Here is a 57671-nt window from a genome sequence, read left to right on the forward strand (position 1 = left end):
ACACCCCTGTGGGAGCCGAGCTTGCTCGCGATAGCGATCTGTCAGCCAATATTCAAGTCGACTGCCACACCACCATCGCAAGCAAACTCAGCCCCCACAGCATTTTGTGTGCTTTACAGCACCGAAGCCGTGGCTGGCACTTTTGGCTGGCGATATAGATCCAGCAGCACTTGGTCCAGTACCGAAGACGCGCCAAACGGGGCTTTGTCGTTGAGGATGGCCACCACCGCCCAGGTGTTGCCGTTGACGTCGCGGCTGTAGCCGGAGATCGCGCGGACGGTGTTCAGGGTGCCGGTCTTGATGTGCGCTTCGCCGCGCATGGCCGTGGTTTTCAGGCGTTTGCGCATGGTGCCGTCGGTGCCGGCGATCGGCATCGAGCTGATGAACTCGGCGGCATACGGGCTGCGCCACGCGGCCTGGAGCATGCCGGCCATTTCACGGGCACTGACGCGTTCGGCGCGGGACAGGCCGGAGCCGTTCTCCATCACCAGGTGCGGCGCGGTGATGCCTTTCTGCGCCAGCCACTGACGGACCACACGCTGGGCAGCCTTGGCATCATCACCGTCGGCGTCATTGCGAAAGCGCTGGCCGAGGCTCAAAAACAGCTGCTGCGCCATGGTGTTGTTGCTGTACTTGTTGATGTCACGAATGATTTCCGCCAGATCCGGCGAAAACGCCCGCGCCAACACTTTTGCGTCTTTAGGCGTCGGCGCCAGACGGTCGCGGCCCTGGATGCTGCCGCCCAGTTCTTTCCAGATCGCCCGCACGGCGCCCGCGGTGTACGTCGCGTGATCGAGCAGCGACAGGTAAGTCTGCGAACTGCAGCCTTCGCCCAACTGCCCGCCCACCGTCACATTGACGCTGCCATCCGGTTGGGTCACCGGGTTGTACCGCACGCCGCCGGTGCATTGTTTGGAGTTGATGGCCTTGACCTGATTGTCGATGCGCACCGTCGCAATCGGCGGCTCCACCGACACCAGCACCTTGCCGTTGTCGTTGCGCGCAACAAAACGCAGGGCTTTGAGGTTGACCATCAGCGAATCGGGTTTGACCAGGAACGGCTTGTTCTCGTCATTGCCGTCGTCATTGAATTGCGGCAACTGCGGTTGCATGAAGAAGCCGCGATCCAGCACCAGGTCGCCAGTAATCTGCGTTACGCCGTTGGCGCGCAGGTCGCGCATCAGCAGCCAGAGTTTTTCCATGTTCAGTTTCGGATCGCCGCCACCCTTGAGGTAGAGGTTGCCGTTGAGGATGCCGCCGCTGAGCGTGCCGTCAGTGTAAAACTCGGTTTTCCACTGATGGTTGGGGCCGAGCATTTCCAGCGCGGCGTAAGTGGTGACCAGTTTCATGGTCGATGCCGGGTTGACCGAAACATCGGCGTTGAAGATCGTCGGCGTGCCCGGGCCGTTGAGCGGGATCAGCACCAGCGACAGGGCGTTGTCCTGCAATTTGCTGGCCTTGAGGGCTTTTTCAACGTTGGGAGACAGGGCGGTGTTGATCGGGGCGGCAGAAACCGGGAGCGCCAGGGGCAGAAGAAGACTGGCAAAAAACAGTGGACGCAAAGATTTGATCATATGAAGTAAAACCCTGCAGGCGAGGGGAAAAAAGGCGAGGGCATGAAGATAAAATCCCTCAGTGGTCATGAAAGTGTCGGCATTATGCCCCAAGGTGACGCACCTTGTGCCGTGCGCAACCCCCCTGATTGGCTATTTTTTTACCGACGGTAGCCTGGCCACTACCGTGGAACGGGTAATTGGCGCCTTAAACTGCTAAAGTGCCGCCCGTTATTACTTATGAGGATTGTTCCAATGGCGACTAACCGTTCCCAGCGTCTGCGCAAAAAACTGTGCGTCGATGAATTTCAAGAGCTGGGTTTCGAGCTGAACCTGGATTTCAAAGAAGATTTGGCTGATGAAGCCATTGATGCTTTCCTCGACGCGTTCTTGACAGAAGCCATGGAAGCCAACGGTCTGGGTTATGTTGGCGGCGACGACTTCGGTCTGGTTTGCCTGATCAAGCGTGGCTCGGTGTCCGAAGAGCAGCGCGCTGCTGTTGAAGCCTGGCTCAAGGGCCGCAGCGAACTGACTGAAGTCACTGTCAGCCCGCTGCTCGACGTCTGGTACCCGGAAAAGCCAATCAATCCGGTAGCTTGATGTCATAAAAGAAACGGCGACCCACGGGTCGCCGTTTTTTTTTGCCTGCGATTTGCTGGTACAGGTGTAGGGTTCGGACTGCAATGGCGTTCTCGCAAATGTCTTCGCGGGCAAGCCTCGCTCCTACAAAGGCTGGCGCTGATCCTGTAGGAGCGAGGCTTGCCCGCGAAGAGGCCCTCAGCTTTTACGCCAATTCAAAATCAGCAACGTCAAAACCCCCGCGACAATCCCCCAAAACGCCGAGCCGATGGAAAACAGCGTCAGCCCCGACGCGGTGACCATAAAAGTGATCAGCGCCGCTTCACGTTCCTTCGCCTCACTCATGGCAATGCTCAAACCATTCATGATCGAGGCAAACAGCGCCAGCGCGGCAATCGACAGCACTAATTCCTTCGGCAACGCTGCGAACAGCGCCGCCAACGTCGCGCCGAACACCCCGGCAATCCCGTAGAAAATCCCGCACCAGACCGCCGCCGTATAACGCTTGTTGCGATCCTCATGGGCGTGCGGCCCGGTGCAGATCGCCGCGCTGATCGCCGCCAGGTTGATGCCGTGCGAGCCGAACGGCGCCAGCAGCAACGAGGCAATCCCGGTCGTGGTGATCAGCGGCGAGGCGGGCACGTTATAACCGTCGGCGCGCAACACAGCGATGCCGGGCATGTTTTGCGAGGTCATCGCCACCACAAACAGCGGGATGCCGATGCTGATGGTCGCGGCAAAGGAAAAGTGCGGCGTGGTCCACACCGGCGTCGCCACTTCCAGATGAAACCCGCTGAAATCCAGCAACCCCATGAACCCCGACATCGCCGTGCCGATCAACAGCGCGGCGAGCACCGCATAACGCGGCGACAGGCGTTTGACCAGCAGATAAGTGAAGAACATCGCCAGTACCAACGTCGTGCGATGCTGCGCCGCGACAAAAATCTCGCTGCCGATCTTGAACAGAATCCCGGCGAGCAGGGCGGCCGCCAGTGATGCCGGGATCTTTTTCACCAGCCGTTCGAAGCTGCCGGTCAAACCACAAATCGTCACCAGCACCGCGCAGGTAATGTACGCGCCGATGGCTTCGCCGTAACTCACGCCGCCGAGGCTGGTGATCAGCAACGCCGCGCCGGGAGTCGACCAGGCAATGGTGATCGGCGTGCGATAACGCAACGACAGGCCGATCGAGCAAACCGCCATGCCGATCGAGATCGCCCAGATCCACGAAGAAATCTGCCCACTGCTCAGGCCCGCCGCTTGCCCGGCCTGAAACATCAGCACCAGCGAGCTGGTGTAGCCAGTCATCATCGCGATGAACCCGGCGACAATGGCCGACGGCGAAGTGTCGGCAAATGGGCGCAGGCGAGTGTGCGTGACGTCGTTCATGACAGCGGTGTTCCTTGTTCTAGTGAAGATGCCCGGCGCAACGCGATCCCTGTAGGAGCGAGGCTTGCCCGCGAAGGCGTCATGCCAGTCGATATCAATGTTGAATGACACGACGCCTTCGCGGGCAAGCCTCGCTCCTACAGATTTGTGTTCACGCAGCAGATTGCGCGTTCAAGCCTAAACTCAAATGTAACGGACCGTTGCAATACAGCCGTGGCCGCAATCAGCCATACAGTCGTGTTGCCACCATCCATTGTGTACAATCGCGGTGTTTTTTACGCGATACTTGCCAGCGACCCACTGTGCCGTATTACAGTCACGGTCTATTCGCCGCAGTTCTCCCGACTCGAGTGCCCATGAACGAACAGTTGCAGCCCCTCAAGAAACAACCGCGAGCAGGCAAAGCCGGCCGCAGCGGTACCCAGGACGATATTGTCTACGCGCATATCTTCGAGGCCATCCTCGAACAGCGTCTGGCGCCCGGCACCAAGTTGAGCGAAGAAGCGCTGGGGGAAATTTTCGGGGTCAGCCGCACCATCATTCGCCGCGCGTTATCGCGACTGGCGCATGAGGGCGTGGTATTGCTGCGGCCAAACCGTGGCGCCGTGGTCGCGAGCCCGAGCGTCGAAGAGGCGCGTCAGGTGTTCCTCGCCCGGCGTCTGGTCGAGCGCGCGATCACCGAACTGGCCGTGCAGCACGCCACCGCCGAGCAGATTGCCGAGCTGCGGCAGATGGTCAACGACGAGCGCGACAGCTTCTCGCGTGGCGATCGCGGCGCCGGTATCCGGCTATCGGGTGAATTCCATTTGAAACTTGCCGAAGCTGCGAAGAACGCGCCGCTGATCAGTTTCCAGCGCAGCCTGGTGTCGCAGACCTCGCTGATCATCGCCCAATACGAAAGCGGCAACCGCTCGCATTGTTCATATGACGAGCACACGCAGTTGATCGACGCGATTGAAGCGCGCAACGGTGGTCTGGCGGTGGATTTGATGATGCATCACATGGACCACATCGACAGCAAACTCAACCTCGACGAAGAAAGCGCGTCGGATGATTTGCATGCGGTGTTCTCGCATTTGTTGCAGACCAAAAAACCTGGGCGTTCGGCTGCCAAGCTCTAACGCAGACCGCGTCGCGGCCATCGCGAGCAAGCTCGGCTCCCACAGGGGATTTGTGAGCGACTCAGATCATTGGCAGGCGCGACTCCGCTGATCGCGAGCAGGCTCACTCCTACAAGGGATTTGTGTACTACACAGATCTAATGTGGGAGCGAGCTTGCTCGCGATAGCGATCTGACAGGCAATAAAAATCCCCCGGGCTCTATGAGCAACGGGGGATTTTTTTATACCTTGAAAAACCTTCAGATCGTTCCCACGCTCCAGGTCGGGGAATACCTCAGCGCTGGTGCACCTGATTCCCTGCCGCGTACGTCTGCAGCACCGTCCGGTCATCGCCCAGCGTCATCAGCACAAACAACGTTTCGGCGATGTCTTTCGACTGCTTCAAGCGATAGCTCAGCAGCGGTGTGGCGTTGTAATCCAAAACCAGGAAGTCCGCGTCAGTGCCCGGCTGCAACGTGCCGATTTTCTCTTCCAGACGCAGCGCACGCGCGCCGCCGAGGGTCGCCAGGTACAGCGATTTGAACGGGCTCAACCGCGCGCCTTGCAGTTGCATGACTTTGTACGCTTCGTTCAGGGTTTGCAGCAGCGAGAAACTGGTGCCGCCGCCAACGTCCGTGCCCAGGCCGACATTGACCTTGTGCTTCTCGGCCATCGGCAAGTTGAACAAACCGCTGCCGAGAAACAGGTTCGACGTTGGGCAAAAAGCGATCGCCGAGCCCGTCTCCGCCAGTCGCGCGCACTCGTCATCACACAAATGCACGCCGTGGGCGAACACCGAGCGCTCGCCGAGCAGCTGATAGTGGTCGTAGACGTCGAGGTAACCCTTGCGCTCCGGAAACAGCTCCTTGACCCACTCGACTTCCTGCAGGTTTTCGCTGATGTGCGTCTGCATGTACAAATCAGGGTATTCGCCGAGCAATTGACCGGCGAGCGTCAGTTGTTCCGGGGTGCTGGTCGGGGCGAAACGTGGAGTCACCGCGTAGTGCAAACGGCCCTTGCCGTGCCAGCGCTCGATCAGCGCCTTGCTCTCGACATAGCTGGATTCAGCGGTGTCGGTCAGGTAGTCCGGCGCGTTGCGGTCCATCATCACCTTGCCGGCGATCATCCGCAGGTCAAGTTGCTCGGCGACTTCGAAAAACGAGTTCACCGATTGCGGGTGCACGCTGCCGAACACCAGCGCGGTGGTAGTGCCGTTGCGCAGCAGTTCCTTGACGAAAATATCCGCGACTTCATCAGCGTGGGCCTTGTCGCCGAACTGGCTTTCGCACGGGAAGGTGTAGGTGTTGAGCCAGTCGAGCAACTGCTCGCCGTAGGCGCCGACCATGCCGGTTTGCGGGAAGTGAATGTGCGTGTCGATGAAGCCTGGTGTGATCAGCGCGTCCTGATAATGAGTGATCTCGATATCGGCCGGCAGCGTCGGCAGCAAATCGCTGGCGTGGCCGAGGGCGCTGATCTGGCCGTTATCGACTACCAGCAGGCCGTCTTCGAAATACTCATACGAGGCTTCGATCCCCACTTCGGCGGGGTCGGCGATGCTGTGCAGGATGGCGGCACGGTAGGCTTTGCGAGTCAGAGGCATGTCGTTTCTCAGTGTCTGGGCTTATCAATTAGAGGCTTGGCTGCGGCGTGAAACGGGCAGCAGTTTGGCGATCGATGATCCGGCGCTGGCGCTTTGCTGGCCGAAATTCGCGTTATAGGTGGCGATGATTTCGCCGGCGATGGAGACGGCGATTTCCACAGGCAACTTGCCTTTGACTTCGCCAATGCCCATCGGGCAGCGCATGCGTTGCAGCACGGCGCTGTCAAAACCGCGGTCGCGCAAACGATGTTCGAACTTGACGCGTTTGGTCTTCGAGCCGATCAGGCCGAAGTAGGCGAAGTCGTTGCGCTTGAGGATCGCGGCGGTGAGTTCGAGGTCGAGCTGGTGGTTGTGGGTCATGACGATGCAATAGCTGCCCACGGGCAAATCGTCGATTTCATCGAGCGGTTCTTCGGCGACGATTTTACGCACGCCGTGGGGGATCTGCTCGGGGAACTCGGCGTCGCGCGAGTCGATCCAGCGCACGCGGCAGGGCAGGCTGGCGAGCAACGGCACCAGCGCGCGACCGACATGGCCGGCGCCGAACACGGCGATTTGCGCCTGGACCTGGCCCATCGGTTCGAACAGCAACACGGTCACGCCGCCGCAGCATTGGCCCAGACTGGCGCCGAGGCTGAAGCGCTCCAGATGCGTGTCCTGCTTGCCGCTGGCGAGCATTTCGCGGGCGATCTGCATGGCTTTGTATTCCAGATGCCCGCCACCGATGGTGTCGAAGCTCTGTTTGGCGCTGATAACCATTTTCGAACCGGCATTGCGCGGCGTCGAGCCGAGCTCTTCGATGATGGTCACCAACACGCAGGGTTCGCCTTGGGATTGCAAGTCGGCGAGGGCGTCGATCCAGTTGTACATGTTTCACCTCGACATCTGTGTTGTCTGTCAGTCCGTCATCGCGAGCAGGGCTCACTCCCACATTTGGAATGCATTCCCCTGTAGGAGTGAGCCTGCTCGCGATGGCCGCGCCTCGGTATCAGAGCGAAGCCAACTCAACTTCGGTTTCGACAGCCTTCGCCGCTTTCAACTGGCGCATCTGCTCGCAACCCCACAACACCCGCTCCGGCGTCGCCGGCGCATCGATATTCGGCTGATGTCTGTAGTCACCCAAACTCGCCACGGCATCCTTGATTGCGCACCACGAAGCAATCCCGAGCATGAACGGCGGCTCACCCACAGCCTTGGAATGGAACACCGTGTCTTCCGGGTTTTTGCGGTTTTCCACCAGCTTCACCCGCAGGTCCAGCGGCATGTCCGCCACGGCCGGAATCTTGTAGCTCGCCGGGCCGTTGGTCATCAGTTTGCCCTTGTTGTTCCACACCAGTTCTTCCATGGTCAGCCACCCCATGCCCTGGATGAAACCACCTTCAACCTGACCGATATCGATCGACGGATTCAGCGAAGCGCCGACGTCGTGAAGAATATCGGTGCGCAGCATTTTGTATTCGCCGGTCAAGGTATCGACGATCACTTCACAGCACGCCGCGCCGAACGCGTAGTAATAGAACGGCCGACCCCGCGCCTGACTGCGGTCGTAGAAGATTTTCGGGGTCTTGTAGAACCCGGTACTGGACAACGAAACCTGCGCGAAATACGCCTGCTGGATCAGCGCCTCAAACGTCAGAATGTGATCGCGAACCCGCACATGACCGTTGTGGAATTCGACGTCTTCTTCGCTGACCTTGTATTGCCGCGCGGCGAATTCCACCAGGCGTTTCTTGATGATTTCCGCAGCGTTCTGCGCGGCTTTACCGTTCAGGTCGGCACCGCTGGAAGCGGCGGTCGGCGAGGTGTTCGGCACTTTGTCGGTGTTGGTTGCGGTGATCTGCACGCGGTCCATTTCCACCTGGAACACTTCGGCCACGACTTGCGCGACTTTGGTGTTCAAACCCTGGCCCATTTCGGTGCCGCCGTGGTTCAAGTGAATGCTGCCGTCGGTGTAAACGTGGATCAGCGCGCCGGCCTGATTGAGGAAACTCGCGGTGAACGAAATACCGAATTTGACCGGGGTCAGCGCCAGGCCTTTTTTCAGAATCGGGCTGTTGGCGTTGTAGCGGCGAATCGCTTCGCGACGCTCGGCGTACTGGCTGCTTTCTTCGAGTTCGGCGGTCATTTCTTCGAGCATGTTGTGCTCGACGGTCTGGTAGTAATGCGTGACGTTGCGCTCGGTTTTGCCGTAGTAGTTGGCCTTGCGCACGGCCAGTGGATCGAGGGCCAGATGACGGGCAATCGCGTCCATCACTTCTTCAATCGCCACCATCCCTTGCGGGCCGCCGAAACCACGGTAAGCGGTGTTCGACGCGGTGTTGGTCTTGCAGCGGTGGCCGTTGATCGTCGCATCGCCGAGGTAGTACGAGTTGTCGGCGTGGAACATCGCGCGGTCGACAATCGACGCCGACAAGTCCGGCGAACAGCCGCAGTTGCCGGCCAGTTCCAGCGCGATGCCGTGCAGGCGACCGGTGCTGTCGAAGCCAACGTCATATTCGACGTAAAACGGGTGACGCTTGCCGGTCATCAACATGTCTTCGACGCGCGGCAGGCGCATCTTGGTCGGCTGACCAGTGAGGTGCGCGATCACTGCGCACAGGCACGCCGGGCTGGCTGCCTGAGTTTCCTTGCCGCCAAAACCGCCGCCCATGCGCCGCATGTCGACGACGATTTTATTCATCGACACGTCGAGCACTTCGGCGACCAGTTTTTGCACTTCGGTAGGGTTTTGCGTCGAGCAGTAAACGATCATCCCGCCGTCTTCGGTCGGCATCACCGAGGAGATTTGCGTCTCCAGATAAAAATGTTCCTGGCCGCCGATGTGCAGCGTGCCCTGGATGCGATGTTCGGCAGTCGCCAAGGCACCGGCCGAGTCGCCGCGCTGGTGAGTGTGGCTGTCGAGCACGAAGTGGCGTTTTCGCAAGGCTTCAACCACGTCCAGAACGGGCTCGAGATCTTCGTATTCGATGATCGCGGCCATCGCCGCTTTGCGCGCGGTTTCCAGGTCTTTCGCCGCCACCGCAACCACCGGTTGGCCGACGAATTCCACGGTGTCGATGGCCAGCAACGGGTCGCCCGGCAGCAGCGGGCCGATGTCTTTCAGGCCCGGCACGTCTTCGTGAGTGATGGCGATGCGCACGCCTTCGAAGGCGTAGCACGGCGCGGTGTCGATGCTGATGATTCTCGCGTGGGCGCGGTCCGACAGGCGTGCGTAAACGTGCAACTGGTTCGGAAATTCCAGGCGGTCGTCGATGTACTGCGCTTCACCGGACACGTGCTTGGCGGCGCTGTCGTGCTTGACGCTGCGGCCGACGCCGGTGGTCAGGTCCTGGGCGAACAGTTCAGCCAGTTCGGCTTGGGTCTTCTCTACAGCGTGATGATTAGACATAAGCGGTCACCCGAGTCTCGATGTGCGGTGTTTGCAGTTCGATGAAGTATTTGCGCAGCAGGTTTTGCGCGCTGAGCAGGCGATATTCCTTGCTCGCGCGGAAGTCCGAGAGCGGGGTGAAATCTTCCGCCAGCGCGGTGCATGCACGTTCGATGGTGGCGTGGTTGAACGGCGCACCGAGCAGCGCGGTTTCGCAGTTTTTCGCGCGTTTCGGGATCGCCGCCATGCCGCCGAATGCCACGCGGGCGTCGGCGATCACACCGTTTTCAAAACGCAGATTGAACGCGGCGCAGACTGCGGAAATGTCGTCGTCCAGACGCTTCGACACTTTATAGGCGCGGAACAGTTGTTCGGCGCTGGCGCGGGGCACGATGATCTTTTCGATGAACTCGCTTTCCTGACGCGCGGTCACCCGGTAATCGATGAAGTAGTCTTCCAGCGCCAGGGTGCGCCGGGTTTCGCCCTTGCACAGGACGATCTGCGCGCCCAAGGCTATCAGCAGCGGCGGCGAGTCACCGATGGGCGAGGCGTTGCCGATGTTGCCGCCCAAGGTGCCCTGGTTGCGAATCTGCAATGAAGCGAAGCGCTGCAGCAATTCGCCGAAGTCCGGGTATTCCGCTTTCAACGCTTCGTAGCAATCGGAGAGGGCGGTGGCGGCGCCGATTTCCAGACGATCGTCGAAACGCTCGATGCGCTTCATTTCGGCGACGTTGCCGACGTAGATCATCACCGGCAAGGTGCGATGGAATTGCGTGACTTCCAGCGCCAGGTCGGTGCCGCCGGCCAGCAGGCGGGCTTGCGGATAGGCGTCGTAGAGGTCGGCCAGATCGGCCACGGTCAGCGGCACCAGGCAACGCTTGTCGCCACTGTTGAGCTCGCCGATGTCGGTTGGGGCGATGGCTTTGAGGCGGGCGATGGTGTCGGCCTCGCGCGCATCGAACTGGTCGGGTTGCTTGCCGCAGCACGATTGCTGCGCGGCTTCGAGAATCGGCCGATAGCCGGTGCAGCGGCAGAGGTTGCCGGCCAGCGCTTCGTGGGCCTTGTGCGAGTCCGGCGCGTCGCTGTTCTTCTGCAGCGCGAACAGCGACATGACGAAGCCTGGCGTGCAGAAGCCGCATTGCGAGCCGTGGCACTCGACCATGGCTTGTTGCACGCTGTGCAATTGGCCCTGGTGCTTGAGGTCTTCGACGCTGATCAATTGTTTGCCGTGCAGTGACGAAACGAACGTCAGGCACGAGTTGAGGCTGCGATAGCGAATGTGTTCGCGGCCAGCGTCATCCGTTTGCAGCTCGCCGACAACCACGGTGCAGGCGCCGCAGTCACCGCTGGCGCAGCCTTCTTTGGTGCCGGGTTTGCCGACGTGGTCGCGCAGGTAATTGAGCACGGTCAGGTTCGGGTCCAGGGCGTGCTCGCTACGGAGTTCCTGGTTGAGTAAAAACTGGATCACGGATGGCCTCGCAGACTCATTATTGTTGTTAACCGATGTGAGCCGAATTTATCAGGTCTGACTTTTCGGTCAATGGTTTTCTGACTTAAAGGTCAGGAAATCAGCTTTTGTCGATCAACAGCGCGTTTCATTAGTATTGACCCTCACGTGTCAGCTTGCTTTTTGCTTATTTCGTGCCAAAAACCGCCGGGTGGGCACTCCGCCATGACATAGCAATTGCGCTACACTGCGCCGCTTGTGCAGATCGAAGAGTTTGAAGGACAACCATGACGTTCAAGGCGCCGGACAGCCTCGCCGAGCAAATTGCTCACCACCTCGCCGAACGTATCATTCGCGGCGAAATGAAGCCGGGAGAGCGCATCCAGGAACAGAAGGTCACGCTGGCACTCAATGTCAGCCGCGGTTCGGTCCGCGAAGCCTTGCTGATCCTGGAGCGCCGCCACTTGATCGCGATCCTCCCGCGACGGGGCGCCCATGTCACCGAACTCACCGCGCACAAGGTCCAGAGCCTGTGCACGCTGATGAGCGAGTTGTACATCTTGCTCGGCAACGCCGTGGCCAGCGGCTGGCAAGTCCAGGCCGACCTGGCGGCGTTCGTGCAGATCCAGCAACGCCTGAGCGCCAGTTACGAGCGCCAGGACATTCGCACGTTCGTTGACGACAGTTTCAGCGTGATGCGCGCCGCGTACCCGTTTGCCAACAACCCGTATTTGCAGGAAACCGTGGAAAATCTGCAGCCGGCCATGAGCCGCGCGTATTTTCTTGCACTGGAACAGCGCAAAGCCGAGATGAGCGAGTTCCTCGAATTGTTCGAGCGCTTGCTGGCGGCGGTGATCGCCCGTGACTTCCCGCAGATTCGTGTGGTGCTGACGGCTTATGCCCAGCGCAGCTGTGATCTGGTGATTTCCGCCCTGACGGTCGCCTAAGCGTGCGGCTCAAGTGCATCAAACTGGCGGGGTTCAAATCCTTCGTCGACCCGACCACGGTGAACTTCCCCAGTAACATGGCGGCAGTGGTTGGGCCCAATGGTTGCGGCAAGTCGAACATCATCGACGCCGTGCGTTGGGTGATGGGCGAGAGCTCGGCAAAAAACCTGCGCGGCGAGTCGATGACCGACGTCATCTTCAATGGCTCGACCAGCCGCAAACCGGTCAGCCAGGCGAGCATCGAACTGGTGTTCGACAACTCCGACGGCACGCTGGTCGGCGAATACGCGGCTTATGCGGAAATTTCCATTCGCCGCAAAGTGACCCGCGACAGCCAGAACAGTTACTTCCTCAACGGCACCAAATGCCGGCGGCGCGACATCACCGACATCTTCCTCGGCACCGGCCTCGGCCCGCGCAGCTACTCGATCATCGAGCAGGGGATGATCTCCAAACTGATCGAAGCCAAGCCTGAAGACCTGCGCAACTTTATTGAAGAAGCGGCCGGCATCTCCAAGTACAAGGAGCGCCGCCGCGAGACTGAAAACCGCATCCGCCGCACCCACGAAAACCTCGCGCGCCTGACCGACTTGCGCGACGAGCTCGAACGCCAACTCGAACGCCTGCACCGCCAGGCCGAGTCGGCCAAGAAGTATCAGGAATATAAAGGTGAGGAGCGTCAGCTCAAGGCGCAATTGTCGGCGCTGCGCTGGCAGGCGCTGAACGAGCAGGTCGGGCAGCGCGAAGCGGTGATCGGCAATCAGGAAATCACCTTCGAAGCCTTGGTCGCCGAACAACGCAACGCCGACGCCGCAATTGAACGCCTGCGTGACGGTCACCATGACCTGTCCGAGCGCTTCAATCTGGTGCAAGGGCGCTTTTATTCGGTCGGCGGCGACATCGCCCGGGTCGAGCAAAGTATTCAGCACGGCCAGCAGCGTTTGCGCCAGTTGCAGGATGATTTGAAAGAAGCCGAACGCGCACGCCTGGAAACCGAGTCGCACCTGGGCCACGACCGCACGTTGCTGCTGACCCTCGGCGAAGAACTCGACCTGCTGACCCCGGAACAGGAAGTCACTAGCGCCGCCGCCGAAGAGGCCGCCGCTGCGCTGGAAGAATCCGAAACCAGCATGCACGCCTGGCAAGAGCAGTGGGACACGTTCAACCTCACCGCCGCCGAACCGCGCCGCCAGTCCGAAGTGCAGCAGTCGCGCATCCAGCAGCTCGAAACCAGCATGGAACGCCTGGCCGAACGGCAAAAGCGTCTCGGCGAGGAGCGTGCGCTGCTTTCGGCTGACCCCGAAGACGCGGCGATCATGGCGCTTAACGAGCAGCTCGCGGAGTCCGAGGCGACGCTTGAGGATTTGCAGACCAGTGAACAGGCGCAAGTCGAGAAACTCGAACAGCTGCGTCAGGAATTGCAGCAAGCACTGACCGCGCAACAAACCGCGCAAGGTGACTTGCAGCGTCTCAACGGGCGTTTGGCCTCGCTGGAAGCCTTGCAGCAAGCCGCGCTCGATCCCGGCACCGGCACCGCTGAATGGCTGCGCGAACAGAACCTGGCCGAGCGTCCGCGCCTGGCCGACGGCTTGAGCGTTGAGGCGGGTTGGGAGCTGGCGGTGGAAACCGTGCTCGGCGCCGACCTGCAAGCAGTGCTGGTCAACGACTTCGGCGATTTCGATCTGGCCGGGTTTGCCCAAGGCGATTTGCGTTTGCTCAGCGCCGCCACCGATGGTGTGCGCGTGGCCGGCAGTCTGCTCGACAAGGTCGAGGCGGCGGTTGATCTGTCGCCCTGGCTGGGGCAGGTCAAACCGGTGGAAAATCTCGATCAGGCCTTGGCCCTGCGCGGTCAATTGGCCGACGGCGAAAGCCTGATCAGCCGCGATGGTTATTGGGTCAGCCGGCACTTTCTGCGGGTGCGCCGCGCCAGTGAAGCGGAAAGCGGCGTGATCGCCCGTGGTCAGGAAATTCACAATCTGGGCATCGAACGTGAAGAGCGCGAAGCCACGGTCGAAACCCTCGAGACACAATTGCAGAACCTGCGCGCGCAACAGCGTCAGCAGGAAAACGGTCGCGAACATTTGCGTCGTTTGCTACAGGACGAAGCACGCCAGCAAGGCGAATTGAAAGCCCAACTGTCCGCCGGCAAAGCCAAGGCTGAACAACTGACGTTGCGCCGCACGCGTCTCGACGAAGAGCTCGGCGAACTGGCTGAGCAACGCGCGCTGGAACACGAAAACATTGGCGAGGCGCGCCTGCAATTGCAGGAAGCGCTCGACGCGATGGAGCTCGACACCGAGCAGCGCGAATTACTGATGGCTCAGCGCGACAGCTTGCGCGAACGCCTTGATCGGGTGCGCCAGGAAGCGCGACAGCACAAGGATCATGCGCACCAATTAGCCGTGCGTCTGGGCTCGCTGAAGGCCCAGCATGACTCGACGCGGCAGGCGCTGGAACGTCTGGAGATGCAGTCCGAGCGCCTGACCGAGAAGCGCGAACAGCTCAGTTTGAATCTGGAGGAGGGCGAGGCACCGCTGGAAGAGCTGCGCCTCAAACTTGAAGAATTGCTCGACAAGCGCATGACCGTCGACGAAGAACTGAAAACCGCGCAAGCCGCCATGGAAGACGCCGACCGCGAGTTGCGTGATGCCGAGAAACGCCGCAATCAGGCCGAGCAGCAATCGCAATTGATTCGCGGGCAGATGGAAACCCAGCGCATGGAATGGCAGGCCCTGACGGTGCGGCGCAAAACCCTCGAAGATCAATTGCTGGAGGATGGCTACGACTTGCATGGCGTGATCGCCACGCTGGTGGCCGAGGCCAACGAGAAGGACGCCGAGGAAGAGTTGGAGCGCATCGCCGCACGAATTGCGCGGCTCGGTGCGATCAACCTCGCGGCCATCGACGAATACACCCAGCAATCCGAACGCAAGCGTTATCTGGACGCGCAGAACGACGATCTGGTCGAAGCGCTGGACACTCTGGAAAACGTGATTCGCAAGATCGACAAGGAAACCCGAAACCGCTTCAAAGATACCTTTGATCAGATCAATGCCGGAATTCAGGCACTTTTCCCAAAAGTTTTCGGTGGCGGCAGCGCCTACTTGGAACTGACGGGCGAAGATCTACTCGATACAGGGGTGACAATCATGGCGCGGCCGCCAGGGAAGAAGAACAGCACCATCCATTTGCTCTCCGGCGGCGAAAAAGCCCTGACTGCATTGGCGCTGGTATTTGCCATCTTCAAACTGAATCCGGCGCCGTTTTGTATGCTCGACGAAGTTGACGCGCCACTGGATGACGCTAACGTTGGACGCTACGCACGACTGGTCAAGGAAATGTCGCAGACGGTGCAGTTCATCTACATCACCCACAACAAGATCGCCATGGAAATGGCTGATCAACTGATGGGGGTGACGATGCATGAACCGGGTTGTTCGCGTCTGGTGGCGGTCGATGTCGAAGAAGCGATGGCGATGGTGGACGCCTAGCGGCGCAGCGATAAGTCTCAAGTTATAAGCCGTAAGTGAAACGGCTTGGCGCTTGAAGCTTAAAGCTTGTAGCTGCGAAGCCGTTGGTCGTGCTAGTTTAATGTCAATTTTTCGTGTACGTGGGCAAAACGCCTGTCAGAACATAGAGTTGGCGCCACGTTTTAAAGCGGTTTGCACGGTGTAAACCCCTTATTTTTCAGCATTTTTTATAGAGGCACGGGATTACATGGAAATCGGTCTGCGCGAGTGGCTGATCGTCATCGGCATCATTGTCATTGCCGGTATTCTTTTCGATGGCTGGCGCCGTATGCGCGGCGGCAAGGGAAAACTTAAATTCCGTCTGGATCGAAGTCTGTCCAACCTGCCGGACGAGGACAGCAGCGCCGAGCTGTTGGGCCCGCCCCGCGTGCTGGACACGCATAAAGAGCCGCAACTGGACGAACACGATTTGCCGTCGGTGAGCATGCCGGCGCGCGAGCCTCGTGAATCGGGTTCCAAGCGCGGCAAGCGTGGCCATGGCGAACCTTCGCAGGGCGACATGAACCTGAGCCTGGATCTGGACGGCGGCCCGAGCTTCAGCAGCCGCGACGACGATTTCCCGGATGACACCAAGTCGTCGCCGGCGGTCAGCGACAAAGAACAGCCGCAAGCCGAGGAAGTGCTGGTGATCAGCGTGATCTGCCGCGACGCTGCCGGCTTCAAGGGCCCGGCGCTGTTGCAGAACATTCTCGAAAGTGGTCTGCGTTTCGGCGAGATGGATATTTTCCATCGCCACGAAAGCATGGCGGGCAACGGCGAAGTGCTGTTCTCCATGGCCAACGCGGTCAAGCCGGGCATCTTTGATCTGGACGACATCGACCATTTCAGCACGCCGGCCGTGAGCTTTTTCCTCGGTCTGCCGGGCCCGCGTCATCCGAAGCAAGCTTTCGACGTGATGGTGGCCGCAGCGCGCAAGCTGTCGCAGGAGCTTAACGGCGAACTGAAAGACGACCAGCGCAGCGTGCTGACCGCCCAGACGATCGAGCATTACCGTCAGCGTATCGTCGAGTTCGAACGTCGCGCCCTGACCCAGAAACGCTGAAATTGGCAACGTGTGTGGATCGCGCCACGCCTCCCACACCCTGTAGGAGCAAAGCTTGCTCGCGATGGCGTCCTTGAGATCGCCATCGCGGGCAAGCCATGCTCCTACAATGATTTGTACAGATTGAGCAGCCTCGGCTGCTCTTTTGCTTTATGAGAGAACACCCATGACCGCCGCCAAAACCCGCATTCTAGAGCTGCGCGCTGAGCTGGATCAGCACAACTATCGCTATCACGTGATGGACGAGCCGAGCATTCCGGACGCCGAATACGACCGCTTGTTCCACGAGCTCAAAGCCCTCGAAGCCGCCAATCCCGAACTGATCACCAGCGACTCGCCGACCCAGCGCGTTGGCAGCGCAGCCTTGTCGGCGTTCACTCAAGTGCGCCACGAAGTGCCGATGCTCAGCCTCGGCAACGCCTTCGAAGAAACCGACATGCGCGAGTTCGACCGCCGCGTGACCGAAGGCCTCGACCTGCCCACCGGTGATCTGCTCGACGCTGGGGCGGCGGTGGAATACAGCTGCGAACCGAAACTCGATGGCCTGGCGGTCAGCCTGTTGTATCAGGACGGCGTATTGGTGCGCGGCGCCACGCGCGGCGATGGCACCACCGGCGAAGACATCAGCGTCAACGTGCGCACCGTGCGCAATATTCCGCTGAAGCTGCACGGCACTGGCTGGCCGGCAACCCTCGAAGTGCGCGGCGAAGTGTTTATGTCCAAAGCCGGTTTCGAACGGCTCAACGCCTCGCAATTGGAAGTCGGCGGCAAGACCTTCGCCAACCCGCGTAACGCCGCCGCCGGCAGCTTGCGCCAACTCGATTCGAAGATCACCGCCAACCGTCCGCTGGAATTCTGCTGCTACGGTATCGGGCAGATTTCCGCCGATATCGCCGACACGCACATCGGCAATCTCAAGCAGTTGCAGAAGTGGGGCATGCCGATCAGCCATGAACTGAAGCTGGCGCACGGCATCGACGAATGCCTGGACTACTACCGCGACATCGGCGAGCGCCGCAACGCGCTCGGTTATGAAATCGATGGCGTGGTGTTCAAGGTCAACAGCATCGCGTCGCAGCGCGAGTTGGGTTTCCGCGCCCGCGAACCGCGCTGGGCGATCGCCCATAAATTCCCGGCGATGGAAGAACTCACCGAGCTGCTCGACGTCGAGTTTCAGGTCGGGCGCACTGGCGCGGTGACGCCGGTGGCGCGACTGAAACCGGTTAAAGTAGCCGGCGTCACCGTGGCCAACGCGACGCTGCACAACATGGACGAAGTCGCGCGCCTGGGCTTGATGATCGGCGATACCGTGATCATTCGCCGTGCCGGTGACGTGATTCCGCAAGTGGTGCAAGTGGTCACCGAGCGCCGTCCGGAAAATGCCCGCGCGGTGCATATCCCGGAACAATGCCCGGTGTGCGGCTCGCACGTCGAGCGCACGCAACTGGTCAAACGCAGCAAAGGTCGCGAGACCGTCAGCGAAGGCGCGGTGTACCGCTGCGTCGGGCGCCTGGCGTGTGGCGCGCAACTGAAACAAGCGATTATTCACTTCGTCTCGCGCCGCGCGATGGACATCGAAGGCCTCGGCGACAAGAGCGTTGAGCAGTTGGTCGACGAAGGTCTGGTCAGTTCGCCGGCCGATCTGTACGCGCTGAAATTTGACGACATTGTCGACCTCGAAGGTTTTGCCGAGCTGTCGAGCAAGAAGCTGCTCGCCGCCATCGAAGACAGCAAGCGGCCAAGCTTGGCGCGGTTCGTCTATGCGCTGGGCATTCCGGATGTCGGCGAAGAGACGGCCAAGGTGCTGGCGCGCTCTCTCGGCTCGCTGGAGCGCGTTCGACAAGCGTTGCCGCAAGTGCTGACGTACTTGCCGGATGTTGGCCTGGAAGTGGCGCACGAGATTCACAGCTTTTTCGAAGATGCGCATAACCAGCAGGTGATTACTGAACTGCTCACGCACGGTTTGCAGATTCAGGATCAGGGCGAGTTAGGCGCCGAGTTCTCCGCGAGCACCACGCTCGGCGGTTTCCTCGACAAGCTGCACATTCCTTCGGTCGGGCCGGGCGGGGCGCAGAAACTGGCGGACAAGTTTGGTTCGCTGCAAGGTGTGTTCGACGCTGATTGGCTGGACATGCGTCAGGCGTTGCCGGAGAAACAGGCGAATTCGGTGCGCGATTTCTTCGCGGTGGAAGGGAATCGGCAGATCGCTGAAGCGGCGGAAAAACAGCTGCGTGATTTCGGCATGCACTGGAAGAGCGAAAAGAAAGTCGTCGAAGGTTTGCCGCTCGCCGGGCAGACCTGGGTGTTGACCGGTTCGCTGGAATTGATGAGCCGCGACGTCGCCAAGGACAAGCTCGAAAGCCTCGGCGCCAAGGTTGCTGGCTCGGTGTCGGCGAAGACCCATTGCGTGGTCGCCGGCCCGGGCGCTGGCTCGAAACTGGCCAAGGCCAATGAGCTCGGCTTGAAAGTGCTGGATGAAGAAGCGTTTGTGGTGTTCCTGAAAGACCACGGCATCGAGGTCTGACCCGAAACCCGGCTATGATCGTCCCCATGCTCCCGGTCAAGTCGCCCGGCGTTTTTAAAGGCCTGCGCATGTCCTTGACCTGATTCATTTTTTTTATCTGGATCGAACGGTTGTAAGTTCGTCTCAGATAGGTACAATGGCGCCGTTCGCCGTCAGGTGAACGTCGTTATGGTGACCCCATCGGTCCCCCCGCAACGATTACCCGTGAACCTGGTCAGATCCGGAAGGAAGCAGCCACAGCGGGAACATTGTGTGCCGGGGTGTGGCTGATGGGGTTGCCTCCATAACGCCGCACGGTTGCTCTATCGTGCTTATCAATCCGGAATATTTTTGCTGCTCTGCCATGGATCAACTCCAGGGCGGTGTTTTTTTGTGTGCGCGTTTTTCCCTGTAGGAGCGAGTCTGCTCGCGATAGCGGTGTGTCAGCCGACATCAATGTCGAATGTTATTGCGCTATCGCGAGCAGGCTCACTCCTACATGGGGATTGCGTTATGGCTCGCGGGGCTCGGCGCCGATGTAGAGCCCGATGATGGCGTCAATTTCCCCCGACATCTTCATCCGCAGCAAGGTGCGCAAAATGCGCTGCACCGGCACTTTCGGGTCGTTGCGCACGTAGCAGCCGACATTCTGTTCCTGCAGCAGCGCCACCGCTTGCAGTTGTCGTTCCGGCAACAGGCGCTGGTTGAACCAGTCGAGCGTCCATTGATTGCTGACCGCGTAGCGATAGCGGCCAGCCAAGAGTTTTTCCAGCACTTGCTCCTGGCTGCGCGCGTCTTCGCGTTGCAACTGGCCGCTGTCGAACAGCGGTTGCAGCGTCGGATAGATGTAACCGAGCACCGTACCGACCGATTGTTTTTGCAGGTTCGCGGGCACCACCGCAATCGGCGGGCCTTGGCGGCTGATCAGCAGGTCGCGCTGCACAAACAGCGGAATGCTCCAGATGTAATCGCCGGACTGGTTTGGCTGCCACGATTGCGCGGCATAGCAGCGCACATCGACCTCGCCGTGCTCCATGACGCTCTGCACCCGCGCGCGCGGCACTACGTGAAACTCTGCCGGCGCGCCGACCTGAGTCGACAGGCTGAGCATCACGTCATACAAAATGCCTTGCGTTGGGCGGCCGTGTTCCAGTTGCACCAGCGGCATCGCCCAACTGTCGGCCATCACGTAGCGCACCGGCGTATCGGCGGCGGCAACGTTCAGGCAGATCCACAACAACGCCCCCAGGGCCAACCGCATAAACGCTCCGGAACTGATAAACCCGAGCCGCAAATGGCCCCCAAAGTGCAGCTTAGCCAGATTAGACGAGCGCGCCGGATGCAATTTCGGGCCTGCTCCGCTAGCATTAGCCGCTTCTGCTTCCCAGTGGCGACGGTTTTCGATGAGTTATCAGGTTCTTGCACGTAAATGGCGTCCGCGCTCGTTCCGCGAAATGGTCGGCCAGACCCATGTGCTCAAGGCTCTGATCAATGCCTTGGACAGCCAGCGGCTGCACCACGCTTACCTGTTTACCGGTACGCGCGGGGTCGGCAAGACCACCATCGCGCGAATCATTGCCAAATGTTTAAACTGTGAAACAGGCATCACTTCGACGCCGTGTGGCGAGTGTTCGGTGTGCCGCGAGATCGATGAAGGGCGCTTCGTCGACCTGATCGAGATCGACGCCGCGAGCCGGACCAAGGTCGAGGACACGCGTGAACTGCTCGACAACGTGCAATACGCGCCAAGCCGTGGGCGCTTCAAGGTCTACCTGATCGACGAAGTGCACATGCTTTCCAGCCATTCCTTCAATGCGCTGCTGAAAACCCTCGAAGAGCCGCCGCCCTACGTCAAGTTCATCCTCGCGACCACTGACCCGCAGAAACTTCCGGCAACGATTCTCTCGCGGTGCCTGCAGTTCTCGCTGAAGAACATGACCCCGGAGCGAGTCGTCGAGCATTTGACCCACGTGCTGGGCGTCGAGCAGGTGCCGTTCGAGGACGACGCGCTGTGGCTGCTCGGCCGCGCCGCTGACGGTTCGATGCGTGATGCGATGAGCCTGACCGATCAGGCGATTGCCTTCGGCGAGGGCAAAGTCTTGGCCGCCGACGTGCGGGCGATGCTCGGCACGCTTGATCATGGCCAAGTGTTTGATGTCCTGCATTCATTGATCGAGGGCGACGCCAAAGCGTTGCTCGAAGCCGTCCGTCACCTGGCCGAACAAGGCCCGGACTGGAACGGTGTGCTGTCCGAGATTCTCAATGTGTTGCACCGCGTTGCGATTGCCCAGGCGTTGCCCGAAGGCGTCGACAACGGTCATGGCGACCGAGATCGTGTGCTCGCACTGGCGCAGGCCTTGCCGGCCGAAGACGTGCAGTTTTATTACCAGATGGGCCTGATCGGGCGCCGCGACTTGCCGCTGGCGCCGGACCCGCGTGGTGGCTTCGAAATGGTCCTGCTGCGCATGTTGGCGTTCAGGCCGGCGGATACGGCGGATGCGCCGAGGCAACCGCTAAAGCCAGTGGGGATCAGCCAGGCCACAGTTGATTCCGCAAATTCAGTGGCTGCCGCGCCGGTTGTTGCGCCGGTAGCCGCTACGGCAGTTGCACCAGCGCCTGCGCTTGAAACCAGGCCTGCGCCTGAGACGGTCGCAGCGCCGCAGCCAGTTGCGCCAGCCGTTGCGCCCGAGCCCGTGGCAGAAGCGGTCGCCCCCGAAGCCGTGGTCGATTTGCCATGGAATGATCCGGTCGAACCTGAAATCGTCCAGCAGCCGGCCGCCGAGCCGATGCTGGAAACGGCCAGCGAACAACCCGAATTGCCGCCAATGCCGCTGCCGACCCCGGACAGCGTAGTGCCGGACGCGCCGGAATGGGCCGCTGCGCCGATCCCCGAGCCGTCGGTGGCCGACGTCGATGCCGCCACACCCGGCGTTGACCTGGATGACGAGCCGCCGCTGGACGAGGATTACATCGAGCCGGACATCGACTCGGCTTACAGCTATCTCGACGAACTGGCCAGCGAACACACCGCCGAACCGGCGCCGGAACCCGAGCCGGAACCGGCTGCGATGCCGGCGACCGGTCTGGCCCTGCAATGGTTGGAATTGTTTCCGAAATTGCCGATCTCCGGCATGACTGGCAGCATCGCCGCCAACTGCACGCTGATCTCGGTTGAAGGCGATCACTGGTTGCTGCACCTCGATCCGGCGCACAGTGCGCTGTTCAACGCGACCCAGCAGCGGCGCTTGAACGACGCGTTGAACCAGTTTCACGGGCGCACGCTGACCCTGAGCATGGAGCTGATCAAGCCTGAGCAGGAAACCCCGGCCCAGGCTGCATCTCGGCGCCGGGTCAATCGCCAGCGCGAGGCCGAAGAGTCGATCCACGGTGATCCGTTCATCCAGCAAATGATGCAGCAGTTCGGCGCGGTGATCCGCAACGATACTATTGAACCTGTCGAAGCCCTGACCAGTCAGGGCTAATAACTGAAGGCGTCTGGCCGCACACGTCGGGCGCTGTTTTTATCCAAGTACTTTGAGGTGATTACCATGATGAAAGGTGGCATGGCCGGCCTGATGAAGCAGGCGCAGCAGATGCAGGAAAAAATGGCCAAGATGCAGGAAGAACTGGCCAACGCCGAAGTCACCGGTAAGGCCGGCGGCGATATGGTCACCGTGCTGATGACCGGTCGTCACGACGTCAAGCGCGTGACCATCGACCCAAGCATGGTCGAAGGCCTGAGCGAAGACGACCGCGAGATGCTCGAAGCGGTATTCGCCGCCGCCGTCAACGACGCCGTGCGCAAGATCGAAGCCAACAGCCAGGACAAAATGTCCGGCGTGACCGCTGGCATGCAGCTGCCGCCGGGAATGAAAATGCCATTCTGATTCGCCAACGCGTATTGGATGGGCTACAAAAAAATGCCAGGCATCGCGCCTGGCATTTTTGTTTCTGCCGCACTCTGACCGTAAGAGCAGCACCGCGAAACCTGTAGGAGCAAGGCTTGCCCGCGAAGAAGTCGACTCGGTCAGGCCGAATAAACATCGAACGCCGCACCGCGACAAGGGTCTGCTCCCTATACCTGCCAAATTCATCGATCAAGGAGACGCTCACATGCCGCAAGCATTGACCCTCAACCAACGTATCGTCCTGGTGTCCCGCCCGGTGGGCGCGCCGACCCCGGAGAATTTTCGCTTGGAGCGCGTCGCGCTGCCGGATCTGGCCGAAGGCGAAGTGTTGCTCAAGACCCTTTACCTGTCGCTCGACCCCTACATGCGCGGGCGCATGAGTGACGCGCCGTCCTACGCCGCGCCGGTGGAAATCGACGAAGTGATGACCGGCGGCGCTGTCAGCCGCGTCGAGCAATCGCGCAATCCGAAGTTTCACGAAGGTGATCTCGTGGTCGGCGCCACCGGTTGGCAGAGCCACAGCATCAGCGACGGCCGCAACATCATTCCAATCCCGTCCGGGCTGCCGAGCCCGTCGATGGCGCTGGGCGTATTGGGCATGCCGGGCATGACCGCTTACATGGGCCTGATGGACATCGGTCAACCGCAATCCGGCGAAACGCTGGTGGTCGCCGCCGCTTCCGGAGCCGTCGGTTCGGTGGTCGGCCAGGTGGCGAAGATCAAAGGACTGCGCGTGGTTGGCGTGGCTGGCGGCGCCGACAAATGCCGTTATGTGGTCGAGGAATTGGGCTTCGACGCCTGCATTGACCACAAGAGCGACAACTTCGCCGATGAACTGGCAACGGCCTGCCCGCAAGGCGTCGACATCTATTTCGAAAACGTCGGCGGCAAGGTCTTCGATGCCATCGTGCCGTTGCTGAATGCCAAGGCGCGGGTGCCGCTGTGTGGCCTGATCGCCGGTTACAACGCGCACGAAACGCCGAGCGGCCCGGATCGTCTGCCGCAACTGCAGCGCACCTTGCTGACCAAACGCGCACGCATTCAGGGCTTTATCGTGTTCGACGACTATGGCGATCGTCAGCCGGAATTCGTCAGCGCCATGGCGCCGTGGGTGCGCGACGGCAAGGTCAAGTTCCGCGAAGACATCGTCGATGGCCTGGAGCAGGCGCCCGAAGCCTTCATCGGTCTGCTGGAAGGACGCAACTTCGGCAAACTGGTGGTGCGGGTCGCCCAGGACTGAGCATTTGACGCTGGCCAGAGGCGCGGGTATAAACCGCGTCTCGTTGTTTTGTCGGACTTTTCCCCATGAGCTTCAGCCCTCTGATTCGCCAACTGATCGATGCCCTGCGAACGCTGCCGGGCGTTGGCCAGAAAACCGCCCAGCGCATGGCGTTGCAACTGCTCGAGCGCGATCGCAGCGGCGGTTCGCGACTGGCCCAGGCTTTGAGCCAAGCGATGGAAGGGGTCGGCCACTGCCGTTTGTGCCGCACGCTGACCGAAGACGACCTCTGCCCGCAATGCGCCGACAACCGTCGCGACGACACCTTGCTGTGCGTGGTTGAAGGGCCGATGGACGTCTACGCCGTCGAGCAGACCGGTTTCCGCGGTCGTTACTTTGTGCTCAAGGGCCATTTGTCGCCGCTCGACGGGCTCGGGCCGGAAGCCATCGGCATCCCGCAATTGCTCGCGCGGATTGCCGAGGCGGGGACGTTTACCGAAGTGATTCTGGCGACCAACCCGACAGTCGAAGGTGAAGCGACCGCGCATTACATCGCCCAGTTGTTGAATAACAAAGGCTTGATCGCCTCGCGTATCGCCCATGGCGTGCCGTTGGGCGGGGAGCTGGAATTGGTCGATGGCGGGACGTTGGCGCATTCGTTTGCGGGGCGTAAGCCGATCGCTTTGTAGCGTCTGGGCGGGCCTCTTCGCGGGCAAGCCTTGCTCCTACAGGTAGCGCGGTGTATCCGCTTTTGTAGGAGCGAGGCTTGCCCGCGAAGGCCACACCTCGGTCCCTATGATTCACACAATCCTGTTGAAAACCAAGCAAGCGCTCGGTTAACGTCGCTGAACCCTTCAGTGGAGTTCGCCGATGCCTGCCTTTCAGGAATACTTCGATCCCAGCCACCAATTGGTTCGCGACAGCGTCAGGCGTTTCGTCGAGCGCGAGATTCTGCCGGACATTGATCAGTGGGAAGAGGCCGAAAGCTTTCCCCGCGAGCTCTACCTCAAGGCCGGTGCGGCGGGGATTCTCGGTATCGGTTATCCCGAAGCGCTGGGCGGCAGTCATGAAGGTGACGTGTTCGCCAAAATCGCGGCCAGCGAAGAACTGCTGCGCTGCGGGTCCGGTGGTCTGGTTGCCGGGCTCGGTTCGCTGGACATCGGGCTGCCGCCGATCCTCAAATGGGCGCGGCCCGAGGTGCGCGACCGGGTGGTGCCGCAAGTGCTGTCCGGCGAGAAGATCAGCGCGCTGGCGATCACCGAGCCCAGCGGCGGCTCCGACGTGGCCAATCTGCAAACCCGCGCCGTGCGCGATGGCGACGTCTATCGGGTCAATGGCAGCAAAACCTTTATCACCAGCGGTATCCGCGCGGACTTCTACACAGTCGCGGTGCGCACTGGCGCGCCGGGTTTCGGCGGCATCAGTTTGCTGATGATCGAGAAGGGTACCCCCGGTTTCACGGTCGGGCGGCAATTGAAGAAAATGGGCTGGTGGGCGTCGGACACCGCCGAATTGTTCTTCGATAACTGCCCGGTGCCGGCAGGCAACCTGATCGGCGCCGAGAACATGGGCTTCGCCTGCATCATGGGCAACTTCCAGAGCGAGCGCCTGGCGCTGGCGCTGATGGCCAACATGACCGCGCAACTGGCGTTGGAACAGAGCCTGAAGTGGGCGCGCGAGCGTGAAGCGTTCGGTAAGCCGATCGGCAAGTTTCAGGTGCTCAAGCATCGCTTGGCGGAAATGGCCACAGCGCTGGAAGTGTCACGCGAATTCACCTATCGCCAGGCTGCAAAAATGGCGGCGGGGCAGAGCGTGATCAAGGAGATTTCCATGGCGAAGAATTTTGCTACCGACACGGCGGATCGCATCACTAACGATGCGGTGCAAATTCTCGGTGGCATGGGTTACATGCGCGAAAGCCTGGTGGAGCGGCTGTATCGGGATAACCGGATTCTGTCGATTGGCGGCGGGACGCGGGAAGTGATGAACGAAATCATCAGCAAGCAGATGGGGCTTTGATTCGGCGGTGCAGCGGCTGACGCCATCGCGAGCAAGCTCGCTCCCACATGAGGTTTATGGCGTTCACAAAACCCTTGTGGGAGCACGGCTTGCCCGCGATGGCGTCCTCACAGGCGCCGCTTTATTGCTCGCTCAACGCAAACTGCGTCAGGCAAAACGTCGGAATGCCCATGTCTTCCAATCGCTGCGACCCACCCAGCTCCGGCAAATCGATAATTGCCGCCGCTTCGTGGATCCGCGCGCCCATCCGCCGAATCAGGTTGGCTGCTGCGATCAGCGTGCCGCCGGTGGCGATCAAGTCATCAAACATCACCACCGAATCGCCTTCGCACAGGCTGTCGGCGTGCACTTCCAGAAAAGCCTCGCCGTACTCGGTGGCGTAACCCTCGGCCAACACGTCCGCTGGCAGTTTGCCCTGCTTGCGGAACAGCACCAGCGGCTTGTTCAACTGATACGCCAGCACCGAACCGATCAAAAAGCCACGCGCGTCCATCGCACCAATGTGCGTGAAGTCGGCTTCGACGTAACGGTGAGCGAAGCTGTCCATCACCAGGCGCAGGGCCGTTGGCGATTGAAACAGTGGGGTGATGTCACGAAAGATTACGCCCGGCTTGGGGAAATCGATCACGGGGCGGATCAGGGATTTGATGTCGAAGGAGTCGAAGACCATCGTCGAGTTGTCCTGGCAGGGCTGCAAACGTCGCAGTATAACGGCGGCTGAACCGTTTCGCTCAGCCGCAATTGCACTACTCGGCGCGCATTCAGTCCAGAGAGCCGCCGGCCAGGGCGCACAGCTGGATCGGGTCGAGGATATGAATTTCCTTGCCCTCGGCGGCGATCAGCTGGTTTTGCTGGAATCGGGTAAACACCCGCGACACGGTTTCCACCGCCAGGCCCAGATAGTTGCCGATTTCGTTGCGCGACATGCTCAAGCGGAACTGGTTGGCCGAGAACCCGCGCGCGCGGAAGCGTGCAGACAGGTTGACGAGGAACGTGGCGATGCGCTCGTCGGCGGTTTTCTTCGACAGCAGCAACATCATTTGCTGGTCGTCACGAATCTCGCGGCTCATCACGCGCATCAACTGACGGCGCAATTGCGGCAATTGCAGCGCCAGTTCGTCGAGGCGTTCAAACGGGATTTCGCAAACCGAAGTGGTTTCCAGCGCTTGCGCCGACACCGGATGCTTCTCCGTGTCCATACCCGACAAGCCGACCAGCTCGCTCGGCAGGTGGAAACCGGTGAGCTGTTCTTCGCCGCCATCGCTGAGGCTGAAAGTCTTCAGGGCGCCGGAGCGAACTGCATAAACGGAATCGAATGTGTCGCCCTGGCGAAACAGGAACTCGCCTTTTTTCAACGGGCGACCGCGTTTAACGATCTCGTCCAGCGCTTCCATGTCTTCCAGATTCAAAGAAAGTGGCAGGCAGAGAGGGGCCAGGCTGCAATCCTTGCAATGGGCCTGGCTGTGAGCGCGCAGTTTGACTGGCTCGGACATTTCTTCAATCCTTGTGGGAAAACACACATAAGCCGTAAGGGTAACTCACAGGAGGACATTCAGGCCAGTGCACGGCGATTTTGTCGTAGGACGATAGAGCCTGCAGTGCGGCGGCCGATATCCGAAATGCAGGCTGTGATGAAAGATAAACGGCTGAGCCCGGAACAAATCAAAGCCAAACTCGGCGTGCTCAACGCGGCGTCGCTGGCTATGAAGTTCAGACAGCACGCCTGCTGAGATAGCCGTCTAGATCACGCGGGAAAACCGCTGGCGGTTTTGCTGTTCCAGGTACGCGTCAAACACCATGCACACCGAACGCACCAGCAAGCGCCCGGCCGGCAATACGCTGATGCGTTCGCCGTCGAGTTCGATCAGGCCGTCGTTGGCCATTTCCTGCAATTGCGGCCAGAGTTCACTGAAATAGCCACGAAAGTCGATGTTGAAGGCTTGTTCGATGCTGGCGAATTCAAGGCTGAAGCCGCAGATCAATTGCTGAATCACCGCCCGGCGCAAACGGTCATCGGCGTTGCACAGCAAGCCGCGATTAGTCGCCAGTTGTGCCGAGGCGAGGGTGTTCTGGTAGAGGTTGAGGTCGCTGGTGTTCTGGCAGTAGAGGTCGCCGATCTGGCTAATCGCCGAAACGCCGAGGCCGACCAGATCGCAATGCCCATGGGTGGTGTAACCCTGAAAGTTGCGTTGCAGGGTTGATTCTTCCTGGGCAATCGCCAGTTCATCGTCGGGCAGGGCGAAGTGGTCCATGCCGATGTAGCGATAGCCGGCCTGGGTCAGTTGCTCGATGGTGGTCTGGAGCATTTCGAGTTTCTGCGCCGGGCTCGGCAGGTCGGCGCTGTTGATTCGCCGCTGCGGCATGAAGCGTTCCGGCAGGTGCGCATAGTTGAACACCGAGAGTCGGTCCGGTTGCAGGTTGATGACTTCTTCAACAGTGCGGGCAAAGTTTTCCGGGGTCTGGCGCGGCAAACCGTAGATCAGGTCGATGTTGATCGAGCGAAACTGCAAGGTCCGCGCGGCGTCGATCACGGCGCGGGTTTCTTCCAGGCTTTGCAGGCGATTGACCGCGCGTTGCACTGCCGGGTCGAGGTCTTGCAGGCCGATGCTGACCCGGTTGAAACCCAGTTCACGCAGCAGGCCCATGGTCGACCAGTCGGCCTCGCGCGGGTCGATTTCGATGCCGTAGTCGCCGGAATCGTCATCGAGCAAATTGAAATGCTTGCGCAGGTGCGCCATCAACTGACGCAATTCGTCGTGGCTGAGGAAGGTCGGGGTGCCACCGCCAAAATGCAGTTGCTCGACTTTTTGCGCGGGGTCGAGGTGGCAGGCGATCAACTGGATTTCCTGCTCCAGCCGCTGCAGGTAGGGGAGTGCGCGACCGCGATCCTTGGTGATGACTTTGTTGCAGGCGCAGTAGTAGCAAATGTTCGCGCAGAACGGCACGTGCACATACAGCGACAGTGGCCGCAATGCTTTACGGCTGTCGCGCAGGGCATGAAACAGGTCGAATGTGCCAACCTGGCTGGTGAATTGAACGGCGGTCGGGTAGGAGGTATAGCGCGGTCCCGACAGGTCGTAACGGCGGATCAGATCAGTGTCCCAACGAATGGCGTCGAGCATGCGGGCATTCCCCCGGATAGGCTTGCAGTGGCAGCGAGTCTATGGGGTGCGACGTTGCGGCATCTTGATTTGCATCAACGCTGTCATTGCCAACAATCGCCAACTATCCCTTGTAGCAGCTGCCGAGCCTGCGAGGCTGCGTTCGGCGGCGAAGCCGTCGTGAAATCAGGCAGTGCGGTGTATCAGGACGATGTGGGACTCAGGGTTTACGACGGCTGCGCCGCCGAACGCAGCCTCGCAGGCTCGGCAGCTGCTACAGGGCTGAGAGTCAGTGACCCATCAACCAATGCTGATGCGGGCCGGGCAATGTCCAGATGCCGAAGATGATCACCAGCAATCCGCCCGTCATGCGCACGCTGCGTTTGCGCAGCAGCGCCGTCACCCGTTCTGCTGCCAGCCCGGTGGCCAATAAAACCGGCCAGGTGCCGAGCCCGAACGCCAACATCAGCAACGCACTGTCGAGCGCATTACCCTGGCTCGCCGCCCACAACAACGTGCTGTAAACCAGCCCGCACGGCAACCAGCCCCAGAGCGCGCCCAGCAGCAACGCGCGGGGCAGGCTCGACACCGGCAGCAGTTTGTTCGCAACCGGCTGAATATGCCGCCACAAGCCGCGACCGAGGCTTTCGATGCGGGTCAGGCCGCTCCACCAACCGGCCAAATACAAACCCATGGCGATCAACAGCAGCCCGGCAAGCACGCGCATGAACATCGCTGCCGGGCTGTTGGCCACGGCCCAACCGGCCAGACCGATCAGCAGGCCGGCGGTGGCGTAGCTGAGAATCCGCCCGAGGTTGTAGGCCAGCAGCAAACGGAAGCGGCGGCTGCGTTGTTCCTTGGGAATCGCCAAGGTCAACGCGCCCATCAAACCGCCGCACATGCCCAGGCAATGGCCGCCGCCGAGCAGGCCGAGGATCACCGCAGACACCAGCAATGGCGCCAGTTCAAGCATGGGGTGGCGCCTTGTCGTCGGGTTTTGCCGGGTGGCCGCTGGCCTCGTCGACGGCGGCGGTGTGGTTCGGGTCCTGGTCGTCGAACAGGATGCTATGGGCCGGACCGTCGAGGTCATCGTACTGGCCGCTGTCGACCGCCCAGAAGAAAATGTACACGGCGATGGCCACGATCAGCAGCGCGGCCGGGATCATCACGTAAAGAGCTGGCATCGGTAGACTCCATGCCCGCGCGGCTCAGGCCGGCAGCGGACGGGTTTCAGGCGTGGCGCCGGCGCCGGGCGCGCTCGGCATCCGAGTCAGGCGCAGGGCATTGAGCACCACGGTCAACGAACTGATCGACATGCCGACCGCGGCCCACACCGGAGTGATCCAGCCGAGGGCGGCGAACGGCAACATGAGGCCATTGTACAACCCGGCCCACAACAGGTTTTCGATGATTACCCGACGTGTGCGCCGCGCCAGGCTGAAGGCTTGCACCAAAGCTTCCAGACGATTGGACAGCAGCACCGCGTCGGCGCTGGTTTTCGCCAGATCGGTGGCCGAGCCCATCGCCACGCTGATGTCGGCGGCGGCCAGCACTGGCACATCATTGACGCCGTCGCCGAGCATCAACACCTTGCGACCTTCTTTATGCAGTTGCTGCAGCACCTGCAACTTGTCGTCAGGACGCAAGCCGCCACGGGCCTCGTCGATGCCCAATTCGGCGGCTACGCTGGCGACCATCGGCGAACTGTCGCCGGACAGCAGCAACGTGCGCCAGCCACGCGCCTTGCACGCGGCCAGCAGCGCCGGGGCGTCGGCGCGCAAACGGTCGTCGAGGACAAACCACGCCAGCGGCCCGAAGCTGTCGCCGAGCAGCAGCCATTGCCCCGCTTCATTCGGCATCAGCGGCACCGTGGCGCCACTCAGTTCACAGACAAAAACCGGTTGGCCGATACGTAAACGTTGCTCGCCGACCCGACCTTCAAGGCCCAGCCCCGGCGTGCTTAGCACCTCTTCGGCGGCCAGCGGCGCACGGCCGAATGCACGTGCGATCGGGTGTTCGGAACGGTTTTCCAGCGCGGCGGCGAGGCTCAGGCACTCATCGCTGCCGAGTGGCCCGAGCGGGCGAATCGAGCGCAACGCCAAGCGACCTTCGGTGAGCGTGCCGGTCTTGTCGAAAATCACCGTGTCGATCTGGTTCAGGCCTTCCAGCACATGGCCGCGAGTCAGCAGCAAACCGAGTTTGTGCAACGTGCCGGTGGCGGCGGTCAGCGCGGTCGGCGTCGCCAGGGACAAGGCGCACGGGCAGGTCGCTACCAGCATCGCCAGGACAATCCAGAACGCGCGCGACGAATCCAGCTCCCACCAGAGCAGACCTATGACCGCAGCAGCGATCAGCGACAAAAGCAAAAACCATTGCGCGGCGCGGTCGGCGATTTCCGCCAGGCGCGGTTTTTCCGCCTGCGCGCGGTCGAGCAGGCGGACGATGGCGGACAGTCGGGTGTCGTGGCCCAGCGCGAGGACTTGCACGGTCAACGCGCCTTCGACGTTCAAGGTGCCAGCGGTAACCGCATCGCCCAAGGTTCGCGGTTGCGGCAGGTATTCGCCGGTGAGCAGCGATTCGTCGATGCTCGACTGGCCGTCGAGGATCTTGCCATCGGCCGGAAGGATCGCGCCGGGGTGCACCAGCACTTTGTCGCCGAGGCGCAATTCGCTGAGCAGGATGCGTTCGCTTTGGCCGTCGGCAGTCAAGCGCAGGCACGACGCTGGCAACAAATTGACCAGTTGCGCAGTGGCGGCGGCGGTGCGTTCGCGGGCGCGGCGTTCCAGATAACGCCCGGCCAGCAGAAACAACGCGAACATGCCGACTGCATCGAAATACAACTCGCCAACCCCGGTGATCGAGGTCCAGATCCCGGCGAGGTAAGCGCTGCCAATCGCCAGCGACACCGAGACGTCCATGGTCAGGTGGCGGGTGCGCAGGTCGCGCATGGCGCCTTTGAAGAACGGCGCGCAGCTGTAGAACACAATCGGCGTGGTCAAGAACAGCGCGACCCAGCGCAGGATCGTGTGCAACTCGGGGCTGAGGTCGATGTTGAATTCCGGCCAGGTGGCCATGGTTGCCATCATTGCCTGGAACCACAGCAAACCGGCGACGCCGAGCTGGCGCAGGGCCAGGCGATTTTCGCTGGCCAGTTGTTCACTGGCGCGATCGGCTTGATAAGGATGCGCGGCGTAGCCGATGTGGCGCAGTTCGCTCAGCACTTGGCTCAGCGGCAATTGCGCGTCGGCCCAGCGCACATGGAGGCGATGATTCGACAGATTGAGCCGCGCCTCGGCCACGGCCGGTAACGTGCGCAGGTGTTTCTCGATCAGCCAGCCGCACGCCGCGCAACTGATGCCTTCCATGAGCAGGGTGGTTTCGGCGAGTTCGCCTTCGTGGCGGACGAAGGGTTTTTGCACGTCGGCGCGGTCGTACAGCGCCAGTTCGTCGACCAGTTGCACCGGCAGCGACTCAGGGTTGGCCGAGGCTTCGCTGCGATGCTGGTAATAACTGTCCAACCCGCCCGCGACAATCGCTTCGGCCACAGCCTGACAACCCGGGCAGCAGAACTCGCGGGTCGCACCGAGGACGACAGCGGTGAAGCGGCTGCCAGCCGGTGAGGGCAGGGCGCAGTGGTAGCAGGGGGTTGGGGTGGTCATGTCTGTCGCCATGGAAACGATTGTCGCTGATTCAACTCGGACCCTGTGGCGAGGGGGCTTGCCCCCGTTGGACCGTGAAACGGTCCCAAACCCTGAGTCCACGATTTTCCGTCGATCGAGTGCACAGGTCTGGTGGCTGCTGCGCAGCCAAACGCGGGCAAGCCCGCTCGCCACAAGGGGTCGCAGTAATTACTTTTTCAAATCTTCCGCACCTTGCAGCGGCTCATCGCCCAGCAGCAGGTCTTTGCCATGGCTGATCTGTTCTTCTTCGAACATGCGCCAGGTCTTGTCGTCTTGCACACCGAGCAGTTCGACAAACCGCCGGCCTTCAACCGGGTCGCTCATCTGGCCGATGTAGCGGCCCTGTTCGGAATCGCTGCGGGTCAGGGTGATCTTGCGATCCTTCTCAGGCTGGGTCGGCGAGATCAGGTTCAGCTCCAGTGTCTGCGGCTGGCTGTTGCCTTTGAGGCGCAAATCGACCTCACCGGTCACCTCGTCCAGTTGTACGTTGGCGCGCAGCAACAGGGTTTGCGCGAGCAATTCGCGGTCCAGCGAGCGGTTGATGCCTTTGCCGGCCTCGTAGTAGTTATCGTTGACCAGATTGTCCGGGTTGTTCACCGCGATGGTCACCATCGACAGGGTCAGCGTCACCGAACAGGCGAGAATCGCGATGATGATCCACGGCCAAAGATGTTTGTACCAAGGGCTTGCGCCAATTGCTGCGGGCATGATCACTTCTCTCAACGAATTTGTGGGCCGATGAATCGGCTCTTGGCTTCTACGTGAATGCTGTCGTCATCGGCGTCCTTGAGGATGAATTTCACCTCGTTGGTACTCGATGGCAATTGCTCCGGCGCGCTCGACAGCTCGACCGGCTGGCTGAAAATTTCCCCGGCGGCGACTTTGATCTCGCGTTTGCCTTGCAGCTTGAGGTCAGGCAGGCCGCTGGCTTCGAGCAAGTAGGTGTGGTCGCGCTGGTCCTTGTTCATGATTTTCAGGCTGTAGACGTTTTCGATTCGGCCTTCGGCGTTCTCTCGGTACAACACACGGTCCTTGCTGACGTCGAAACCGACCAGCGAACGCATGAAGAATGCCGCCATCAGCAAGCCGATCATGGTCAGCAGCACCAGTGCATAGCCGATCAGGCGCGGCCGCAGTTTATTGGTTTTCTGCCCGGACAGGTTGTGTTCGGTGGTGTAGCTGATCAGGCCGCGCGGGTAATCCATCTTGTCCATGATGGTGTCGCAGGCATCGATACACGCGGCGCAGCCGATGCACTCGACTTGCAGGCCATCGCGAATGTCGATGCCGGTCGGGCAGACTTGCACGCACATCGTGCAATCAATGCAATCGCCGAGGCCGAGCGCTTTGTAATCCACACCTTTTTTACGCGGGCCACGGGATTCGCCACGGCGCGGATCGTAGGAAACGATCAGTGTGTCCTTGTCGAACATTACGCTCTGGAACCGCGCATACGGGCACATGTAGATGCACACTTGCTCGCGCAACCAACCGGCGTTGCCGTACGTGGCGAGGGTGAAAAAACTGACCCAGAAGTACGACCAGCCATCGGCCTGGCCGGTGAAGAAATCGATGCTCAGCTCGCGGATTGGCGAGAAGTAACCGACAAAAGTCATGCCGGTGGCGAAGCCGATCAACAGCCACAACGTGTGTTTGCCGAATTTGCGCACGAACTTGTTGGCGCTCATCGGCGCCTTGTCGAGTTTGATGCGCTGGTTGCGATCGCCTTCGGTGACCTTCTCGCACCACATGAAGATCCAGGTCCAGACGCTTTGCGGGCAGGTATAACCGCACCAGACGCGCCCGGCGTACACAGTAATGAAGAACAGACCGAAGGCGCTGACGATCAGAATACCGGAGAGCAGGATGAAATCCTGGGGCCAGAAGGTCGCGCCGAAAATGAAGAACTTACGCTCTGGCAAATTCCACCAGACGGCCTGGTGACCGCCCCAGTTCAGCCAAACCGTGCCGAAATACAACAGGAACAATCCGGCGCCGCCGATCATCCGCAAGTTGCGGAACAGGCCAGTAAAAGCGCGGGTGTAGATCTTTTCTCGAGAGGCGTAGAGGTCGACGCTGTTATTCGCGTTTTTGCCAGGCGGAGTAACGTCGTGTACCGGAATCTGATTGCTCATCATTGCATCCCACGGCAGTGGAAAAATGCCTCGGTCAGTACATGCCGACCGCGGTCAGAAAGGGTGTTGCAGTGGCGCAATGATACGCCTGTAGCTCTGGCGCAAGGGTGCGACCTTTGGTCGCGTTGGGGGAATTCAATTGATGGTGTAATGACTTGAATCAATTGACTTATGAATTATGGACGGTTTTGTGGCTGTAGCGAACTCAGGCGTCCCACGGATTGATCAGCGCCACGCCGCTTGCCTTGAAATCATTGATGTTGCGGGTAACCACTGTGAGGCCGTGCACCAAAGCGGTTGCTGCGATAAGGGCGTCGCTTTCGCTGGCTTGATCAGGCACATGCAAACCGGCACAACGCAAAGCCACGGCGGCATCGACCGGCAGGATTCGGGCATCGAAAGTCGGTATCACGTGCCGTTTCAGCCAAGTGCGCAACACCTTTCCCTGAATGGGGTCACGGCGCTCCATTCGCACCACCCCGGTTTCCAGTTCTTTCAAAGTAATGGCAGAGATAAACAGGCGGGGCGCGATGACACTCCTGGCCCAGGCGACGACATTGGCGTCAGCCTGAGGTTTACGCAGTTCGGAAATTACATTGGTGTCGAGTAGGTACATCAGGAGAGGTCCACAGGCCGGTGAATGATCACGGCTCGCTCGGTTTCGAAGTCGATGTCTGCCGCTTCTGGCATCACTAGCAAATCGACGATATCGGCATTCAGGCCGGTCAGTTTTTCGTACTGCTCAATGCTTAGCAGTACATGAGCCGGCTTGCCACGATCAGTGATGATAACGGGCCCCTGACGTGCGGCTTTTTTGGCACTGCTTGTGTCCTGATTGAATTCCCGGCTGGAAATCGTGGTGATGGCCATCATCGCTGCCCTCCTGAAATGACTTTGTAGAAACGTTACTACTCACACGTTGGGCTCGCAACCGCGCAATTGAATGGGGTGCTACCACTGGTCGCGAGAACCTGCTTGCGCCACAAACAAAACGGCCCCGCCAATTTTCATTGGCGGGGCCGATTTTTGTTGCTTCAGCGTTTGCCTTACTGGGCGTCTTGCGCCGGAGCCTTCTCGCCGTGCGACAGGCTGTAGACGTAAGCGGCCAACAAGTGAACCTTGTCGTTGCCTTGCAGCTGTTCTTGCGCAGGCATCTGACCCTGACGGCCGTAACGGATGGTCTGCTGCAGTTGAGCGAAGCTCGAACCGTAGATGAACGCTGCCGGGTGGGTCAGGTTAGGTGCGCCCATGGCTGGCGTGCCTTTGCCTTCCGGACCGTGGCACACCGCGCAGTTGGCGGCGAACAGTTTCTGGCCGTTGGCCGGATCTGCCTTGGTGCCTTCCGGCAGCTTGCGGCCGTCGAGGTTGGTCAGGACAAACCCGGCCACGTCGGCCACGCCTTGCTCGCCGATCACTTCAGCCCAGGCCGGCATCACGGCGTGACGACCGCCCATGATGGTGGTCTTGATGGTTTCCGCTTCACCGCCCCAGCGCCAGTCGGCGTCGGTCAGGTTGGGGAAGCCATAAGCGCCCTTGGCGTCGGAACCGTGGCAAACCGAGCAGTTGGAGGCGAACAGACGGCCACCCATCTTCAAGGCTTGCGGGTCTTTGGCGACTTCTTCAATGGGCATCGAAGCGAATTTGGCGAAGATCGGGCCGAACCGCGCGTCCGACTTGGCCATTTCCTTTTCCCACTCGTGAACGCCGGTCCAGCCAGTCTGGCCGTTGGCGAACGCGGTCTGCTTTTCGGTATCCAGATAGTTGTAGCCCGGCAGCAGGCCTTTCCAGTTACCCAGACCCGGGTACAGCACCAGATAGCCCAGCGCAAAAATGATGGTGCCGACGAACAGCATGAACCACCATTTCGGCAGTGGGTTGTCGTACTCCTCGATCCCGTCGAAGGAGTGGCCAACAGTCTCTTCGGTGGCTTCGCTGCGCTGGCCCTTGCGGGTCGACAGCAACAGCCAGGTCAGGGCGAAAATTGTGCCCAGACTGAGGACTGTGACGTACAGACTCCAGAACGTACTCATTCTTTGTTACTCCTAGAAGCTTGCTCGACGTGCTTGATGGCTTCGGGATCATCCGCGAAAGGCAGCAAGGTCGCGTCTTCAAACTCCGACTTGCGCTTGGGGCTGAACACCCACAACGCCAGACCGATAAAGGCCACCATCACAACAACGGTGCCCAGGCCGCGAATCATCCCGATATCCATCTAAATCACCGTTTGCTTTTGATGATGGTGCCCAGGCCTTGCAGATAGGCCACCAGCGCGTCCATTTCGGTTTTGCCCTTCACAGCATCCTTGGCACCGGCGATGTCTTCGTCGGTGTAAGGGACGCCGAGCGTGCGCAAGACTTCCATTTTCTTCGCGGTGTCTTTGCCGTCGAGCTTGTTTTCCACGAGGAACGGGTAGGCCGGCATTTTCGACTCAGGCACCACGTTGCGCGGGTTGTACAAGTGCGCACGCTGCCAGTCATCGGAGTAACGACCGCCGACACGGGCCAGGTCCGGGCCGGTACGCTTGGAACCCCACAGGAACGGGTGATCCCAGACGCTTTCACCGGCGACCGAGTAGTGACCGTAACGTTCGGTTTCAGCACGGAACGGGCGGATCATCTGCGAGTGGCAGCCGACACAACCGTTGGCGATGTAGATGTCGCGACCTTCCAGTTCAAGCGCGGTGCGAGGCTTCATGCCTTCGACCGGCTTGTTGGTGACGTCCTGGAAAAACAGCGGAACAATTTGTGTCAGGCCGCCGATGCTGACGGCGATGACCATGAAGAAGGCCAGCAGGCCAATATTCTTCTCGACTGCTTCATGCTTCATCAGTGAGCTCCAACTACAGCAATCTGAGCGGCGGCTTCGGCTTCAACCGGGTTCGAGGCACGTACGGTACGCCATACGTTGTAGGCCATGAACAGCATGCCGCTGGCAAAGAACGCACCGCCCAGGGCGCGAACGATGAAACCTGGATGGCTGGCTTGCAGCGCTTCCACGAACGAGTAGGTGAGGGTGCCGTCGTCGTTGATTGCACGCCACATCAGACCCTGGGTGATGCCGTTGACCCACATCGAAGCGATGTACAAAACGGTACCGATGGTCGCGAGCCAGAAGTGCGCGTTGATCAGGCCGATGCTGTGCATCTGCGCGCGACCGAACAGTTTCGGGATCATGTGGTAGATCGCGCCGATCGAGATCATCGCCACCCAGCCGAGCGCGCCGGCGTGTACGTGGCCGATGGTCCAGTCGGTGTAGTGCGACAGCGAGTTGACGGTCTTGATCGCCATCATCGGACCTTCGAAGGTCGACATGCCGTAAAACGCCAGCGAGACCACAAGGAAGCGCAGGATCGGGTCGGTGCGCAGCTTATGCCAGGCGCCCGAGAGGGTCATCATGCCGTTGATCATGCCGCCCCAGCTTGGCGCGAGCAGGATGATCGACATCGCCATGCCCAGCGACTGAGCCCAGTCCGGCAGAGCGGTGTAGTGCAAGTGGTGCGGACCGGCCCAGATGTACAGGGTGATCAGCGCCCAGAAGTGCACGATCGACAGACGATAGGAGTAGATCGGGCGTTCGGCCTGCTTCGGTACGAAGTAGTACATCATCCCGAGGAAACCGGTGGTCAGGAAGAAGCCCACCGCGTTGTGCCCGTACCACCACTGAATCATTGCGTCAGTCGCCCCGGCGTAAGCCGAGTAGGACTTGAAGAAACTTACCGGCAGGGAGGCGTGGTTAACGATGTGCAGCATCGCCGTCACGACAATGAAGGCACCGTAGAACCAGTTGCCAACGTAGATGTGTTTGGTTTTGCGCTTGGTGATGGTGCCAAAGAACACCAGACCGTAGGAAACCCAGACAATGGCCAGCAGAATAGCCAGTGGCCATTCCAGTTCCGCGTATTCCTTGGTGGTGGTGTAACCCAGCGGCAAGGTAATGATCGCGCCGACAATGACCGCTTGCCATCCCCAGAAGGTGAAGGCCGCGAGGCTGTCGGAAATCAGTCGCGTTTGGCAGGTTCGCTGCACGACGTAATAAGAGGTGGCAAACAATGCACATCCACCGAAGGCGAAAATCACCAGGTTGGTGTGCAACGGGCGTAGGCGTCCAAAGCTCGTCCACGGTAAACCGAAGTTCAATTCCGGCCATACCAGTTGCGAGGCGATGAAGACACCAAGCCCCATGCCAAGGATCCCCCAGACCACCGTCATGATGGCGAACTGGCGGACTACCTTATAGTTATAAGCAGTCGGACTGATTGCTGTGCTCATTCTAAGGTTCCACGGTTTGGGTGTTTTATTAGGATAAAAATCGGCCGCAAGTATGTAGAAAGCAGGGGGGCATTGCAACGCACCATGACCTGGGTCAATGCTTTCAAAAGCTGATTCTGCGGCCTTTCCATGCGCCGCGTAAGGACAAAATTGCCCCCGGACAAAATGCCGCAGCGGATGAAAAAGGTGAGGGCTTCAGGTCAGTTGTTACGGGGTGTGTTCAAACCCGACAAATTGCCAATCGAAGGCATTTCGCATGACAGCCGGTATCTACCAGCCTTTGCGGCCTGTCAACGAGCAGATTTGTCTGACACATCGGCTGATTTCGACCTTGAACCGGTACTTTGCCAGTCCACATCGATCAAGCGTAGACCCGAATCCGGGGAACCGAAAGGGCGACGGGGGGAGGGTGCGACAATGGGTCGCAAAGAAGCAGGGAACTGCCGCATCCGGAAGAATGCGGCAGCAGAGCGGTCGAGAATTATTCGCTTTTGCTTTCAGCCTGCAAGCGCTCGGTACTGACACCTTGCGACAAGCTGTACACGTAAGCCGCCAGCAGTTGCACTTTGTCGTTGCCGAGCAGTTCGCTCTGCGCCGGCATGTGGCCCTGACGACCATGACGAATGGTCTGCTGCAACTGCGCCAGGCTGGCGCCGTAGATGAAACCGGCCGGGTGCGTCAGGTTTGGCGCGCCCATCGCTTCAGTGCCTTGGCCGTTGGCGCCATGACACGCGACACAGGTGGTGCTGAACGCTTGCTGACCGGCGAGCAAGTCGGCAGTGCTGTCAGCCGGCAGCGGCAGGCCGGCCAGTTCGTGACGCACGTAAGCGGCGACGTTTTTCACCCCGGCCTCGCCGAGAATCTCGCCCCAGGCCGGCATTGCCGCCATCCGCCCGCCCATGATGGTGGTCTTGATGGTGTCGGCGTTACCGCCCCAGCGCCATTCGCTGTCCGCCAGGTTAGGGAAACCGAAGGCGCCCTTGGCATCCGAGCCGTGGCACACCGAGCAGTTGGAGGCGAACAGGCGACCGCCCATCTTCAACGCTTGCGGGTCCTTGGCCACTTCTTCCACGGGCATTGCCGCGAACTTGGCGAAGATCGGGCCGAATCGCGCGTCAGCCTTGTCCATTTCCTTTTCCCATTCGTGAACGCCGGTCCAGCCGTCCTCGTAGCCGGGCAGGATGCCTTTCCAGTTGCCCAGTCCCGGATAAAGCACCAGGTAACCGATGGCAAACACCAGCGTGCCGGCGAACAGCATGAACCACCACTGCGGCAACGGATTGTCGTACTCCTCGATGCCGTCGAAGCTGTGGCCCATGGTCTGGTCGACGCTGCCCTTGGTTTCGCCCTTGCGCGTGCCGACCAGCAGCCAGGTCAGGCCGATCAGGCTGCCGATGGTCAGTACGCAAATCCACGCACTCCAGAAGGTGGTCATGGGCGGGTGCTCCTTGTTTCAGGTTCTTGAGTGGCTTCACCGGACAGCGGTTCATCGGCGAACGGCAGCAAACGCGCTTCGGCGAATTCCGGGCTGCGCTTGCCGCTGAATACCCACAACGCCAGGCCGACGAAGGCCAAAAACACCACGACTGTGCCGAGGCCGCGGATCATTCCACTGCTCATCACGCTGGCTATTTCAAAGGGAATGGCCATGGCTCACCTCTTGCTCTTGATGGCAGTGCCGAGCACTTGCAGGTAGGCGACCAGCGCGTCCATTTCGGTTTTGCCCTTGAGCGAAGCGACGGCACCGCTGATGTCGTCGTCGCTGTACGGCACGCCGAGGGTGCGCATTGCCTTGATCTTGGTTTCGGTGTGGCTGCTGTCGAGCTGATTGGCCACCAGCCACGGGTAGGCCGGCATTTTCGATTCCGGCACGACGTTGCGCGGGTTGTACAAGTGCGCGCGGTGCCAGTCTTCCGAATAGCGACCGCCGACCCGCGCCAGGTCCGGCCCGGTGCGCTTGGAGCCCCACAGGAACGGGTGATCCCAGACGCTTTCTCCGGCCACCGAGTAGTGCCCGTAGCGTTCGGTTTCGGCGCGAAACGGGCGGATCATCTGCGAATGGCAGCCGACGCAGCCTTCGCGGATATAGATGTCGCGACCTTCCAGCTGCAGCGCGGTGTAGGGCTTCATGCCTTCGACCGATTTATTGGTCACGTCCTGGAAGAACAGCGGCACGATCTGTGTCAGGCCGCCGATGCTTACGGCAAAGATCATCAGCAACAGCAGCAGGCCGACGTTTTTCTCGATTGTTTCGTGTTTCATAGCGGACTCCTCAGGCCATCTGCGCGGCAGCGGCGGCTTCGGCAGGCTGCGAGGCCCGCACGGTGCGCCAGGTGTTGTAGGCCATCAGCAACATGCCGCTGAAGAAAATCGCCCCGCCGACCAGCCGCACGACGAAGCCCGGATGGCTGGCCACCAGGGTTTCGACGAAGGAATAAGTCAGCGTGCCGTCTTCGTTCACCGCACGCCACATGAGGCCCTGGGCGATGCCGTTGACCCACATCGAAGCGATGTAGAGCACGGTGCCGATGGTTGCGAGCCAGAAGTGCGCGTTGATCAGGCCGATGCTGTGCATCTGCGCGCGGCCGAAGATTTTCGGGATCATGTGGTAAAGCGCGCCGATGGAAATCATCGCCACCCAGCCGAGTGCGCCGGCGTGAACGTGGCCGATGGTCCAGTCGGTGTAGTGGGAGAGGGCGTTCACAGTCTTGATCGCCATCATCGGCCCTTCGAAGGTCGACATGCCGTAGAACGCCAGCGAGACCACGAGGAAGCGCAGGATCGGGTCGCTGCGCAACTTATGCCAGGCGCCCGACAGCGTCATCATCCCGTTGATCATCCCGCCCCAGCTCGGTGCCAGCAGGATCAGCGACATCACCATGCCCAGCGACTGCGCCCAGTCCGGCAGCGCGGTGTAGTGCAAATGGTGCGGGCCGGCCCAGATGTACAAAGTGATCAGTGCCCAGAAGTGCACGATCGACAAGCGATACGAGTACACCGGGCGCTCAGCCTGTTTCGGCACGAAGTAATACATCATCCCGAGGAAGCCTGCGGTGAGGAAGAAACCTACCGCGTTGTGCCCGTACCACCACTGCACCATGGCGTCGGTCGCGCCGCCGTACAGCGAGTAGGACTTGGTCCAGCTGACCGGGATTTCCATGTTGTTGACGATGTGCAGAATCGCCACGGTGACGATGAATGCCCCGAAGAACCAGTTGCCGACGTAGATGTGCTTGGTCTTGCGCTTGGCCAATGTGCCGAAGAACACGATCGCGTAAGCGACCCAGACGATGGTGATCAGGATGTCGATCGGCCATTCCAGCTCGGCGTATTCCTTGGAGCTGGTGTAACCCAGCGGCAGGCTGATCGCCGCCAGCAGGATGACCAACTGCCAGCCCCAGAAGCAGAATGCGGCGACTTTCGGTGCAAACAGTTGCGTCTGGCAGGTGCGTTGCACCGAATAGAACGAACTGGCGAACAGGGCGCAACCGCCGAACGCGAAGATCACCGCGTTGGTGTGCAACGGACGCAGGCGCCCGAAACTGGTCCACGGCAAATTGAAGTTGAGTTCGGGCCAGACCAATTGAGCGGCGAGAAAAACCCCGAGCCCCATGCCGACGATGCCCCACACCACCGTCATAATGGCGAATTGGCGGACCACCTTGTAGTTGTAGGCGGTACTGATAGAAGTGTTCATGGTTCCCCATCCACGGTTCAGCCGAAGTGAATGCGCGTCTTCGCAAACAAGTCGCGAGGCAAGCGCTTCCTTCGCCTGGAGTTATAGGCAGACTAAAAGCGAGGCAAGCATGGACAAACAGCACAAGGCCAGTATTGACGGGGATCAATGGGCGCGGTGCGTGGCCGAACGTGGTTGGCTTTGGGATGCGCCGTCGAAGCCGTCATCGACCACGCTGATCCTGGCCCACGGTGCCGGTGCGCCGATGGACAGTGCCTGGATGAACGACATGGCTGCGCGCCTTGCGGCGTCTGGGGTCAACGTGTTGCGCTTCGAGTTTCCGTACATGGCGCAACGGCGGGTGGATGGCGGTAAACGCCCGCCGAATCCGGCGCCGAAACTGCTCGAATGCTGGCGCGAGGTATACGCCGAGGTGCGACGCCATGTCACTGGGCGTTTGGCCATCGGCGGCAAGTCGATGGGCGGGCGGATGGCCAGTTTGCTCGTCGATGAGTTGGGCGCCGATGCTTTGGTGTGCCTGGGTTATCCGTTTTACGCGGTGGGCAAACCGGAGAAACCTCGGGTCGAGCATTTGGCCGGGCTGCAGACGCGGACGCTGATTGTGCAGGGCGAGCGCGATGCGCTGGGCAATCGGGCGGCGGTCGAGGCTTATGATTTGTCGCCGAGTATCGAGGTGTTCTGGCTGGTGGCCGGGGATCATGATTTGAAGCCGTTGAAGGCTTCGGGGTTTAGCCATGAGCAGCATTTGGCAGCTGCGGCGGGGCGGGTGGCTGCGTTCCTTCAGGGCCAGCCCTCACCCTAACCCTCTCCCAGAGGGAGAGGGGACTGACCGATGTGTTTATTCGAGCTACATCGACCTGACCTATCGAGTCGAACTCAGGCTCCGGAACCGACAAAGATCGGCTCCCTTTCCCCCTCTCCCCTATGGGGAGAGGGTTGGGGTGAGGGGTGCATTTTCAAGACGATACAAATCTCAAACTCTACCCACCCCACACTCCGAGTATCAGCTTCTAGCAACAATCAGCGGTTAAACCGCTCCACCAACGAATACTGAGTATTAGCCGTCTTCGTCAGTTCTTCACTCAACAGTGCCGAGTGCTGTGCCTGTTCCGACGTCTGGTCCGCCAGGTGCGAGATGTTGCTGATGTTGCGGCTGATTTCTTCCGCCACCGAGCTTTGCTCTTCGGTCGCGGCAGCAATCTGCGTGGTCATGTCGGTGATGTGCGCCACCGCTTCGCTGATCCCGATCAACGCCTGATCCGCTTCCAGCACCCGCGCCACGCCTTCTTCAGCCTGGCGATGGCCGGCGTCCATGGTTTGCACGGCGGTGTTGGCGGTTTGCTGCAGCTTGGCGATCAGCGCATGAATCTGCCCGGTCGACTCGCTGGTGCGTTGCGCCAGTTGCCGCACTTCGTCAGCCACTACCGCAAAACCACGGCCCATTTCACCGGCACGCGCCGCCTCGATGGCCGCGTTCAACGCCAGCAGGTTGGTCTGGTCGGCGATGCCTTTGATCACATCGACCACGCCACCGATTTCGTCGCTGTCCTTGGCCAATTGCGTCACGGTCATCCCGGTTTCACCGACCACCACCGACAGCCGCTGAATGGCTTCGCGGGTTTCCCCGGCGATGTCGCGACCGCGACCGGTCAGGCGATTGGCTTCCTGCGTGGCATCAGCGGTGCGCTGCACGTGGCTGGCGACTTCCTGAGTGGTGGCAGCCATCTGATTGACGGCGGTGGCCACTTGCTCGGTTTCGACGCGCTGGCGTTCCAGGCCGCTGGAGCTTTTGTGCGCCAGGGTATCGGACTGTTTCGCTTGGTCACTCAGGTGCTCGGCGGTGTCTTGCAGCCGGGTCAGGCAGGTTTTCAGGCGCGCTTCCTGGCTGAGAATCGACATCTCCAGGCGCGCCTGGGCGCCGCGACTGTCGGTGTACATCTGCGCGATCAGCGGGTCGGACGTGGTCTGCCCGGCCAGCACCAGCAACCGCTTGAGGCCGCGTTGTTGCCAGGTCAAACCGAGCAAGCCCAGCGGCACCGACAGCGCCGCCGCCAAGGCAAAACCCCATTGCGAGTTGAGCGAAGCGCCGATCATGAAGCTCAGTTGGCTGACCAGAATGAACGGCAGCCAATCCTGCAGCACCGGCAGCCATTTGTCCGTCGAAGGAATCGCCGACTTGCCCTGATTGATGCGTTGGTAGAGCGCTTCGGCCCGGCGGATCTGTTCGGCGGTGGGCTTGACCCGCACCGACTCGTAACCGACCACCTGATTGCCTTCAAACACCGGTGTGACGTAGGCGTTAACCCAGTAGTGGTCACCGGTCTTGCAGCGATTCTTGACAATGCCCATCCATGGCAAGCCTTGTTTCAACGTGCTCCACATATGCGCAAACACCGCTGCCGGCACGTCGGGGTGACGTACCAGATTGTGCGGCGCACGGATCAGCTCCTCACGGGAAAACCCACTGATTTCGACGAAAGCGTCGTTGCAGTAAGTGATCACGCCTTTGGCGTCGGTCGTGGAAATCAACCGTTGCTGAGCCGGGAACGTCCGTTCGCGTTGTGTCGTGGGTTGGTTATTACGCATGGCTTTTTCAATCCGTGAGGCTTTGACAGGGTGTCGGCATGGAGTCGGATTTGTTGAAGTTTATTTTTCAATAACCGGCGGTGCGTCGCAGAAATGAGCATTGCGTTGGATTGGATTTCCGGTCAACGCATAACCCCCTGTAGGAGTGAGCCTGCTCGCGATAGCGGTGTGTCAGTCGACATTTGCGGCGGCTGGTGCACCGCCATCGCGAGCAGGCTCACTCCCACATTGGTCGGTATTGCACGCATAAACCCTGTGGGAGCGAGCTTGCTCGCGATGGGGCCATTACATTCAGCAACAATATCGCCTGATACACCGCCATCCCGAGCAAGCTCGGTCCCACAGTGGGTCGGGGGCGTGCAGGAAGTTTGTGCCCCACGCAAAACTCCTTTGTAGGAGTGAGCCTGCTCGCGATGGCGGTGGGTCAATCAACATTTGCGGCGGCTGGTGCACCGCCATCGCGAGCAGGCTCACTCCCACATTGGCCGGTGTTGCACGCATAAACCCTGTGGGAGCGAGCTTGCTCGCGATGGGGCCATTACATTCAGCATCAATATCGCCTGATACACCGTCATCCCGAGCAAGCTCGGTCCCACAGTGGGTCGGCGGTGTGCAGGAATTTTGTGCCCCACGCAAAACCCCCTTGTAGGAGTGAGCCTGCTCGCGATGGGGCCATTACATTCAGCATCAATATCGACTGATAAGCCGCCATCCCGAGCAAGCTCGGTCCCACAGTGGGTCGGGGGTGTGCAGGGGATTTGTGTTGCACGCACAACCCCCCAGGCTCAGCGCCCGGCACATACAAAAACACCGCCCGAAGGCGGTGTCTCTGTCAGCAACGATGGTCAGGAAGCGATCAACTGCCGCAACACGTAATGCAGGATCCCGCCAGCCTTGAAGTATTCCACTTCGTTCAGCGTATCGATCCGGCACAACACTTCGACTTTCTCGCTGCGCCCGTCTTCACGGGTAATCACCAGCGTCAGGTTCATCCGTGGCGTCACTTCCACCCCGCTGAGGCCGAGGATATCCACCGTCTCCTTGCCGGTCAGGTTCAGGCTTTTGCGGTTCTGATCCAGTTTGAATTGCAGCGGCAGCACGCCCATGCCCACCAGGTTGGAACGGTGAATACGCTCGAAGCTTTCGGCGATGACCGCTTTCACGCCTAGCAAGTTAGTGCCTTTCGCCGCCCAGTCGCGGCTGGAACCGGTGCCGTATTCTTGCCCGGCGATCACCACCAGCGGCGTGCCCGACGCCTGGTAACGCATCGCCGCGTCATAAATCGGCAAACGCTCGCCGGTCGGAATGTAAATGGTGTTGCCACCTTCCTCACCGCCAAGCATTTCGTTACGAATACGGATATTGGCAAACGTCCCGCGCATCATCACTTCGTGGTTGCCGCGCCGCGAACCGTAGGAGTTGAAGTCGCGCGGTTCGACGCCTTTCTCTTGCAGGTAGCGACCGGCGGGGCTGTCGATCTTGATATTGCCGGCCGGCGAGATGTGGTCGGTAGTCACCGAGTCGCCGAGCAGCGCCAGCACATTGGCCTTTTTCACGTCCTGAATCACCGGCAACGGCCCGCCGATGTCATCGAAGAACGGCGGATGCTGGATGTACGTCGAATCTTCCTGCCACACATACGTCGCCGCTTGCGGCACTTCAATCGCTTGCCATTGCGCGTCGCCGGCAAACACTTCGGCGTATTCCTTGTGGAACATCGCGGTGTTGACCTGATTCACCGCGTCGGCAATCTCTTGCGTACTTGGCCAGATATCGCGCAGATAAACCGGATTACCGTCCTGATCATTGCCCAGCGGCTCGCTGCTGATGTCGATGCGCACCGTGCCCGCCAACGCGTAAGCCACCACGAGCGGCGGGGAGGCCAGCCAGTTGGTTTTCACCAGCGGATGCACCCGGCCTTCGAAATTGCGGTTGCCGGACAGCACCGACGCCACGGCCAGATCGGCTTTCTGAATGGCTTTCTCGATCGGTTCCGGCAGCGGCCCGGAGTTGCCGATGCACGTGGTGCAGCCATAGCCAACCAGCGAAAAACCCAGCTGATCGAGGTATTGGGTCAGACCGGCGGCGTTGTAATAATCGGTGACCACTTTCGAACCCGGTGCCAACGAACTCTTGACCCACGGTTTGCGCGTCAGGCCTTTCTCGACGGCTTTTTTCGCCACCAGACCGGCGGCCATCATCACGCTCGGGTTGGAGGTGTTGGTGCAGGAAGTGATCGCAGCGATCACCACCGCGCCGTTTTTCAGGCGATAGGTGTGGCCGTCCGACTCGTATTCCGCTTCGCCGACCAAATCCGCGTTGCCGACCGCAACACCGCCGCCGCCCTCACTCTCCAGGCGACCTTCTTCTTTACTGGTGGGTTTGATTTGCAGGCCGAGGAAATCGCTGAACGCTTGGGCGACGTTCGGCAGCGACACGCGATCCTGCGGACGTTTCGGCCCGGCGAGGCTGGCTTCGACGCTGCCCATGTCCAACTCGAGGCTGTCGGTGAAAACCGGTTCCTTGCCCGGCAGGCGCCACAGGCCTTGAGCCTTGGTGTAGGCCTCGACCAGTTTCACCACTTGCGGCGGCCGGCCAGACAGGCGCAGGTAATCCAGCGTGACGTCGTCGACCGGGAAGAAGCCGCACGTCGCGCCATATTCCGGGGCCATGTTGGCGATGGTCGCGCGGTCGGCTAGCGGCAGATCGGCGAGGCCGTCGCCGTAGAATTCGACGAATTTGCCGACCACGCCTTTCTTGCGCAGCATCTGCGTGACGGTCAGCACCAGGTCAGTCGCGGTGATGCCTTCCTTGAGTTTGCCGGTGAGTTTGAAACCGATCACTTCCGGGATCAGCATCGACACCGGTTGGCCGAGCATCGCCGCTTCCGCTTCGATCCCGCCAACACCCCAGCCGAGTACGCCGAGGCCATTGATCATGGTGGTGTGTGAGTCGGTGCCGACCAGCGTGTCGGGGAACGCGTAAGTGCGGCCGTCCTCGTCCTTGGTCCAAACGGTGCGGCCGAGGTATTCGAGGTTGACCTGGTGGCAAATCCCGGTGCCCGGTGGCACCACGCTGAAATTGTCGAAGGCGCTTTGGCCCCAGCGCAAAAAGGCATAACGCTCGCCATTGCGCTGCATTTCGATGTCGACGTTTTGTTCGAAGGCACTGGAACTGGCAAATTTATCGACCATCACTGAGTGGTCGATCACCAAGTCCACTGGCGATAACGGGTTGATCCGCTGCGGGTCGCCGCCGGCCTTGGCCATGGCGGCGCGCATGGCGGCGAGGTCGACCACCGCCGGCACTCCGGTGAAGTCCTGCATTAATACCCGGGCCGGGCGGTATTGGATTTCGCGGTCGGAGCGACGCTCCTTGAGCCACGCGGCAATCGCCTTGAGGTCGGCGCCGGTGACGGTTTTTTCGTCCTCCCAGCGCAGCAGGTTTTCCAGCAGGACTTTCAACGACATCGGCAGTTTGTCGAGGTCACCGAGGCTCTTGGCAGCGTCGGGCAGACTGAAATAGTGATAAGTCTGGTCGTCGATTTGTAAGGTTTTAAGGGTTTTCAGGCTATCGAGGGACGGCATTTGAAATGACTCCTTTAAGTCCGCACGGCTACGGACTTGGGGGACGGACAGAGCGTTAAACCTAGCCCTGTTTTAAGTAGCTGGCTAATAACTGGACTTTATCGACAAGTCCAAGGTTCCGAACTCGGCTATCATGCGCCGGTTTTCGTGACAGGCTTTGCTTCAACGCAAGCCTGGGCATCGCGCAGTGGCTGAATTCTCGCCATCTGCCCAGGAGTAAGAATGAACACCCTATTTATGCATTGCCGGCCGGGCTTCGAAGGCGAAGTCTGCTCCGAGATTTCCGAACACGCCGCGCGGCTGAATGTGGCCGGTTATGCCAAGGCTAAAACCGCCAGCGCCTGCGCCGAATTCATCTGCACCGAAGAAGACGGCGCCGCGCGCCTGATGCGTGGTCAGCGTTTCGCCGATCTGATCTTCCCGCGCCAATGGGCGCGCGGGATCTTCATCGATCTGCCGGAAACCGACCGTATCAGCGTGATCCTCGCGCACATCGCCGACTTCCCGGTGTGCGGCAGCCTGTGGCTGGAGATGGTCGACACCAACGATGGCAAGGAGCTGTCGAACTTCTGCAAGAAGTTTGAAGTTCACCTGCGCAAAGCGCTGCTGGCTGCCGGCAGACTGGTGGAAGACGCAAGCAAGCCGCGCCTGTTGCTGACGTTCAAAAGTGGCCGTGAAGTGTTTGTCGGCCTCGCCGAGTCGAATAATTCGGCGATGTGGCCAATGGGCATTCCGCGCCTGAAGTTTCCGCGTGACGCGCCAAGCCGTTCGACGTTGAAGCTGGAAGAGGCCTGGCACCACTTCATCCCGCGTGATCAGTGGGACGAGCGTCTGCACAGTGACATGACCGGCGTTGACCTCGGCGCGGCACCCGGCGGCTGGACCTGGCAACTGGTCAACCGCGGCATGCTCGTGACCGCGATCGACAACGGACCGATGGCCGAAAGCCTGATGGACACCGGTCTGGTGCAGCATTTGATGGCTGACGGTTTTACTTTCAAGCCGCGTCAGCCGGTGGACTGGATGGTCTGCGACATCGTCGAGAAACCCGCGCGCAACGCGGCGATGCTCGAAGAGTGGATTGGCGAGGGACATTGCCGCGAAGCGGTGGTCAACCTCAAGTTGCCGATGAAACAGCGTTACGCCGAAGTGAAACGCTTGCTGGAGCGGATTGCCGAAGGTTTCAAGGAGCGCGGGATCAAAGTCGAAATCGGCTGCAAACAGCTGTACCACGACCGCGAAGAAGTGACCTGCCACTTGCGCCGAATCGACGTGAAGAAACCTAAATCCCGCTGAGTCGCGCCCGTATTGCGGGCGCCACCCAACCTTGTGGGAGCGAGGCTTGCCCGCGAAGCTTTTAGCGTCTTCAAGGACGCCTTCGCGGGCATGCCTCGCTCCTACAAGGGCGGGGGCGGGGTGGTGTTATGAGACAGATGACCGAATACCCGGCAATGCGCGACAATGCCGGCCAGTTTCAGGAGTGAATCATGAGTGAAATGCTTGATCAGCCGGTTGACGGCACCCTCGACGCCACCGGCCTCAATTGCCCGGAACCGGTGATGATGCTGCACCAGCACATCCGTGATCTGGTGCCCGGCGGCTTGCTCAAAGTGATCGCCACCGACCCGTCGACCCGGCGCGATATCCCCAAGTTTTGCGTGTTCCTGGACCATGAGCTGGTCGGCCAGCACGAAGAGGCCGGCACCTACCTCTACTGGATCCGCAAAAAACTCGCTTAACCCGCCGACTTGCTGCTGCGGATCCGCTTGCGGGCACTGCGCGCCAGGCGGATCGACAGCATCAACGCCGCGCAACTCAGGCCGACGATCAAACCCTGCCACAGCCCGCTCGGGCCACTTGGCGCGCCGAACCAGTCGGTCAGGCCCAGCGCGTAACCCACCGGCAAACCAATCCCCCAATAGGCAAACAGGGTCAGGATCATCGTCACCCGCGTGTCCTGATAACCGCGCAACGCGCCGGCCGCCGTGACCTGGATCGCGTCGGAAAACTGAAACAGCGCCGAGTACACGATCAGCATCGCCGCAATATGGATCACTTGCGGGTCGGTGGTGTAGATGGTCGCAATCGGTTCACGCAGCAACAGCATCATGCTCGCCGACAGGCAGGCATACGCCAAAGCACTGCCCATGCCGACACCCGCCGCGAAGCGCGCTTCCCGCGGTTCATTGCGCCCCAGCGCCTGACCGACGCGCACGGTCACGGCCATGCCCAGCGAATACGGAATCATGAACACCAGCGAACTGACGTTCAGCGCGATTTGATGCCCGGCGACCACGGTCGCGCCGAGGCTGCCAATCAGCAATGCAATCACTGCGAAGATGCTCGATTCGGCGAACACCGCGATGCCGATGGGCAGGCCGATACTCAGCAGCCGTTTGATCACCGCCCATTGTGGCCAGTCGAAACGGCTGAACAATTCGCTCGCCTGATACGCCGGCGCCCAGCGCGTGTACACGACCATGCCCAGCGCCATGAACCACATGACAATGGCGGTGGCCCAGCCGCAACCGACGCCGCCCATCGCCGGCACGCCGAAGTGGCCATAAATGAACACGTAGTTGAGCGGGATGTTCAGCGCCAGTGCACACAAGCCCAAAACCATCGCCGGACGCGTGCGGCCCATGCCGTCGCTGTAGCAACGCAGTACGTGATACAGCGCCACTGCCGGCAAACCGCAAGCGATTCCGCGCAGGTATTGCATGCACGGGCCGATCAGTTCCGGATCGACTTTCATGACGCGCAAGATCGGTTCGGCGCTGAACAGGATCAGCGTCGCCAGCAACCCGACCACCGTCGCCAGCCACAATGCCTGGCGCACCAACGGGCCGATTTCAGTGTGCGTGCCGGCGCCGAAGCGCTGGGCGACTTTCGGCGTGGTTGCCAGCAGCGTGCCGGTCATCAGCAGAAACACCGGCACCCAGATCGAGTTGCCCAACGCCACCGCCGCCAGATCCCGCGAACTGACACGACCGGCCATCACCGCATCGACGAAGCCCATGGCGGTGGTCGCCAGTTGCGCGATCATGATCGGCAGCGCGAGGGCGAACAGATTCTTCAGCTCCAGGCGAATCCGCGCGGGGCGGGTGAGGGTGATGGCAACGGGGCGGGTAACGGAAGTCAAGGGCGTAGCGTCCAGGAAAATGTGATGCGCAAGGGCCGCGCATTCTACCCGTTGACGCACTGGTCAGGAAAACCGCTGTGTTGGGGATTTGTAATCGTCCTTTGAACATTGCGACATCCCCTCGCGATCACGGTGGGCGCAATGCCTGCTGGCTCAGCATGGTCTTCTGCAACTACACTGCCGATCCGCCTAAGGAGCCTCGCCATGCTGATTGTTGCCGACGAAAATATTCCGCTGCTCGATGCCTTTTTTCAGGGTTTCGGCGAAATCCGCCGGGTGCCGGGGCGTTCCATCGACCGTGCCACGGTCGAGCAGGCTGACGTTTTGCTGGTGCGCTCGGTGACCAACGTCAACCGCGCACTGCTCGAAGGCAGCAACGTCAAGTTTGTCGGCACCTGCACTATCGGCACCGATCACCTCGATCTGGATTACTTCAAACACGCCGGCATCACTTGGTCCAGCGCGCCCGGCTGCAACGCTCGCGGCGTGGTCGATTACGTGCTCGGCAGCCTGCTGACCCTCGCCGAAATCGAAGGCGCCGACCTGACCCGCCGCACGTATGGCGTGGTCGGTGCCGGTGAAGTCGGTGGGCGTCTGGTCAAAGTGCTGCAAGGCCTGGGCTGGAACGTGCTGGTCTGCGATCCGCCACGACAAGCGGCGCAGGGTGGCGATTTTGTCAGCCTCGAGCAGATCATCGAGCAGTGCGACGTCATCAGCCTGCACACGCCGCTGAAGAAACACGGCGCGCAATCGACGTGGCATCTGTTCGATCACGCGCGTTTGAATCAACTCAAGCACGGCGCCTGGCTGATCAACGCCAGCCGTGGCCCGGTGGTCGACAACGCTGCGCTGCGTCGCGTGTTGCTCGAGCGCGAAGACCTGCAAGCGGTGCTGGACGTCTGGGAAGGCGAGCCGGAAGTCGATGCGGCGCTCGCCGAGCTGTGCGTGTTGGCGACACCGCATATTGCCGGTTACAGCCTCGATGGCAAACAGCGCGGCACGGCGCAGATTTATCAGGCGTATTGCGAGTTCCTCGGTCAGGCGCCGCAGGTCAGCCTCACCGATCTGCTGCCGGCGCCATGGTTGTCGCAGGTGACTGTGCACGCGGACAGCGACCCGGCGTGGGCGCTGGCGATGATTTGCCGTGGCGTGTACGACCCGCGCCGCGATGACGCAGATTTCCGCCGCAGCCTGGTCGGCACGGTGAGCGAGCAGCGCGCGGCATTCGATGCGCTGCGCAAGCATTACCCGGCGCGCAGGGAGATTGATGGGTTGCAGGTGCGGATTGAAGGCGATTCGCCCGTGTTGCGGAATATTGTGGCGGCATTGGGTGCGACGGTTGTCTGAGATCGGGCTGGCCCAATCGCGGGCAAGCCTTGCTCCTACAGTTTTTGCGCTGTAGGAGCGAGGCTTGCCCGCGAACGGCCGCACCACAATTCCCGATCACCACCCATAAAAAACCCGGCCAACCTGGGCCGGGTCAAGAAGACGTTGGCTACATCACTTTTATTCGGCAGGCTTGATCACTTCTGTTCGGCAGGCTTGACTAAGCGCTTTTCCAGTTCGCGGCACGCGTTCTGGATCATGCCTTCAGTAATCGGTACTTCGCGGCCCTGCTCATCGATAATCGAGCAACCCAGAGACTGGTCGGGCTGTGTGCGGATCACTTCAATTTTGTCTTCGCTGCTGTGTTGCAAGGACATGGCCTGTCTCCTCATCAGGTTGTGTGCTTACTCTAAAACCGCCAAGTGACCGGGCTGTGACAACTCCCTGCGGTACTTCCAGAGCGGCATTGACAGTCCACCAGAAATGCTCCGGCGTTACCACCGGCACTTTAGACCGATAGCATCTAGCCGGTAGTGTCGGCGGGCATAATTAACCTGACTCATTGTGATTTACAGAGTTTCCGTCTTAACGAACTGTATGTAACCGCTGGCCCCTGAAACCGCTTCAACCGCGAATCTGGATAACCCAATGCTCTCATCCCGTCACCGCCGCGCGCTTCGCCTGACCAGCCACTTCCTCGCGCCGTATCGCTGGCCGGCGGTTGGCGCGTTGCTCGCGCTGATCGTCACGGCCGGCATTACCTTGTCGATGGGGCAGGGCATTCGCCTGTTGGTCGATCAGGGGTTCATGACGCAATCGCCGCACCTGCTCAACCAGTCCATCGGCTTGTTCATGGTCTTGGTCGCAGGGCTGGCGGTCGGCACATTTGCGCGGTTTTATCTGGTGTCGTGGATCGGTGAACGGGTGGTCGCGGACATTCGTCGCCAAGTCTTCAACCACTTGGTGTACCTGCATCCGGGCTTTTATGAAGACAACCGCAGTTCCGAGATCCAGTCGCGGCTGACCGCCGACACGACGCTGTTGCAATCGGTGATCGGTTCGTCGCTTTCGCTGTTTCTGCGCAATTTGCTGATGGTGATCGGCGGCATCGTGCTGCTGTTTATCACCAACCCCAAACTGAGCAGCATCGTCGTGATCGCGTTGCCGTTGGTGATCGCGCCGATCCTGATCTTCGGCCGCCGGGTCCGCAGCCTGTCACGCGAGAGCCAGGACCGGATTGCCGATGTTGGCAGCTACGTTGCCGAAACCCTCGGCCAGATCAAGACCGTGCAGGCCTACAACCACCAGGTTCAAGATGAAAAACGCTTCGCGCTGACCGTGGAAGAAGCGTTCGCCACAGCGCGCAAACGTATCGTCCAGCGCGCCTGGCTGATCACGCTGGTGATCGTTCTGGTGTTGGGCGCGGTCGGCGTGATGCTCTGGGTCGGCGGCATGGACGTGATCGCCGGGCGAATCTCCGGCGGTGAACTGGCGGCGTTCGTCTTCTATAGCCTGATCGTCGGCAGCGCCTTCGGCACCCTCAGCGAAGTCATCGGCGAATTGCAGCGAGCCGCCGGTGCGGCCGAACGAATCGCCGAACTGCTGCGCTCGGAAAACATCATCCAGCCACCGAGCACAGGGCTGGTGACGTTGCCCGAACGCGTGCAAGGCAACCTGCAACTGCAAGATGTGCGCTTTTCCTACCCGTCGCGTCCCGAAAGCTTCGCCGTCGACGGCTTGAATCTGACCATCAATGCTGGCGAAACCCTTGCGCTGGTCGGGCCGTCCGGCGCCGGCAAATCCACCGTTTATGATTTGCTGCTGCGATTTTATGACCCCGCCGAAGGACGTATTCTGCTCGACGGCGTGCCGCTGACCCAGCTCGATCCACTCGACCTGCGCCGCTGCTTTGCGCTGGTCTCGCAAAACCCGGCGCTGTTTTTCGGCAGCATCGAAGAAAACATTCGCTACGGCAACCCGTCCGCCAGCCTCGCCCAAGTCCAGGAAGCGGCAAAAATCGCCTACGCCCACGAGTTCATCGAGCAAATGCCAAACGGCTACCAGACCCACCTCGGCGACGGCGGCCTCGGTCTGTCCGGCGGCCAGCGCCAACGCCTGGCCATCGCTCGCGCGCTGCTGGTCGACGCGCCGATCCTGCTGCTCGACGAAGCCACCAGCGCCCTCGATGCACATAGCGAACACCTGATCCAGCAAGCCCTGCCAAGCCTGATGAAAAACCGCACCACGCTGGTCATCGCCCACAGACTGGCCACCGTAAAGAACGCTGACCGCATCGCGGTAATGGATCAGGGGAAATTGGTGGCGGTGGGCACGCATCAGGAGTTGGTGGCGAGCAATGCGTTGTATGCGCGGTTGGCGGCGTTGCAGTTCAGTGATGGTCGAGATGCGCAGCCCTACCCGCTAGCGACCAAGTAACCGACCAAGTAACCGTCTAAGTAACCGACCAAGTAGCGCCACAAACAAAAATGCCCGCATCAACCGATGCGGGCATTTTTTTGCGTTGCCGCGTCAGATCAAAACGTCATTGATCGTCGAAGTAGCGTTCATGCCAATCCACCAGCGGCTGCGGCGAGTTGAGTTTCTGGCCGTAGATCACTGAGTACGACAACACGTTTTGTACGTATTGGCGGGTTTCGTCGAACGGGATGCTTTCCACCCAGACGTCGAAGCTCAGGTGGTCGGCGCCGCGCAGCCATTGGCGCACGCGGCCGGGGCCGGCGTTGTAGGCGGCGGAGGCGAGGACGCGGTTGCCGTTGAATTGGCTGTGGACCTGGCTCAGGTAAGCGGCGCCGAGCTGGATGTTTTTGTCCGGGTCGAGCACTTGCTGCGGCGAGGCCAGGGGAATGCTGAACTTGCGCGCGGTTTCCTTGGCGGTGCCGGGCATTAGCTGCATCAGACCGCTGGCGCCGACGCCGGAGCGGGCGTCGTCCATGAAGGCACTTTCCTGGCGAGTGATGGCGAACACCCAGCTCGAATGCAAACCACGCACTTTGGCTTCACGCACCAGTGTTTCGCGGTGAGCCATCGGGAAACGAATGTCGAGGTCGTCCCAATACTGCGCCTGACTGATGGTACGGATCGCCGGGAAATACCATTTCAGGTCGTAAGCCAGTTTGGCCTGCGCGACCATCTCGTCACGGTTGAAATGACGGCTGACGTGATACCACTCGCGACGGCCATCGACGATCTGCCCGCGCGCATGGAACTCCAGCGCGCGGCGCACGCCCGGCGTGTTGCGCACTTTATTGATCAACGCCTGGCTGAGCACCAGCGGTTTGTTGTTCAGCGAATACGACGATTGCGAGCGGTCGGCGGCGAGGAAACCGTAGAAATCACGTTCGCGCGCCAAGCCCTTGTACAGCGTCTGCGCTTCCGGGTTTTGCGGTTGCGCCAATTCCAGACTGCGGGCCTGCCAGTAGCGCCAGCGGTTGGTCGTGGCGAGGTCTTGCGGCAAGCGCCGGGTCAACTGATAAGCGTCGTCCCAACGGGCGAGGCGCAGCAGCAGGCGCATACGCCATTCGGACACGGTGTTGTCGCGCAGTTCCGGGTCATACTTGGTCATCATGTCCAGCGCGCGCGGGTCGAAACGCTTGGCCAGGGTCAAGCCGATTTCCCGGGCGATCGCGACTTTCTCGTCGCGGGAGAAATGCATGCTGCTGGCATAGCCGTCGAGCATGGCCATGGCTTTGTCCGGATCCTGGCGCGCCAGACGGCGCAAGCCGAGGCTGACAATGTCGGACATCGGCTCGTCGGCCGGGATAAAACGCGAAGGCTGATTGAGCTGTTCCGGTTTTTGCGCCACGTCCACCAACAAGCGTCCGCGCGGGGCGAGGGTGGTCAGGCCGCTGACCAGGCTGTTGGCCAACGGATAGTTGCGTGCCTGAGCGGCAAGCTTGGTGCGTTCCCAGCGTTTCTGTTCAGTCAG

At 60.6% G+C, this 57671-nt stretch carries 46 protein-coding genes and 1 other RNA gene (1 of these 47 running past the window's edge); 17 read left to right on the forward strand and 30 right to left on the reverse strand.

Going from position 1 to position 57671, the window contains the following annotated elements; translation table 11 throughout:
- Positions 1 to 113 precede the first annotated feature (113 nt).
- The gene (gene dacB, locus FBY12_RS12720) at positions 114 to 1574 is read right to left on the reverse strand and encodes a D-alanyl-D-alanine carboxypeptidase/D-alanyl-D-alanine-endopeptidase (protein WP_145253052.1); all 1461 of its coding nucleotides are present in this window, start codon (positions 1572 to 1574) and stop codon (positions 114 to 116) included.
- Between the two features lie 234 nt (positions 1575 to 1808).
- Here dacB and FBY12_RS12725 point away from each other — a divergent pair, with 234 nt between their 5' ends.
- Complete coding sequence (locus FBY12_RS12725) at positions 1809 to 2153, forward strand: YggL family protein (protein WP_121733475.1); 345 nt, start codon at positions 1809 to 1811, stop codon at positions 2151 to 2153.
- A gap of 177 nt (positions 2154 to 2330) precedes the next feature.
- Here FBY12_RS12725 and FBY12_RS12730 read toward each other — a convergent pair whose 3' ends face one another.
- Positions 2331 to 3521 carry a benzoate/H(+) symporter BenE family transporter gene (locus tag FBY12_RS12730; RefSeq protein WP_121733476.1) on the reverse strand — a complete coding sequence of 397 codons (1191 nt, stop codon included), beginning with the start codon at positions 3519 to 3521 and terminating at the stop codon, positions 2331 to 2333.
- Positions 3522 to 3877: 356 nt separating this feature from the next.
- Between FBY12_RS12730 and FBY12_RS12735 the strand changes: the two genes are divergently transcribed.
- A complete protein-coding gene (locus FBY12_RS12735; protein WP_092270891.1) occupies positions 3878 to 4642 on the forward strand; it encodes a GntR family transcriptional regulator in 765 nt (254 codons plus the stop codon).
- A gap of 274 nt (positions 4643 to 4916) precedes the next feature.
- On the opposite strand, the gene guaD is transcribed toward FBY12_RS12735, so the two are convergent.
- The 4 genes from guaD to xdhA form a co-directional block, all read right to left on the reverse strand.
- Complete coding sequence (gene guaD / locus FBY12_RS12740) at positions 4917 to 6221, reverse strand: guanine deaminase (protein ID WP_145253053.1); 1305 nt, start codon at positions 6219 to 6221, stop codon at positions 4917 to 4919.
- Between the two features lie 24 nt (positions 6222 to 6245).
- Complete coding sequence (gene xdhC / locus FBY12_RS12745) at positions 6246 to 7091, reverse strand: xanthine dehydrogenase accessory protein XdhC (protein WP_121733478.1); 846 nt, start codon at positions 7089 to 7091, stop codon at positions 6246 to 6248.
- A gap of 118 nt (positions 7092 to 7209) precedes the next feature.
- Complete coding sequence (xdhB, locus tag FBY12_RS12750; RefSeq protein WP_145253054.1) at positions 7210 to 9609, reverse strand: xanthine dehydrogenase molybdopterin binding subunit; 2400 nt, start codon at positions 9607 to 9609, stop codon at positions 7210 to 7212.
- Positions 9602 to 11056 (reverse strand): xanthine dehydrogenase small subunit, encoded by a 1455-nt coding sequence (gene xdhA / locus FBY12_RS12755; protein WP_145253055.1) that lies wholly within the window; start codon positions 11054 to 11056, stop codon positions 9602 to 9604. The genes xdhB and xdhA overlap by 8 nt, the downstream gene beginning before the upstream one ends.
- A 266-nt stretch (positions 11057 to 11322) precedes the next feature.
- Here xdhA and FBY12_RS12760 point away from each other — a divergent pair, with 266 nt between their 5' ends.
- The 5 genes from FBY12_RS12760 to ffs all read left to right on the forward strand — a co-directional run bounded on the left by FBY12_RS12760 (position 11323) and on the right by ffs (position 19353).
- On the forward strand, positions 11323 to 11982 hold the full coding sequence (locus FBY12_RS12760) for a GntR family transcriptional regulator (protein WP_121733481.1): 660 nt from the start codon (positions 11323 to 11325) through the stop codon (positions 11980 to 11982).
- A gap of 2 nt (positions 11983 to 11984) precedes the next feature.
- Positions 11985 to 15473 (forward strand): chromosome segregation protein SMC, encoded by a 3489-nt coding sequence (gene smc, locus FBY12_RS12765; protein WP_145253056.1) that lies wholly within the window; start codon positions 11985 to 11987, stop codon positions 15471 to 15473.
- Between the two features lie 226 nt (positions 15474 to 15699).
- Positions 15700 to 16554 (forward strand): cell division protein ZipA, encoded by an 855-nt coding sequence (gene zipA / locus FBY12_RS12770; protein WP_121733483.1) that lies wholly within the window; start codon positions 15700 to 15702, stop codon positions 16552 to 16554.
- Positions 16555 to 16720: 166 nt separating this feature from the next.
- Positions 16721 to 19078, forward strand: coding sequence for an NAD-dependent DNA ligase LigA (gene ligA, locus FBY12_RS12775; RefSeq protein ID WP_145253057.1), 2358 nt, complete (start codon positions 16721 to 16723; stop codon positions 19076 to 19078).
- 178 nt (positions 19079 to 19256) lie between these two features.
- An RNA gene (gene ffs, locus FBY12_RS12780) (signal recognition particle sRNA small type) lies at positions 19257 to 19353 on the forward strand.
- Between the two features lie 215 nt (positions 19354 to 19568).
- On the opposite strand, the gene FBY12_RS12785 is transcribed toward ffs, so the two are convergent.
- The gene (locus FBY12_RS12785; protein ID WP_145253058.1) at positions 19569 to 20318 is read right to left on the reverse strand and encodes an ABC transporter substrate-binding protein; all 750 of its coding nucleotides are present in this window, start codon (positions 20316 to 20318) and stop codon (positions 19569 to 19571) included.
- A 142-nt stretch (positions 20319 to 20460) separates the two neighbouring features.
- On the opposite strand from FBY12_RS12785, the gene dnaX reads away from it, so the two are divergent.
- From dnaX to FBY12_RS12810, 5 genes are all read left to right on the forward strand, one after another.
- Positions 20461 to 22539, forward strand: coding sequence for a DNA polymerase III subunit gamma/tau (dnaX, locus tag FBY12_RS12790; protein ID WP_145253059.1), 2079 nt, complete (start codon positions 20461 to 20463; stop codon positions 22537 to 22539).
- Between the two features lie 66 nt (positions 22540 to 22605).
- A complete protein-coding gene (locus tag FBY12_RS12795; RefSeq protein ID WP_092270859.1) occupies positions 22606 to 22944 on the forward strand; it encodes a YbaB/EbfC family nucleoid-associated protein in 339 nt (112 codons plus the stop codon).
- Between the two features lie 226 nt (positions 22945 to 23170).
- Complete coding sequence (locus FBY12_RS12800; RefSeq protein WP_145253060.1) at positions 23171 to 24205, forward strand: NADP-dependent oxidoreductase; 1035 nt, start codon at positions 23171 to 23173, stop codon at positions 24203 to 24205.
- Between the two features lie 65 nt (positions 24206 to 24270).
- Complete coding sequence (gene recR / locus FBY12_RS12805; protein WP_092270852.1) at positions 24271 to 24873, forward strand: recombination mediator RecR; 603 nt, start codon at positions 24271 to 24273, stop codon at positions 24871 to 24873.
- 181 nt (positions 24874 to 25054) lie between these two features.
- Positions 25055 to 26203 (forward strand): acyl-CoA dehydrogenase family protein, encoded by a 1149-nt coding sequence (locus FBY12_RS12810; protein ID WP_145253061.1) that lies wholly within the window; start codon positions 25055 to 25057, stop codon positions 26201 to 26203.
- A gap of 121 nt (positions 26204 to 26324) precedes the next feature.
- Here the strand turns inward: FBY12_RS12810 and FBY12_RS12815 are convergent, their stop codons facing one another.
- The 18 genes from FBY12_RS12815 to ccoN (FBY12_RS12905) form a co-directional block, all read right to left on the reverse strand.
- Entirely contained in the window at positions 26325 to 26873 is a 549-nt protein-coding gene (locus FBY12_RS12815) for an adenine phosphoribosyltransferase (protein ID WP_092270846.1), read from the reverse strand.
- 91 nt (positions 26874 to 26964) lie between these two features.
- Positions 26965 to 27696, reverse strand: a complete 732-nt coding sequence (gene fnr / locus FBY12_RS12820) for a fumarate/nitrate reduction transcriptional regulator Fnr (protein ID WP_092270843.1) — start codon at positions 27694 to 27696, stop codon at positions 26965 to 26967.
- Between the two features lie 246 nt (positions 27697 to 27942).
- Positions 27943 to 29325 carry an oxygen-independent coproporphyrinogen III oxidase gene (hemN, locus tag FBY12_RS12825; RefSeq protein ID WP_145253062.1) on the reverse strand — a complete coding sequence of 461 codons (1383 nt, stop codon included), beginning with the start codon at positions 29323 to 29325 and terminating at the stop codon, positions 27943 to 27945.
- Positions 29326 to 29593: 268 nt separating this feature from the next.
- Positions 29594 to 30277 carry a sulfite exporter TauE/SafE family protein gene (locus FBY12_RS12835; RefSeq protein ID WP_101209697.1) on the reverse strand — a complete coding sequence of 228 codons (684 nt, stop codon included), beginning with the start codon at positions 30275 to 30277 and terminating at the stop codon, positions 29594 to 29596.
- A complete protein-coding gene (ccoS, locus tag FBY12_RS12840; RefSeq protein ID WP_047531427.1) occupies positions 30270 to 30488 on the reverse strand; it encodes a cbb3-type cytochrome oxidase assembly protein CcoS in 219 nt (72 codons plus the stop codon). Before ccoS ends, FBY12_RS12835 begins: the two co-directional genes overlap by 8 nt.
- A gap of 24 nt (positions 30489 to 30512) precedes the next feature.
- On the reverse strand, positions 30513 to 32963 hold the full coding sequence (locus tag FBY12_RS12845; RefSeq protein WP_145253063.1) for a heavy metal translocating P-type ATPase: 2451 nt from the start codon (positions 32961 to 32963) through the stop codon (positions 30513 to 30515).
- A gap of 189 nt (positions 32964 to 33152) precedes the next feature.
- Positions 33153 to 33692, reverse strand: a complete 540-nt coding sequence (locus tag FBY12_RS12850; protein WP_121734341.1) for a FixH family protein — start codon at positions 33690 to 33692, stop codon at positions 33153 to 33155.
- Between the two features lie 11 nt (positions 33693 to 33703).
- A complete protein-coding gene (gene ccoG / locus FBY12_RS12855) occupies positions 33704 to 35119 on the reverse strand; it encodes a cytochrome c oxidase accessory protein CcoG (protein ID WP_145253064.1) in 1416 nt (471 codons plus the stop codon).
- A 205-nt stretch (positions 35120 to 35324) separates the two neighbouring features.
- A complete protein-coding gene (locus FBY12_RS12860; protein ID WP_145253065.1) occupies positions 35325 to 35735 on the reverse strand; it encodes a type II toxin-antitoxin system VapC family toxin in 411 nt (136 codons plus the stop codon).
- Complete coding sequence (locus tag FBY12_RS12865; protein WP_178111764.1) at positions 35735 to 35989, reverse strand: type II toxin-antitoxin system Phd/YefM family antitoxin; 255 nt, start codon at positions 35987 to 35989, stop codon at positions 35735 to 35737. The genes FBY12_RS12860 and FBY12_RS12865 overlap by 1 nt, the downstream gene beginning before the upstream one ends.
- A 176-nt stretch (positions 35990 to 36165) precedes the next feature.
- Complete coding sequence (gene ccoP, locus FBY12_RS12870; RefSeq protein WP_145253067.1) at positions 36166 to 37149, reverse strand: cytochrome-c oxidase, cbb3-type subunit III; 984 nt, start codon at positions 37147 to 37149, stop codon at positions 36166 to 36168.
- Positions 37146 to 37331 (reverse strand): CcoQ/FixQ family Cbb3-type cytochrome c oxidase assembly chaperone, encoded by a 186-nt coding sequence (locus FBY12_RS12875; protein WP_003175465.1) that lies wholly within the window; start codon positions 37329 to 37331, stop codon positions 37146 to 37148. The genes ccoP (FBY12_RS12870) and FBY12_RS12875 overlap by 4 nt, the downstream gene beginning before the upstream one ends.
- A gap of 5 nt (positions 37332 to 37336) precedes the next feature.
- Entirely contained in the window at positions 37337 to 37945 is a 609-nt protein-coding gene (ccoO, locus tag FBY12_RS12880) for a cytochrome-c oxidase, cbb3-type subunit II (RefSeq protein WP_018925301.1), read from the reverse strand.
- A complete protein-coding gene (ccoN, locus tag FBY12_RS12885) occupies positions 37945 to 39387 on the reverse strand; it encodes a cytochrome-c oxidase, cbb3-type subunit I (protein WP_121734338.1) in 1443 nt (480 codons plus the stop codon). Before ccoN (FBY12_RS12885) ends, ccoO (FBY12_RS12880) begins: the two co-directional genes overlap by 1 nt.
- Positions 39388 to 39868: 481 nt before the next feature.
- Positions 39869 to 40822, reverse strand: a complete 954-nt coding sequence (gene ccoP / locus FBY12_RS12890) for a cytochrome-c oxidase, cbb3-type subunit III (protein WP_121734337.1) — start codon at positions 40820 to 40822, stop codon at positions 39869 to 39871.
- On the reverse strand, positions 40819 to 41037 hold the full coding sequence (locus tag FBY12_RS12895; protein ID WP_371927418.1) for a cbb3-type cytochrome oxidase subunit 3: 219 nt from the start codon (positions 41035 to 41037) through the stop codon (positions 40819 to 40821). Before FBY12_RS12895 ends, ccoP (FBY12_RS12890) begins: the two co-directional genes overlap by 4 nt.
- A 3-nt stretch (positions 41038 to 41040) precedes the next feature.
- Positions 41041 to 41649, reverse strand: a complete 609-nt coding sequence (gene ccoO, locus FBY12_RS12900; protein ID WP_145253068.1) for a cytochrome-c oxidase, cbb3-type subunit II — start codon at positions 41647 to 41649, stop codon at positions 41041 to 41043.
- A gap of 10 nt (positions 41650 to 41659) precedes the next feature.
- Complete coding sequence (ccoN, locus tag FBY12_RS12905; RefSeq protein WP_092270808.1) at positions 41660 to 43084, reverse strand: cytochrome-c oxidase, cbb3-type subunit I; 1425 nt, start codon at positions 43082 to 43084, stop codon at positions 41660 to 41662.
- Positions 43085 to 43193: 109 nt separating this feature from the next.
- Here ccoN (FBY12_RS12905) and FBY12_RS12910 point away from each other — a divergent pair, with 109 nt between their 5' ends.
- On the forward strand, positions 43194 to 43886 hold the full coding sequence (locus FBY12_RS12910) for an alpha/beta family hydrolase (RefSeq protein WP_145253069.1): 693 nt from the start codon (positions 43194 to 43196) through the stop codon (positions 43884 to 43886).
- A gap of 218 nt (positions 43887 to 44104) precedes the next feature.
- Here the strand turns inward: FBY12_RS12910 and FBY12_RS12915 are convergent, their stop codons facing one another.
- Together FBY12_RS12915 and acnA are read right to left on the reverse strand one after the other, a co-directional pair.
- On the reverse strand, positions 44105 to 45670 hold the full coding sequence (locus FBY12_RS12915) for a PAS domain-containing methyl-accepting chemotaxis protein (RefSeq protein WP_121734335.1): 1566 nt from the start codon (positions 45668 to 45670) through the stop codon (positions 44105 to 44107).
- Between the two features lie 845 nt (positions 45671 to 46515).
- Positions 46516 to 49257 (reverse strand): aconitate hydratase AcnA, encoded by a 2742-nt coding sequence (gene acnA / locus FBY12_RS12925; RefSeq protein ID WP_145253071.1) that lies wholly within the window; start codon positions 49255 to 49257, stop codon positions 46516 to 46518.
- Between the two features lie 222 nt (positions 49258 to 49479).
- Here acnA and rlmM point away from each other — a divergent pair, with 222 nt between their 5' ends.
- Positions 49480 to 50553: a 23S rRNA (cytidine(2498)-2'-O)-methyltransferase RlmM gene (gene rlmM, locus FBY12_RS12930; protein ID WP_121734332.1), complete on the forward strand. Its 1074-nt coding sequence runs from the start codon at positions 49480 to 49482 to the stop codon at positions 50551 to 50553.
- A gap of 191 nt (positions 50554 to 50744) precedes the next feature.
- The gene (tusA, locus tag FBY12_RS12935) at positions 50745 to 50996 is read left to right on the forward strand and encodes a sulfurtransferase TusA (RefSeq protein WP_121757326.1); all 252 of its coding nucleotides are present in this window, start codon (positions 50745 to 50747) and stop codon (positions 50994 to 50996) included.
- Here the strand turns inward: tusA and FBY12_RS12940 are convergent.
- Complete coding sequence (locus tag FBY12_RS12940) at positions 50993 to 52399, reverse strand: MATE family efflux transporter (protein ID WP_145253072.1); 1407 nt, start codon at positions 52397 to 52399, stop codon at positions 50993 to 50995. The two genes, tusA and FBY12_RS12940, sit on opposite strands and share 4 nt — an antisense overlap.
- A 204-nt stretch (positions 52400 to 52603) precedes the next feature.
- On the opposite strand from FBY12_RS12940, the gene pdxB reads away from it, so the two are divergent.
- Positions 52604 to 53746, forward strand: coding sequence for a 4-phosphoerythronate dehydrogenase PdxB (gene pdxB, locus FBY12_RS12945; protein ID WP_145253073.1), 1143 nt, complete (start codon positions 52604 to 52606; stop codon positions 53744 to 53746).
- 176 nt (positions 53747 to 53922) lie between these two features.
- On the opposite strand, the gene FBY12_RS12950 is transcribed toward pdxB, so the two are convergent.
- Complete coding sequence (locus FBY12_RS12950) at positions 53923 to 54102, reverse strand: PA1571 family protein (RefSeq protein ID WP_121734329.1); 180 nt, start codon at positions 54100 to 54102, stop codon at positions 53923 to 53925.
- A gap of 271 nt (positions 54103 to 54373) precedes the next feature.
- Between FBY12_RS12950 and FBY12_RS12955 the strand changes: the two genes are divergently transcribed.
- Positions 54374 to 56161 (forward strand): ABC transporter transmembrane domain-containing protein, encoded by a 1788-nt coding sequence (locus FBY12_RS12955; RefSeq protein WP_145253074.1) that lies wholly within the window; start codon positions 54374 to 54376, stop codon positions 56159 to 56161.
- A 106-nt stretch (positions 56162 to 56267) separates the two neighbouring features.
- Here the strand turns inward: FBY12_RS12955 and FBY12_RS12960 are convergent, their stop codons facing one another.
- A protein-coding gene (locus FBY12_RS12960) for a transglycosylase SLT domain-containing protein (RefSeq protein WP_145253075.1) crosses the window boundary here: on the reverse strand, positions 56268 to 57671 show its 3' portion. The gene runs 525 nt beyond the window's last position; 1404 of the gene's 1929 nt are visible here — the last part of the coding sequence; its start codon lies beyond the right edge, outside the window — the gene reads right to left on this strand; the stop codon is at positions 56268 to 56270.

Source organism: Pseudomonas sp. SJZ131 (assembly GCF_007828705.1).
Taxonomy (GTDB): domain Bacteria; phylum Pseudomonadota; class Gammaproteobacteria; order Pseudomonadales; family Pseudomonadaceae; genus Aquipseudomonas; species Aquipseudomonas prosekii.

Coding starts and splice junctions, on each gene's coding strand:
- FBY12_RS12795 (WP_092270859.1), top strand. CDS start 22,606: ATGATGAAAGGTGGCATGGCCGGCCTGATGAAGCAGGCGCAGCAGATG.
- ccoO (WP_145253068.1), bottom strand. CDS start 41,649: ATGAAACACGAAACAATCGAGAAAAACGTCGGCCTGCTGCTGTTGCTG.
- ccoS (WP_047531427.1), bottom strand. CDS start 30,488: ATGCCAGCTCTTTACGTGATGATCCCGGCCGCGCTGCTGATCGTGGCC.
- FBY12_RS12955 (WP_145253074.1), top strand. CDS start 54,374: ATGCTCTCATCCCGTCACCGCCGCGCGCTTCGCCTGACCAGCCACTTC.
- FBY12_RS12810 (WP_145253061.1), top strand. CDS start 25,055: ATGCCTGCCTTTCAGGAATACTTCGATCCCAGCCACCAATTGGTTCGC.
- ccoP (WP_121734337.1), bottom strand. CDS start 40,822: ATGACCACCTTCTGGAGTGCGTGGATTTGCGTACTGACCATCGGCAGC.
- hemN (WP_145253062.1), bottom strand. CDS start 29,325: ATGCTCGACGCCATTCGTTGGGACACTGATCTGATCCGCCGTTACGAC.
- FBY12_RS12760 (WP_121733481.1), top strand. CDS start 11,323: ATGACGTTCAAGGCGCCGGACAGCCTCGCCGAGCAAATTGCTCACCAC.
- FBY12_RS12835 (WP_101209697.1), bottom strand. CDS start 30,277: ATGCTTGAACTGGCGCCATTGCTGGTGTCTGCGGTGATCCTCGGCCTG.
- FBY12_RS12910 (WP_145253069.1), top strand. CDS start 43,194: ATGGACAAACAGCACAAGGCCAGTATTGACGGGGATCAATGGGCGCGG.
- recR (WP_092270852.1), top strand. CDS start 24,271: ATGAGCTTCAGCCCTCTGATTCGCCAACTGATCGATGCCCTGCGAACG.
- FBY12_RS12915 (WP_121734335.1), bottom strand. CDS start 45,670: ATGCGTAATAACCAACCCACGACACAACGCGAACGGACGTTCCCGGCT.
- FBY12_RS12815 (WP_092270846.1), bottom strand. CDS start 26,873: ATGGTCTTCGACTCCTTCGACATCAAATCCCTGATCCGCCCCGTGATC.
- ccoO (WP_018925301.1), bottom strand. CDS start 37,945: ATGAAGCATGAAGCAGTCGAGAAGAATATTGGCCTGCTGGCCTTCTTC.
- FBY12_RS12895 (WP_371927418.1), bottom strand. CDS start 41,037: ATGGCCATTCCCTTTGAAATAGCCAGCGTGATGAGCAGTGGAATGATC.
- FBY12_RS12875 (WP_003175465.1), bottom strand. CDS start 37,331: ATGGATATCGGGATGATTCGCGGCCTGGGCACCGTTGTTGTGATGGTG.
- ccoN (WP_092270808.1), bottom strand. CDS start 43,084: ATGAACACTTCTATCAGTACCGCCTACAACTACAAGGTGGTCCGCCAA.
- fnr (WP_092270843.1), bottom strand. CDS start 27,696: ATGTCCGAGCCAGTCAAACTGCGCGCTCACAGCCAGGCCCATTGCAAG.
- ccoG (WP_145253064.1), bottom strand. CDS start 35,119: ATGAGCAATCAGATTCCGGTACACGACGTTACTCCGCCTGGCAAAAAC.
- ligA (WP_145253057.1), top strand. CDS start 16,721: ATGACCGCCGCCAAAACCCGCATTCTAGAGCTGCGCGCTGAGCTGGAT.
- FBY12_RS12730 (WP_121733476.1), bottom strand. CDS start 3,521: ATGAACGACGTCACGCACACTCGCCTGCGCCCATTTGCCGACACTTCG.
- rlmM (WP_121734332.1), top strand. CDS start 49,480: ATGAACACCCTATTTATGCATTGCCGGCCGGGCTTCGAAGGCGAAGTC.
- FBY12_RS12860 (WP_145253065.1), bottom strand. CDS start 35,735: ATGTACCTACTCGACACCAATGTAATTTCCGAACTGCGTAAACCTCAG.
- ccoP (WP_145253067.1), bottom strand. CDS start 37,149: ATGAGTACGTTCTGGAGTCTGTACGTCACAGTCCTCAGTCTGGGCACA.
- FBY12_RS12850 (WP_121734341.1), bottom strand. CDS start 33,692: ATGCCCGCAGCAATTGGCGCAAGCCCTTGGTACAAACATCTTTGGCCG.
- ccoN (WP_121734338.1), bottom strand. CDS start 39,387: ATGAGCACAGCAATCAGTCCGACTGCTTATAACTATAAGGTAGTCCGC.
- tusA (WP_121757326.1), top strand. CDS start 50,745: ATGAGTGAAATGCTTGATCAGCCGGTTGACGGCACCCTCGACGCCACC.
- xdhC (WP_121733478.1), bottom strand. CDS start 7,091: ATGTACAACTGGATCGACGCCCTCGCCGACTTGCAATCCCAAGGCGAA.
- dacB (WP_145253052.1), bottom strand. CDS start 1,574: ATGATCAAATCTTTGCGTCCACTGTTTTTTGCCAGTCTTCTTCTGCCC.
- acnA (WP_145253071.1), bottom strand. CDS start 49,257: ATGCCGTCCCTCGATAGCCTGAAAACCCTTAAAACCTTACAAATCGAC.
- zipA (WP_121733483.1), top strand. CDS start 15,700: ATGGAAATCGGTCTGCGCGAGTGGCTGATCGTCATCGGCATCATTGTC.
- guaD (WP_145253053.1), bottom strand. CDS start 6,221: ATGCCTCTGACTCGCAAAGCCTACCGTGCCGCCATCCTGCACAGCATC.
- FBY12_RS12800 (WP_145253060.1), top strand. CDS start 23,171: ATGCCGCAAGCATTGACCCTCAACCAACGTATCGTCCTGGTGTCCCGC.
- FBY12_RS12865 (WP_178111764.1), bottom strand. CDS start 35,989: ATGGCCATCACCACGATTTCCAGCCGGGAATTCAATCAGGACACAAGC.
- FBY12_RS12950 (WP_121734329.1), bottom strand. CDS start 54,102: ATGTCCTTGCAACACAGCAGCGAAGACAAAATTGAAGTGATCCGCACA.
- FBY12_RS12735 (WP_092270891.1), top strand. CDS start 3,878: ATGAACGAACAGTTGCAGCCCCTCAAGAAACAACCGCGAGCAGGCAAA.
- dnaX (WP_145253059.1), top strand. CDS start 20,461: ATGAGTTATCAGGTTCTTGCACGTAAATGGCGTCCGCGCTCGTTCCGC.
- FBY12_RS12785 (WP_145253058.1), bottom strand. CDS start 20,318: ATGCGGTTGGCCCTGGGGGCGTTGTTGTGGATCTGCCTGAACGTTGCC.
- FBY12_RS12725 (WP_121733475.1), top strand. CDS start 1,809: ATGGCGACTAACCGTTCCCAGCGTCTGCGCAAAAAACTGTGCGTCGAT.
- FBY12_RS12845 (WP_145253063.1), bottom strand. CDS start 32,963: ATGACCACCCCAACCCCCTGCTACCACTGCGCCCTGCCCTCACCGGCT.
- xdhB (WP_145253054.1), bottom strand. CDS start 9,609: ATGTCTAATCATCACGCTGTAGAGAAGACCCAAGCCGAACTGGCTGAA.
- pdxB (WP_145253073.1), top strand. CDS start 52,604: ATGCTGATTGTTGCCGACGAAAATATTCCGCTGCTCGATGCCTTTTTT.